This window comes from Aquiflexum gelatinilyticum (assembly GCF_024813435.1).
GTDB lineage: Bacteria > Bacteroidota > Bacteroidia > Cytophagales > Cyclobacteriaceae > Cognataquiflexum > Cognataquiflexum gelatinilyticum.
The window spans coordinates 1-57,671 of sequence record NZ_JANAEZ010000013.1 but is presented as its reverse complement, the minus strand read 5'-3'; the positions used below and the strand labels follow the sequence as shown (position 1 = coordinate 57,671).

The 57,671-nt window shown below is 39.5% G+C and carries 53 protein-coding genes and 3 tRNA genes (1 of these 56 running past the window's edge); 35 read left to right on the top strand and 21 right to left on the bottom strand.

The features are described from left to right. The 4 genes from NK987_RS20615 to NK987_RS20600 all read right to left on the bottom strand — a co-directional run. Positions 1 to 1,252, bottom strand: the 5' end (the start) of a protein-coding gene (locus NK987_RS20615) for a M14 family zinc carboxypeptidase (RefSeq protein ID WP_259265392.1). It extends 1,337 nt beyond the left edge of the window; 1,252 of the gene's 2,589 nt are visible here — the first part of the coding sequence; its start codon is at positions 1,250 to 1,252; the stop codon falls past the left edge of the window. 459 nt (positions 1,253 to 1,711) lie between these two features. Beyond that, positions 1,712 to 3,553, bottom strand: a complete 1,842-nt coding sequence (gene glmS / locus NK987_RS20610) for a glutamine--fructose-6-phosphate transaminase (isomerizing) (RefSeq protein WP_259265391.1) — start codon at positions 3,551 to 3,553, stop codon at positions 1,712 to 1,714. Positions 3,554 to 3,674: 121 nt separating this feature from the next. Then, positions 3,675 to 5,018: a DUF4270 domain-containing protein gene (locus NK987_RS20605; protein ID WP_258424010.1), complete on the bottom strand. Its 1,344-nt coding sequence runs from the start codon at positions 5,016 to 5,018 to the stop codon at positions 3,675 to 3,677. After that, positions 5,002 to 5,811 (bottom strand): glycogen/starch synthase, encoded by an 810-nt coding sequence (locus NK987_RS20600; RefSeq protein ID WP_113926273.1) that lies wholly within the window; start codon positions 5,809 to 5,811, stop codon positions 5,002 to 5,004. Before NK987_RS20600 ends, NK987_RS20605 begins: the two co-directional genes overlap by 17 nt. A gap of 125 nt (positions 5,812 to 5,936) precedes the next feature. Here NK987_RS20600 and panC point away from each other — a divergent pair, with 125 nt between their 5' ends. The 6 genes from panC (at position 5,937) to NK987_RS20570 (ending at position 11,190) form a co-directional block, all read left to right on the top strand. Then, positions 5,937 to 6,785, top strand: a complete 849-nt coding sequence (gene panC / locus NK987_RS20595) for a pantoate--beta-alanine ligase (RefSeq protein WP_258424009.1) — start codon at positions 5,937 to 5,939, stop codon at positions 6,783 to 6,785. A 21-nt stretch (positions 6,786 to 6,806) separates the two neighbouring features. Beyond that, the gene (panD, locus tag NK987_RS20590) at positions 6,807 to 7,154 is read left to right on the top strand and encodes an aspartate 1-decarboxylase (RefSeq protein ID WP_113926275.1); all 348 of its coding nucleotides are present in this window, start codon (positions 6,807 to 6,809) and stop codon (positions 7,152 to 7,154) included. 2 nt (positions 7,155 to 7,156) lie between these two features. Continuing rightward, positions 7,157 to 8,158, top strand: a complete 1,002-nt coding sequence (locus NK987_RS20585; RefSeq protein ID WP_258424008.1) for a lysylphosphatidylglycerol synthase transmembrane domain-containing protein — start codon at positions 7,157 to 7,159, stop codon at positions 8,156 to 8,158. A gap of 32 nt (positions 8,159 to 8,190) precedes the next feature. Next, positions 8,191 to 8,877, top strand: a complete 687-nt coding sequence (locus NK987_RS20580) for a zinc metallopeptidase (RefSeq protein ID WP_258424007.1) — start codon at positions 8,191 to 8,193, stop codon at positions 8,875 to 8,877. Between the two features lie 104 nt (positions 8,878 to 8,981). Beyond that, positions 8,982 to 10,121, top strand: a complete 1,140-nt coding sequence (locus NK987_RS20575; RefSeq protein ID WP_259265390.1) for an acyl-CoA dehydrogenase — start codon at positions 8,982 to 8,984, stop codon at positions 10,119 to 10,121. 139 nt (positions 10,122 to 10,260) lie between these two features. Next, entirely contained in the window at positions 10,261 to 11,190 is a 930-nt protein-coding gene (locus NK987_RS20570) for an AraC family transcriptional regulator (protein ID WP_258424005.1), read from the top strand. 78 nt (positions 11,191 to 11,268) lie between these two features. Here the strand turns inward: NK987_RS20570 and NK987_RS20565 are convergent, their stop codons facing one another. The 9 genes from NK987_RS20565 to NK987_RS20525 form a co-directional block, all read right to left on the bottom strand. After that, the gene (locus tag NK987_RS20565; RefSeq protein WP_259265389.1) at positions 11,269 to 13,674 is read right to left on the bottom strand and encodes a TonB-dependent receptor; all 2,406 of its coding nucleotides are present in this window, start codon (positions 13,672 to 13,674) and stop codon (positions 11,269 to 11,271) included. A gap of 81 nt (positions 13,675 to 13,755) precedes the next feature. Further along, on the bottom strand, positions 13,756 to 14,469 hold the full coding sequence (locus tag NK987_RS20560; protein WP_258424003.1) for a fatty acid desaturase: 714 nt from the start codon (positions 14,467 to 14,469) through the stop codon (positions 13,756 to 13,758). A 24-nt stretch (positions 14,470 to 14,493) separates the two neighbouring features. After that, positions 14,494 to 15,339 carry a 4-hydroxy-3-methylbut-2-enyl diphosphate reductase gene (locus tag NK987_RS20555; RefSeq protein WP_259265388.1) on the bottom strand — a complete coding sequence of 282 codons (846 nt, stop codon included), beginning with the start codon at positions 15,337 to 15,339 and terminating at the stop codon, positions 14,494 to 14,496. A 93-nt stretch (positions 15,340 to 15,432) separates the two neighbouring features. Next, positions 15,433 to 16,275: a phytoene/squalene synthase family protein gene (locus tag NK987_RS20550; RefSeq protein ID WP_258424001.1), complete on the bottom strand. Its 843-nt coding sequence runs from the start codon at positions 16,273 to 16,275 to the stop codon at positions 15,433 to 15,435. A 24-nt stretch (positions 16,276 to 16,299) separates the two neighbouring features. Continuing rightward, positions 16,300 to 17,784 carry a phytoene desaturase family protein gene (locus NK987_RS20545; protein ID WP_259265387.1) on the bottom strand — a complete coding sequence of 495 codons (1,485 nt, stop codon included), beginning with the start codon at positions 17,782 to 17,784 and terminating at the stop codon, positions 16,300 to 16,302. Continuing rightward, positions 17,784 to 18,296 carry an RNA polymerase sigma factor gene (locus NK987_RS20540; RefSeq protein WP_258423999.1) on the bottom strand — a complete coding sequence of 171 codons (513 nt, stop codon included), beginning with the start codon at positions 18,294 to 18,296 and terminating at the stop codon, positions 17,784 to 17,786. The genes NK987_RS20545 and NK987_RS20540 overlap by 1 nt, the downstream gene beginning before the upstream one ends. A 215-nt stretch (positions 18,297 to 18,511) precedes the next feature. After that, the gene (locus tag NK987_RS20535) at positions 18,512 to 19,408 is read right to left on the bottom strand and encodes a MerR family transcriptional regulator (RefSeq protein ID WP_258423998.1); all 897 of its coding nucleotides are present in this window, start codon (positions 19,406 to 19,408) and stop codon (positions 18,512 to 18,514) included. 6 nt (positions 19,409 to 19,414) lie between these two features. Continuing rightward, positions 19,415 to 19,858: a sterol desaturase family protein gene (locus tag NK987_RS20530; RefSeq protein WP_420839768.1), complete on the bottom strand. Its 444-nt coding sequence runs from the start codon at positions 19,856 to 19,858 to the stop codon at positions 19,415 to 19,417. Positions 19,859 to 19,897: 39 nt separating this feature from the next. Then, positions 19,898 to 20,590, bottom strand: a complete 693-nt coding sequence (locus NK987_RS20525) for a carotenoid biosynthesis protein (protein WP_259265386.1) — start codon at positions 20,588 to 20,590, stop codon at positions 19,898 to 19,900. Between the two features lie 101 nt (positions 20,591 to 20,691). Between NK987_RS20525 and NK987_RS20520 the strand changes: the two genes are divergently transcribed. The 3 genes from NK987_RS20520 to NK987_RS20510 are packed head-to-tail and all read left to right on the top strand — an operon-like array spanning position 20,692 to position 22,066. After that, positions 20,692 to 20,997: a DUF4286 family protein gene (locus NK987_RS20520; RefSeq protein ID WP_259265385.1), complete on the top strand. Its 306-nt coding sequence runs from the start codon at positions 20,692 to 20,694 to the stop codon at positions 20,995 to 20,997. A 2-nt stretch (positions 20,998 to 20,999) separates the two neighbouring features. Then, positions 21,000 to 21,464: a TspO/MBR family protein gene (locus tag NK987_RS20515; RefSeq protein ID WP_259265384.1), complete on the top strand. Its 465-nt coding sequence runs from the start codon at positions 21,000 to 21,002 to the stop codon at positions 21,462 to 21,464. A gap of 5 nt (positions 21,465 to 21,469) precedes the next feature. Next, a complete protein-coding gene (locus tag NK987_RS20510) occupies positions 21,470 to 22,066 on the top strand; it encodes a DNA-3-methyladenine glycosylase I (protein ID WP_259265383.1) in 597 nt (198 codons plus the stop codon). A gap of 92 nt (positions 22,067 to 22,158) precedes the next feature. Here NK987_RS20510 and NK987_RS20505 read toward each other — a convergent pair whose 3' ends face one another. Beyond that, positions 22,159 to 22,902, bottom strand: coding sequence for a hypothetical protein (locus NK987_RS20505; protein WP_259265382.1), 744 nt, complete (start codon positions 22,900 to 22,902; stop codon positions 22,159 to 22,161). A 51-nt stretch (positions 22,903 to 22,953) separates the two neighbouring features. On the opposite strand from NK987_RS20505, the gene NK987_RS20500 reads away from it, so the two are divergent. After that, positions 22,954 to 23,271: a Rieske (2Fe-2S) protein gene (locus NK987_RS20500; RefSeq protein WP_259265381.1), complete on the top strand. Its 318-nt coding sequence runs from the start codon at positions 22,954 to 22,956 to the stop codon at positions 23,269 to 23,271. A 9-nt stretch (positions 23,272 to 23,280) separates the two neighbouring features. Here the strand turns inward: NK987_RS20500 and NK987_RS20495 are convergent, their stop codons facing one another. Then, positions 23,281 to 23,616: a tRNA-binding protein gene (locus NK987_RS20495; protein WP_258423991.1), complete on the bottom strand. Its 336-nt coding sequence runs from the start codon at positions 23,614 to 23,616 to the stop codon at positions 23,281 to 23,283. A gap of 110 nt (positions 23,617 to 23,726) precedes the next feature. Between NK987_RS20495 and NK987_RS20490 the strand changes: the two genes are divergently transcribed. Continuing rightward, positions 23,727 to 24,071, top strand: coding sequence for a hypothetical protein (locus tag NK987_RS20490; protein WP_259265380.1), 345 nt, complete (start codon positions 23,727 to 23,729; stop codon positions 24,069 to 24,071). Between the two features lie 60 nt (positions 24,072 to 24,131). Here the strand turns inward: NK987_RS20490 and NK987_RS20485 are convergent, their stop codons facing one another. Then, the gene (locus tag NK987_RS20485) at positions 24,132 to 24,671 is read right to left on the bottom strand and encodes an RNA methyltransferase (RefSeq protein WP_259265379.1); all 540 of its coding nucleotides are present in this window, start codon (positions 24,669 to 24,671) and stop codon (positions 24,132 to 24,134) included. Between the two features lie 85 nt (positions 24,672 to 24,756). On the opposite strand from NK987_RS20485, the gene mutS reads away from it, so the two are divergent. The 17 genes from mutS (at position 24,757) to lpxB (ending at position 42,432) form a co-directional block, all read left to right on the top strand. After that, the gene (mutS, locus tag NK987_RS20480; protein ID WP_259265378.1) at positions 24,757 to 27,369 is read left to right on the top strand and encodes a DNA mismatch repair protein MutS; all 2,613 of its coding nucleotides are present in this window, start codon (positions 24,757 to 24,759) and stop codon (positions 27,367 to 27,369) included. Positions 27,370 to 27,434: 65 nt separating this feature from the next. After that, positions 27,435 to 28,235, top strand: coding sequence for a response regulator transcription factor (locus NK987_RS20475; protein ID WP_258423987.1), 801 nt, complete (start codon positions 27,435 to 27,437; stop codon positions 28,233 to 28,235). Between the two features lie 147 nt (positions 28,236 to 28,382). Beyond that, a tRNA-Gly gene (locus tag NK987_RS20470) sits at positions 28,383 to 28,455 on the top strand. 69 nt (positions 28,456 to 28,524) lie between these two features. Continuing rightward, positions 28,525 to 28,608, top strand: a tRNA-Leu gene (locus tag NK987_RS20465). A gap of 139 nt (positions 28,609 to 28,747) precedes the next feature. Continuing rightward, the gene (locus tag NK987_RS20460; protein ID WP_258423986.1) at positions 28,748 to 29,452 is read left to right on the top strand and encodes an XRE family transcriptional regulator; all 705 of its coding nucleotides are present in this window, start codon (positions 28,748 to 28,750) and stop codon (positions 29,450 to 29,452) included. Positions 29,453 to 29,639: 187 nt separating this feature from the next. Continuing rightward, complete coding sequence (locus NK987_RS20455) at positions 29,640 to 30,125, top strand: methylated-DNA--[protein]-cysteine S-methyltransferase (protein ID WP_259265377.1); 486 nt, start codon at positions 29,640 to 29,642, stop codon at positions 30,123 to 30,125. A gap of 148 nt (positions 30,126 to 30,273) precedes the next feature. Continuing rightward, entirely contained in the window at positions 30,274 to 30,729 is a 456-nt protein-coding gene (locus NK987_RS20450) for a GNAT family N-acetyltransferase (protein ID WP_259265376.1), read from the top strand. After that, positions 30,729 to 31,166 (top strand): GNAT family N-acetyltransferase, encoded by a 438-nt coding sequence (locus NK987_RS20445; protein ID WP_259265375.1) that lies wholly within the window; start codon positions 30,729 to 30,731, stop codon positions 31,164 to 31,166. The genes NK987_RS20450 and NK987_RS20445 overlap by 1 nt, the downstream gene beginning before the upstream one ends. A 201-nt stretch (positions 31,167 to 31,367) precedes the next feature. After that, the gene (locus NK987_RS20440; protein ID WP_259265374.1) at positions 31,368 to 31,997 is read left to right on the top strand and encodes a 7-carboxy-7-deazaguanine synthase QueE; all 630 of its coding nucleotides are present in this window, start codon (positions 31,368 to 31,370) and stop codon (positions 31,995 to 31,997) included. 3 nt (positions 31,998 to 32,000) lie between these two features. Continuing rightward, entirely contained in the window at positions 32,001 to 33,920 is a 1,920-nt protein-coding gene (locus tag NK987_RS20435; RefSeq protein ID WP_259265373.1) for an OmpA family protein, read from the top strand. A 546-nt stretch (positions 33,921 to 34,466) separates the two neighbouring features. Next, entirely contained in the window at positions 34,467 to 37,529 is a 3,063-nt protein-coding gene (locus NK987_RS20430) for a SusC/RagA family TonB-linked outer membrane protein (RefSeq protein WP_259265372.1), read from the top strand. A gap of 22 nt (positions 37,530 to 37,551) precedes the next feature. After that, positions 37,552 to 39,063, top strand: coding sequence for a RagB/SusD family nutrient uptake outer membrane protein (locus NK987_RS20425; protein WP_259265371.1), 1,512 nt, complete (start codon positions 37,552 to 37,554; stop codon positions 39,061 to 39,063). Between the two features lie 12 nt (positions 39,064 to 39,075). Then, positions 39,076 to 39,552 carry a DUF4843 domain-containing protein gene (locus tag NK987_RS20420; protein ID WP_259265370.1) on the top strand — a complete coding sequence of 159 codons (477 nt, stop codon included), beginning with the start codon at positions 39,076 to 39,078 and terminating at the stop codon, positions 39,550 to 39,552. A 62-nt stretch (positions 39,553 to 39,614) separates the two neighbouring features. After that, positions 39,615 to 40,292, top strand: a complete 678-nt coding sequence (locus NK987_RS20415) for a hypothetical protein (RefSeq protein WP_259265369.1) — start codon at positions 39,615 to 39,617, stop codon at positions 40,290 to 40,292. Positions 40,293 to 40,390: 98 nt separating this feature from the next. Further along, positions 40,391 to 40,810, top strand: a complete 420-nt coding sequence (locus NK987_RS20410; RefSeq protein ID WP_258423976.1) for a 6-pyruvoyl trahydropterin synthase family protein — start codon at positions 40,391 to 40,393, stop codon at positions 40,808 to 40,810. Between the two features lie 72 nt (positions 40,811 to 40,882). Next, complete coding sequence (locus NK987_RS20405; protein WP_258423975.1) at positions 40,883 to 41,254, top strand: GxxExxY protein; 372 nt, start codon at positions 40,883 to 40,885, stop codon at positions 41,252 to 41,254. A gap of 71 nt (positions 41,255 to 41,325) precedes the next feature. Beyond that, a complete protein-coding gene (lpxB, locus tag NK987_RS20400) occupies positions 41,326 to 42,432 on the top strand; it encodes a lipid-A-disaccharide synthase (protein ID WP_259265368.1) in 1,107 nt (368 codons plus the stop codon). 121 nt (positions 42,433 to 42,553) lie between these two features. On the opposite strand, the gene clpX is transcribed toward lpxB, so the two are convergent. The 4 genes from clpX to NK987_RS20380 all read right to left on the bottom strand — a co-directional run bounded on the left by clpX (position 42,554) and on the right by NK987_RS20380 (position 46,048). After that, positions 42,554 to 43,780 (bottom strand): ATP-dependent Clp protease ATP-binding subunit ClpX, encoded by a 1,227-nt coding sequence (gene clpX / locus NK987_RS20395; RefSeq protein ID WP_259265367.1) that lies wholly within the window; start codon positions 43,778 to 43,780, stop codon positions 42,554 to 42,556. After that, positions 43,780 to 44,454 (bottom strand): ClpP family protease, encoded by a 675-nt coding sequence (locus NK987_RS20390; RefSeq protein WP_258423971.1) that lies wholly within the window; start codon positions 44,452 to 44,454, stop codon positions 43,780 to 43,782. The genes clpX and NK987_RS20390 overlap by 1 nt, the downstream gene beginning before the upstream one ends. A gap of 77 nt (positions 44,455 to 44,531) precedes the next feature. After that, a complete protein-coding gene (tig, locus tag NK987_RS20385) occupies positions 44,532 to 45,857 on the bottom strand; it encodes a trigger factor (protein WP_259265366.1) in 1,326 nt (441 codons plus the stop codon). 109 nt (positions 45,858 to 45,966) lie between these two features. Continuing rightward, positions 45,967 to 46,048 (bottom strand) — tRNA-Leu (locus tag NK987_RS20380). 129 nt (positions 46,049 to 46,177) lie between these two features. Here NK987_RS20380 and NK987_RS20375 point away from each other — a divergent pair. Beyond that, positions 46,178 to 48,397 (top strand): RelA/SpoT family protein, encoded by a 2,220-nt coding sequence (locus tag NK987_RS20375; RefSeq protein ID WP_258423969.1) that lies wholly within the window; start codon positions 46,178 to 46,180, stop codon positions 48,395 to 48,397. Between the two features lie 127 nt (positions 48,398 to 48,524). Here the strand turns inward: NK987_RS20375 and NK987_RS20370 are convergent, their stop codons facing one another. After that, positions 48,525 to 49,238, bottom strand: a complete 714-nt coding sequence (locus NK987_RS20370) for a CDP-alcohol phosphatidyltransferase family protein (RefSeq protein ID WP_259265365.1) — start codon at positions 49,236 to 49,238, stop codon at positions 48,525 to 48,527. 344 nt (positions 49,239 to 49,582) lie between these two features. Here NK987_RS20370 and NK987_RS20365 point away from each other — a divergent pair, with 344 nt between their 5' ends. From NK987_RS20365 to NK987_RS20340, 6 genes are all read left to right on the top strand, one after another. Then, positions 49,583 to 51,160, top strand: a complete 1,578-nt coding sequence (locus NK987_RS20365) for a high affinity choline transporter 1 (protein ID WP_259265364.1) — start codon at positions 49,583 to 49,585, stop codon at positions 51,158 to 51,160. A gap of 350 nt (positions 51,161 to 51,510) precedes the next feature. Then, positions 51,511 to 51,978, top strand: coding sequence for a Fur family transcriptional regulator (locus tag NK987_RS20360; protein WP_258423966.1), 468 nt, complete (start codon positions 51,511 to 51,513; stop codon positions 51,976 to 51,978). Next, entirely contained in the window at positions 51,975 to 52,319 is a 345-nt protein-coding gene (locus NK987_RS20355; RefSeq protein ID WP_259265363.1) for an STAS domain-containing protein, read from the top strand. The genes NK987_RS20360 and NK987_RS20355 overlap by 4 nt, the downstream gene beginning before the upstream one ends. Before the next feature lie 112 nt (positions 52,320 to 52,431). After that, positions 52,432 to 53,703, top strand: a complete 1,272-nt coding sequence (locus NK987_RS20350; protein ID WP_259265362.1) for an adenylosuccinate synthase — start codon at positions 52,432 to 52,434, stop codon at positions 53,701 to 53,703. Positions 53,704 to 53,864: 161 nt separating this feature from the next. Beyond that, positions 53,865 to 56,159: a PKD domain-containing protein gene (locus tag NK987_RS20345; protein ID WP_259265361.1), complete on the top strand. Its 2,295-nt coding sequence runs from the start codon at positions 53,865 to 53,867 to the stop codon at positions 56,157 to 56,159. 22 nt (positions 56,160 to 56,181) lie between these two features. After that, the gene (locus tag NK987_RS20340) at positions 56,182 to 57,180 is read left to right on the top strand and encodes a PorP/SprF family type IX secretion system membrane protein (RefSeq protein ID WP_338021209.1); all 999 of its coding nucleotides are present in this window, start codon (positions 56,182 to 56,184) and stop codon (positions 57,178 to 57,180) included. Positions 57,181 to 57,671 lie beyond the last annotated feature (491 nt).

Here is a 57,671-nt window from a genome sequence, read left to right as displayed (position 1 = left end):
GGATCATTTCTGCCAAGTGAAAGCTTCTTGCACCATCATCCGGATTTCCAAAAATATAGGCCTTATCAGTATCCAAAGCTGCGGTTTTCAGCGATTCGGTATAAAAATCCTGCATGAATTTGTTGATCTCTCCACGCATGTTTTTCGCAGCTTCAAAAGAACTCACGCTCGTTCTGAACTGATTTCTGATGGTAAAAGCAAAAGGCAAAGGACCATAGATGCTTTCCTGCAAATGACCTCTTGAGGAAGCCTGCTCAAACAAAATGCCTATTGAACCCTGGATATCAGGATAAGTGGAGCCATAGCCAAAATAATACTCGTCAAAACTTTCCCTCGAATGGTAAAGAGAACCCAAATCATCCATGGCCTTGGCATGGTATTGGGCGATTTTCTCCGTCAGTTCCATATTTTTCTTTGGAGTCAGTGGATGGTCCCGACTTGGGATTCCCGGCTGAAAAAAGAAAGTATTGTTGGTTCCCATTTCATGGTAATCCAGGTAAATATTGGGTAGCCATTCCTGAAATTTAGCGACCCTGTTTTGTGATTCAGGATGCTGTACAAGCAGCCAATCCCTGTTGAGGTCAAACCAATAATGGTTTCCCCTTCCGCCCGGCCAAGCTTCGCTGTGTTCTCTGTTTGCGGGATCGCCGTTGAGGTTGTAAGACCTGTGGGTATTGACCCAAGAAGCGTAGCGGTTGCTTCCGTCAGGATTCAGTGCAGGATCTATCAGGATGATGATGTTTTTTAAGTCTTGTTCTATCTCATTTGCTGCAGCAAAATGGTAGGCCGCTAAAATCGAGGAATTGATTGCGCTTGCCTCATTGCCATGGACCGAATATCCCGCGGCCATGACCAAGGGCATTTTATCAAAATCAATCTTGGCATTGGGGTCACGGAGTTGCTGTCTGTCGGATTTGATTTTATCGATGTTGGCGAGGTTTTCTGGAGAGGTGATCGTCAACATGATTTGGGGCCGCTTTTCATAGGTATATCCGATGATTTCAAATTTTACCCGGGGAGAACTATCAGCAAGTTTTTCAAAATACCGGATTACCTGATCGTAACCTGCATTCCATTCACCCACCTCAAACCCCAAAATGTCTTTTGGTTTGGGGATTTTTTCATTGTAAGTAAATCCGGAAGGAAGGTAATATTGAAGGGAGATGTCTGCGGTTCCTGCAGGACTTTTTTGCCCAAAAACAGAGAGTGTGGACATCAGGAAAAACAAGAAAAGACTTTGTATTTTTTTCATGGGAAGGTGGTTTTGAAGGCGGAAAGGAAAATAAGGAAGAAAATTTATTTTTTTCCAATTCGTTCACAAAATGCAATGCTTCCTAATTTCTTCAAATACCCTTCATGTAAAAGCTTAAATTGAAAGATTCCATTGTATTTTTTAATTCACGCAGAGACTCAAAAACGCAGAGGAAAAAGCATATTTACCATAAAGGAACAAAAGGGAACAAAGATCGGACTTTTGTTTTCTTTGTTTCTTTGTTGTTCAATAAATAATGATCTACTAATATCACTGGGAATAGTTAAAATCTTCATTGAGAGGTAATTCTTCAAAATGGAATCTTGTTGGTGCCCAAAAACAAAAACTGCCCTTCGGATTTACCAAAGGGCAGTCATGATTTGTATTGATTTTTTTACCAAAATCTAAAGCGGTAATCTGAACCCACCTTTCGCCTCTTACCAGTTACCTTTAACCCCTTTATTCAACCGTCACTGACTTCGCCAGATTCCTTGGCTGATCGACATTGCAGCCTCTCATGACTGCGATGTGGTAGGAGAGTTGCTGCAAGGGAACCACTGCAATCAAAGGAACAAAGGCTTCTTCTGTTTCAGGAATTTCGATCACATGGTCTGCTAATCCTCTGACAGTGGTATCCCCCTCTGTGACTACGGCAATGATCTTACCTTTTCGGGCTTTTACCTCCTGAATGTTGCTGACGACTTTTTCATAAGAGCTGTCTTTGGTAGCGATGAAGACTACCGGCATTTCCTGATCAATCAAAGCAATTGGACCGTGTTTCATTTCTGCTGCAGGATAACCTTCTGCATGGATGTAAGAAATTTCTTTGAGCTTCAATGCCCCTTCCAATGCTACCGGGAAGTTGTATCCCCTTCCTAAGTAAAGGAAGTTGCGAGAATCTTTGTATTCTGCTGCAATGGCTTTGACCTTTGCATCAAGTTTAAGCGCTCTTTCTACTTTGGAAGGAATTGTTGCCAATTCATTCAATAGGTGCATGTACCGCGTTTCTGACAAAGTTCCTCTTTGATATCCCAATTTCAAGGCCATCATCGTCAGAACAGAAATCTGTGCTGTAAAAGCTTTGGTGGAAGCTACTCCGATTTCAGGACCTGCGTGGGTATACGATCCGGCGTGTGTTGCTCTCGGGATTGAAGATCCTACGACATTACACACTCCGAAGATGGTGGCGCCTTTGGATTTAGCCAATTCGATGGCAGCCAAAGTATCGGCTGTTTCCCCGGATTGGGAAATGGCGATGACAAAATCTTTTTCTGAAATGACTGGGTTTCTGTACCTGAATTCGGAAGCATATTCCACTTCTACAGGAATTCTTGCAAATTCTTCAAAAAGGTATTCAGCTACCAAGCCGGCATGCCAAGAAGTTCCACAGGCAGTGATGATGATTCTATCTGCGTTTTGGAATTTATTCATATAATCCCTCAAGCCACCAAGAACCAGCCTGCCGTTTTTGGCATCCAATCTTCCACGCATACAATCTGCGATAGATCTTGGTTGCTCGTTAATTTCTTTCAACATGAAATGCTCATAGCCTCCTTTTTCGATGGCCTCAAGTTCCATTTCAAGTTGATTGATATAAGGATTGGTCTCTACGTTCTCGATGGTTTTGATCTGAAGTTTGTTGTCACGGATGACTGCAATTTCATAATCATCAAGGTAGACCACCTGATTGGTATATTCTATAATTGGTGTTGCATCTGAAGCTAAGAAGTACTCATCTTCTCCGACCCCGATAACAAGGGGAGAGCCTTTTCTCGCTGCAATGAGGGTGTCCGGCTCTTCAATGTTCATGATGACGATGGCATAAGCACCGACGACTTTATGCAAAGCCAACCTTACTGCTTCCTCGAGGCTGATGTAATTGTTAGCATAGATGTCTTCAATGAATTTGATAAAAACCTCAGAGTCTGTTTCACTTTGGAATTTGTAACCCTTGTTGATCAGGTCGGTTTTGAGGACATCATAATTTTCAATGATTCCGTTATGGATCATTGCAAATTTTTCATTGGAGGAATAATGAGGATGTGCATTGACATCATTGGGTTCACCGTGTGTCGCCCAACGGGTATGACCAATTCCTATTTTGGAGTTCAAATCCCTGAAACTTTCAAGATGATTTTCCAGTTCTGAAACTTTCCCTTTTTTCTTGTAAATGCTGAGGCCGTCTTGCCCGAGTAAAGCCACACCGGCACTATCATAACCCCGGTATTCTAATCTCTTAAGTCCTTTGATGATGATTGGTAAGGCTTCTTTTTGCCCTACATAAGCTACGATTCCACACATATATAAAAATTTAACAGCCCAAATGTAAACTTTTTAGAATTATCGCAAAAATTATGGTCTAAAAAATACCCTTCTTTAAAATAAAACAATTTTTATCTCCACTTCTTTAAAATATGTCATTCTACAAAGATCTGCTTCTTGAATAGAATATTTTCATTTTAATCGTATTCTGGTCAATGACATAATCTTTCAGAGATTGGATAAAATTTCTGTCCTGCGTGGAGACAGCGGGATATAAAAGAAAGTCTCTTCTTGGCATTTTCTTTCTATACAAAGCATTCACGTGGGAAGTGATGAATTGCCTATAAAATTTTTCGTTGTTAATAAAAGCTAACAAAGCCGGTTGGTCAGAATAAATAGGTTCTGAGGTTACCGGATCTACCTGAACTCTTCCTTCGGGCTGTACGGCCATAGGAAGTCCGTCTGTTCGGAATAAAACTTCATTGGTTTCATTGGTAAAAAACATAATATGAAACTGAGGAGGTAATCTATCAGCGGAAAAATTGACTACAGGACCCATTTCCAAGGTTACCTGATTGAAATTGGCATTTTCCAAAGTGTCTAAAAACTCATCCAATGGGCTCATGTCCAATTTGATATACATCCCAAATGTCGATTTTCCGCCGGCATACTGACCCAAATCATAAGATGTGGTCGGTTCGGTGACGACCTCAATTGGCGTCCCTGTAGGGTCATTGATAACTTGGCTGAAATGCCTGGCTAAATTGAAATTTATGCCTGTTGCAATTGGATAGGCTCTTGAGACTGTGTCCCCTTCATTTTTGAAATAGAAAATAAAACCAGTATTATTTCCTATCACGGTACTAAAACCAACGTTTTCACCCTCCTCTGCTTTGAAGGCGAGGCCTGGTAAAAACTCACGAAAAGAGAAAATGTCCTGAAAATACCTGCCATCTTTTAATTCATCAAAAATTTCCTGAGTCAGTGCGTTGTCGATTTTGGTAGACACTATTGTATCCTGTCTGTCTGTAAAATCAAATGTAGCACTAAAAGAAGGAGTAGGCTCATAGGCTACGCTACTGAAATTATAATAGTCCACATCGCGAATCTGCTCAGTAAGAAGATGGACATTGATGGTTTTGGGATTGATGGTATCTGCGGTAAGTACTTCCCGCATATTGAATAAAAACCTGACCGAATCAAGGATTGCATTTTCTTTAGGTCTGGCAATATCTCTATTGAAAAAAAGTCGTGTGTATCCTATACTTTCTGTTTTACCAAAAAAATCGCTTTCCTCATTTCCATAGACCAACACACCGCTATTGGTGGTACTCAAGGAATCTTGAAGTACAACAGAAGCAGATAGGGATATTTCTTGGTAGAATACCCCTATCTGGTTGTTTTCAGGATCCAGCTCCAAACCTATATTGGAAGGATCCTCACAGGAAGTTGCAATGGTAAGAACAATGAATAATATCGCTGACAGTTTAGCCGGCCAAGTCATTATAGATGTTGTAATAACTTTCAAAAAGTTTCTCTTCTTCGTTGTTAATCTCACACTGTTTTTCTTTAGAGCACTCCTCGATGAGTTTGCTGAGGTTTTCGGATATGTCTTCACTTTTGATGACTACGTCGGCATATTCCATTCCAATTTTGAGGAAGCCTTCGTAATCTTTTGACTTTAGAGGTGCCAAGATAGCATCATCGATGTCTACCATTTTGACTTTCTCAAACAAATCGTCGCCAAATTTATGGGTAAATCCGGTATTGTAAATAGCAAAAACCGATTTTGTGTCCTTAAAGAGAGGCTCGTTTTTGTAGGTGGTTTTGAGATACATGGGGATCAGACTTGTCATCCAATCATTGCAATGTACCACATCAGGAGCCCAGCCTAATTTTTTTACTGTTTCAATGACACCTTTGCAAAAGAAAATAGCCCTTTCGTCATTGTCTTCATAGAATTTTTCATGCTTATCATGAAACACACTCTTTCTTTGGAAGTAGTCTTCATTGTCGATGAAGTAAACCTGAAGCTTGGCATTTGGAATGGAAGCAACCTTGATGATCAAAGGTTTCTCTTCTTCTCCTACGGCAATGTTGATCCCTGACAGCCTCACTACTTCATGCAATCTATTCTTTCTTTCATTGATGAGCCCAAATCTCGGCACAAGAATACGGATTTCCATCCCCATTTCCTGCATCGCCTGGGGCAGTGCCCTGACGAAATTTGCCACCTCAGAAGTCTGTAAAAACGGATTGATTTCACTTGCAACGTAGAGAATACGGAGTTTGGACATACCTTGTTGTGTTTAGATGAGTGATAATAAACGCACAAATATACAAAAAAAAGCGGTAAATCCATTGTATTTCTAAGGAATAACATAGTTTTGCCTCTATTTTACATTCGCAAAGTACAACAATAGTGTATATCCTTGGGACCAAAGAAGAGGTAAATAATAACCTTCAAATTCTCCGAAATAACAATAAAACCATTGGTTTGGTGCCTACAATGGGTGCTTTGCACCAAGGTCATTTGGAATTAGTCAAAATCGCAAAACAATATTCTGACATTGTAGTAGTGTCCATTTTCATTAATCCCACCCAATTCAACAACCAGGAGGACTTTGAAAAATATCCAAAAACTTTGGATAAAGACTTGGAACTGTTGGATAAATCCGGGGTAGATTACCTTTTTCTGCCAGAAACCATGGAGATTTATCCCTCAAAGCCTATGCTCTCCATAGATTTTGGACATTTGGATAAAATTTTGGAAGGTTCCTTCCGGCCTGGTCATTTCAATGGCGTTGGAATCGTCGTTTCCAAACTGTTAAATATTGTTAAACCTCATACTGCCTACTTCGGTCAGAAGGATTTGCAGCAAGTCGCTATCATAAAAAGACTGGTTCAGGACCTTTCTTTTGATGTTGAAATCCAAGTCGTCGCCACAGTAAGAGAAAAAGATGGAGTGGCATTGTCTTCCCGCAACCTCAGATTGGATTCGGACTCGAGACAGGCAGCCCGAATTATCTCAAAGGCATTATTTTTTGCAAAATCAGAACTTTTAGATGGCAGACCTTGGTTAAGCATCCGGAAAAAGATCAACCAGATGTTTGAATCCGAGCCAAAAGCCAAATTGGAATATTTCGAATTGGTAACTTCTGATTCTTTTTACGTATTAGAGGGTATCGGAGAAGAGAAAAATGTGTCAATCTGTACCGCGGCTTACTTCGGTGACGTCAGGTTGATCGACAACATTTCCATATTTGATTAAATTCGCGCAAAATTTTCCCACATGCACATTCAGGTTTTAAAATCTAAAATCCACAGGGTAAAAATTACCCAGGCAGAATTACATTATGTCGGTAGCATTACCATAGATGAAGACATCTTGGACGCTGCCAATATGATAGAGAATGAAAAAGTAGCTATCGTCAACATCAACAACGGCGAAAGACTCGAAACTTATATCATCAAAGGAGAAAGAGGAAGCGGCATGGTTTGTCTCAATGGTCCCGCTGCGAGAAAAGCGCAGGTTGGCGATATCGTCATCATTATTTCCTATGCTTCTATGGATTTTGAGGAAGCTAAAAAACACAAACCGGTCATCGTATTTCCTGATGAGCACAATAAACTGATTTAAAAGTGAAATTAAACCTCAAGCAATGGGTCCAGGTGGCATTGTCTATGATAGTAGCTATCTGGATTTTTTGGTTTTTGTATAAGGATATCAGCTTTGAAAGTCTTAGGAAGTCTGTTTCAGAAACTTCTTTCCTTTTGTTGATGAGCTCTATTTTTGTTTCTCTCATTGGATTTTGGCTTCGAGCTTGGCGATGGACCTTACTACTCGATGCGGAAGAGCCTTATAAAACGCCATCCATCAGGGCATTTTGGGCATTGATGGTCGGTTATCTGACCAATTTGCTTGTGCCTAGAGCCGGGGAATTGGCCCGCTGTGGGGTTTTGGCAAAAACCGATGGCTTACAAATGGGCAAATTATTTGGGACGGTAATCCTCGAAAGAACAGTCGACCTTCTTTTTCTCGTTTTCACCATCTTCCTGGCATTTGTCATTGAAAGAAACCTGTTTCTTGAGCTTTTTTCGGAACTTGTTTCTGTGGAAGCTTTGGTAGAAAAAGTAACCCAATACCTTCCTCTTCTAATCGGAGGCTTATTGGTAATGGCCATATTCTTTTATTTTGCTTTTCTGAAATACAGAGAAAGTAATATTTTTAAAAAATTAAGGCACTTTACCCGCGATTTGGTCAAAGGCATCATCAGCATCAGGCAAGTCCGCAACCAATCCGGGTTTTGGGGAAGCTCATTTGCAATCTGGATGATTTATTATGTTACCTTGGTTTTGGTAGCTTGGGCCATTCCTTCTACTGCCAACTTGTCACTAAGCTCGCTGCTTATGGTGATGGTGATGGGAAGTATTGGCATGGTTGCACCTGTTCAGGGGGGTATCGGGACCTTTCACGCATTGGTGGCCTTTATTTTGATGGCATATGGACTAAGTGAGGAAGAAGGTAAAATATTCGCAGTGATCGTCCATAGCAGTCAGGTTTTGACTGTGTTAATCTTGGGACTTGTTTCGCTAGGGTTTATCCTAAAAATAACTTCCAAAAAAGTATCCAAAACTTTCTAATTTCGTAAACACAAAGCAAAAAATAAAAAACTATGATTATTCTAATTGTCGTTGTCTTCGCAGTGCTTGGATTTGTAGTCAGCTCAAAGCTGAAAAGCAAATTCAAAAAGTATTCACAGACTCCTTTGATGGCAAATCTTTCAGGAAAAGAAATTGCCGAATTGATGTTGGCAGATAATAATATCCATGATGTCAAGGTGGTGTCTGTGGAAGGTCAGCTCACTGACCACTATAATCCGATGAACAAAACTGTCAACCTCAGCCCGGATGTGTTCTATGGAAGAAACGCCGCCGCGGCTGCTGTGTCCGCCCACGAATGTGGTCACGCTGTGCAGCATGCACGATCTTACGCTTGGCTCAACCTCCGCTCAGCTATGGTTCCTGTTCAAAATATCAGTGGGAAAATATTGAATATTGTCCTGATTGCTTCCTTATTAGGTGGAGCGTTTATGGGGCTTCCTTATGAAATAATAGGATACATTGTCGTAGGTTCTTATGGTGTCATGACTCTTTTCACCTTGGTTACTCTTCCTGTGGAATTTGATGCGAGCAACAGGGCATTGGCTTGGGTAAAACAAAGAAACATTGTGACTCCTTCCGAGTTTGAAATGTCTAAAGATGCTTTGAAATGGGCAGCTATGACTTATGTAGTAGCCGCACTTGCGGCATTGGCTACTTTGGCCTATTATGTCTTTATTTTCTTTGGCAACAGAGATTAAGGAAACTTAAATTGGTTAAATGAGTTTACTTTAAGGGGCAAGAAATTGTCCCTTATTTTTTTTTCTTATATATTCCAAGCGAAATAATTAACCCAAATATTCTTATGAATTTCGAATACACAGAAGAACATGTAGCAGTCCGTGATGCAGCAAGGGAGTTTGCTCATTCGGAACTTTTGGCAGGTGTAATTGACAGAGACACAGAAGGAAAGTTTCCAAAAGAACAGGTGAAAAAAATGGGGGAACTGGGATTTATGGGCATGATGGTAGACCCCAAATACAACGGGGGAGGAATGGACACCATCTCGTATGTGTTGGCGATGGAAGAAATTTCCAAGATCGATGCCTCAGCCTCGGTCTGTATGTCGGTTAACAATTCCCTGGTATGTTGGGGATTGGAAAAGTATGGATCTGAGGAACAAAAAGAAAAGTATTTAAAACGGTTGGCTTCCGGGGAAATAATCGGGGCTTTTTGCCTTTCTGAACCAGAGGCGGGGTCTGATGCCACTTCACAAAAGACTTCGGCTGAATTGGTAGGTGACCACTATGTCCTCAATGGAACAAAAAACTGGATAACAAACGGGAGTTCCGCTTCTGTTTATCTTGTGATTGCACAGACTGACGCTTCCAAGGGGCATAAAGGGATTTCTGTATTTATTGTAGAAAAAGGGCAAGAAGGATTTGTAATTGGGAAAAAAGAAGATAAATTGGGCATTCGAGGCTCTGACACCCATTCCTTGATGTTTTCTGATGTTAAGGTTCCCATTTCCAATAGGATTGGAGATGAAGGTTTTGGTTTTACATTCGCCATGGAAACCCTTAATGGAGGAAGGATCGGAATTGCAGCCCAAGCTTTGGGAATTGCCGCAGGGGCATACGAATTGGCCCTTGCTTATTCCAAAGAAAGAAAGGCATTTGGAAAACCAATCAGTCAGCATCAGGCCATACAATTTAAATTGGCAGATATGGCCACTCAGATTGAAGCTGCCAGACTTCTTGTTCTCAAAGCAGCTTGGTTGAAGGATGAAGGAAAGGATTATGCCTTTGCTAGTGCCATGGCAAAATTGTATGCTTCAGAAGTGGCGATGAATGTTACCATAGAAGCGGTTCAAGTACATGGAGGATATGGATATGTTAAAGAGTATCATGTGGAGAGATTGATGCGCGACGCAAAAATTACACAGATTTATGAAGGAACGAGCGAAATTCAAAAAATAGTCATATCAAGAAGTATAATAAGATAATCAAATTTTAATTGGAAAAAAAGGTATAAAATCTATTTTTTATACCTTTTTTCTTTTTTTATCAAAAAAATATTGAATAATCACCTTGCTTTTAGAAAATTGTTATAGTTTTACGCCATAACCTATAATAACTGTTTTCATGGAATATTACAATAAGGTAATCGAATCTGTCGGGGTTAGGTTTCTGAAGGGCAACAATTTCAAAATTGAAAAGCCTATTACAGTTTTGGATTACAGTGATACCGAAAATACCATTTTATTGCTTCATCAAGGATCGCTCAAGTTTTCTGAAGAAATGGAATTGGTAAATGAAGGTGAAATTCTTTTTATACCTGCAGGAAGAAAGACAAATATTTCCTTTGGTCAACAAGGGAAAAAAACTGAAACCAATATTGAGGGATTTCTTGACAACAAAAGGAAATACCTTCAGACAATCTCTTTCAAAGAAATCAAAAGCGTAGAGGAGGATTGTGTTACAATCCTGAATTTTGAAGCGAAGGTTTTTGATGTTGTCAATTTCTTTCACTCTTTGGGTATTCCACCCTTCGTCATCAGGTTCAATGATCGGATTGCTACAATAGTAGAAGATATCATCAAAGAATCGGAGCAAAATACGCCCGGAAAAGAAAGGGTGGTCAAATTATACACCGAACTTTTGGTAATTGAAATTGTACGCCATGTTCTCAAAAACAGGTTGTTTGTGGAAGAACTTTCGACAAATAGCACCTACTTTAAAGATCCAAGGCTTATCGACTTGTTCAATTATATCAAAAAGAATATCGGTGGAGACCTTTCTAACAAAGTATTGGCAAAGGTTGCCAATGTATCCGAAGATTATGTGGGTCAGTATTTCAAGATGTTGACAGGTATCAATCCACAGGATTATATCGAATACCAAAGAATGGAAGCTGCCGTCGAATTGCTGAGAACTTCCAAAAAGAGCATTCGGGATATCGGTAAGGATGTTGGCTACAAAGACACTGCTTATTTCTGTAGAAGATTTAAAATGATGTATGGCTTGCCAGCAGGAAAAATGAGAAGACGAGAATCATTAATAAACGTACAGTAAACCCAATCAATTTGACTAAAAAAACCGTCCCTCTGAGTTAGGGACGGTTTTTTCATTTATGGACAAAAATTAATTTTTTTAGAATTCCACGATTATCCCAATTGTTGGAAGTATAGTTCCTGCAGGATTATCAATAAACCTCATCTGGTATCTGCTTGGATCGTTAGGATCGATTTTGATACTGCCGTCTGACTCTCTAACCGGGATCAATACGGGAGGTTGTTGGGCTTGGAAATTGAAAGCATTTTGTACATCGAAATACCAGTTCAAGTTCCATTTATTAAAGAAATATCTCTTGTCAATCCTGAAATCCAGTTGATTGAAAGCTGACAATCTCTGGGAATTGATTTGATTAAAATCCAAAACAGCCCTACCTGTAAGGTCCCATACTTCTCTCAATGATGAAGTTTCCACATCTACCGGAGTAAAAGGCAATCCACCCAGATATCTCCATCTTGCTCCAACTTCCCAGTTTTTCTTGAACCTTCTGCCGGCGGTTAAGCTGACTATGACCCTGTTGTCCCAAGCGGAGGGAACAAATCCTTCAGTATTTGGATTTGTAAATTCACTCCTCACTAAAGTGACAGCAGCTATCCCATAGAAATTGTTAAACAATCTCTGCTGTGCCAAAAACTCCAAACCATAAGCGCGGCCTTCAGAATCAGAAGTTACAGGTTCATTACCAATTACTCCGAAATCCGCCCCAAGATTTGCTAGAGATATACCGTTTCTGATCGAGGAAGGATAGTTGGCGTAGAGTTTATAAAATCCTTCAACACTGAATCTTCTGCTTTTCTCAGGGATTACTCTTTCGATTCCGGTGATGAAATGGGTAGACCTGATGAATTTGATGTCGTTTATCTGGTTCAGGAGTTCTCCCTCACTGTTTCTGTATCCTAGAGCTGTATAAGGTGGCTTTTGGTAGTAAATCCCGACATTGGCTGTCCAAAACAGTTGTGGTTTGATTTGGTAAGAAACCGACGCTCTTGGACTCAATTGATTCAAGGGATTTTGAGCAGTTTTGCCAAAGTCGCTTCCATCCATTCTCAATCCGGCAGTAACTAGCAAGCGTTCATTGTTAAAATACTTGCTTCCTGATACAAATGCCCCGTAGCTGTTGAAAAATGCTTTTGCTTCCACATTGATCACTTCTCCTTCAGTCGCTAAAGTACTTCTGTCAAATTCGCTGATGAAGTACCTGGCATACTCATAATTCACACCATATTTAAGATTGAATCCATTGCTGAAAATAGAATTTTCTGCCCTGAACTTATTTTCACTTTCTTGAGAAGTATAGTCAAACAAAAGATTTTCGGGAGTACTGTCGTCATTTTGTGCATATTTGAATGACCGATTGTTCAGCATGTTTCGACTCAAAATAAATGTCCAAAAGCCGTTTTCTCTAAATCTTTTCAGTTTTAAACCCGTTGCATAATTCCATTGGGTGGATACAGGGAGATTTTGCAAAGTATAAAGCCTTTCTTCCCTTTCTTCTTCTGTTTCATCTTCAGGAACATCAAAATTCAATGCAAAATCATCAATGGCTCCCACTCCAATAAATGTCAATTCAGTTTTGGCATTGAGTTTTGTCGTAGTTTTCAACTGAAAATCATTGAAAGTAGGCAAGAACGGAAGCTGGAGCTGTCTGAAAAGAAATTGAAGATAGGATCTTCTTGCAGAAAGGATATAAGTTGTTTTTTCCCCAATAGGACCTTCATTGGATAGGGTCAACTCACTCGCTCCCAATGTAAGTTGGGTGAACATTTTGTCTTTTCTTCCTTCTTTCAGTTGGAATTCAAAGAAAGAACTGAGGGAGTTCATTCTGTCTGCTGGAAATCCGCCGGTGATGACGTCTACATTCTTGATGAGGTTGACATTCAGGATTCCGACAGGACCTCCAGAAGAGCCCTGGGTAGAAAAGTGGTTGATAACCGGAACCTCAATTTCATCGATAAAGAACTTATTTTCGTTTGGGGCTCCGCCACGAATAATGATATCGTTTCTAAAACTTGCTGTGCTTGCCACTCCGGGGAGAGACTGGATTACCCTGCTGATATCCCTGTTTCCGCCCGGATACCTTTCGATTTCATTGGTATTGAGTCTTCTTACTGAAATGGGAGTCTCATCCGAACGAGTAAATTCAGCATCTACCGTCACCTCTGTCAGTTCAGAGGCTTCCTCTTTGAGGTCAAAATCAAGCCTTACCGCTCTGGCTAAAGTCACTTGGATTTCAAAAAATGTCTTTGCTCTAAATCCTATAAAGCTAGCCCTGATATTATATAGTCCAGCTGGTAAATCTGATAAGATATAATTTCCTTCTTCATCTGTCACTGTACCGAAATCAGTTCCCAAAACAACCACATTTGCAAAGGGGATCCCTTCGTTATTGACTGGGTTAAAAACTCGGCCTCTGACTTCCCCACCTTGGGCAAATAAATCTGAAAGCGTAAATGAAAGTAAGATAATTGTAAATAATAGTCTCATATGCTGGTATTAGTTTCAAAGTACTAATCTGTTTTTAGTCAAGATTGTTCAAATAATTTTAAAAAATTGATAAATGTTAAATTAACCCCCTTTTTCGAGATCTTCTTTTATCTTCCAAAGTCTCCACCACGGTGTTCCTGGAGAATCATGGTGCTCATAGTGGTAACCAAAAAAGTAACAGGATAGGAAAGCCCAAAAGTGGTTTTTTGATTGGCTTTTTGAATGATGCTTGTTGTCGGATTCTCCCATATGGGGCAGAAATGTTCCAAAATAAAAAAGTTGTAGGGTAGAAAGTACTGCAGGCATCATCCAAAATACCACCAGATTTTCGGTGGGAAGAAAAAGTTTTAAAACATTGAAAGTCACTGCCATCAAAAGTATCTGCCAGACAGATACATATTGTCTTATAAAACTCAAATACCAGATCAGGAATTTGCCGGAAGGATGATAGTCGGGATCTTTGTCCGTAGCTACGAACCGATGGTGTTCATGGTGTTTTGGAAATAGTCTCCAATAAAAATTATAGGAAAAAAGAATTGCGGAAATCCAGCCAATGCTATGATTTAGTTTTTTATTATCAGCCACGATCCCGTGCATTGCGTCATGGGCGGTAATAAAAAGTCCTGTATATAAGTGGGTTTGAATCAGTATGCCCAGATAAACCAATGGATTTGACCATGAAATATCCAAACTCAGGAGAAAATACAAGGAGATAAACCAAAAGGAAATAATGCATACCGCGATGATGACACCTGTATTCCCAATCAGATTTGATGATTTTTCTTTGTAATTCACGCGGTAAATTTAGGAAAGAAAGGCTTAAAAAGTTTCTATTCTCTCTTTTACTTGTTCCATGAGCCACATTGGGGTGGAAGTAGCTCCACATATTCCCACAGTTTCATTTTCGGTAAACCAATGAATATCTACTTGGTCAGGATTTGATACAAAGTAAGTATTGGGGTTTTTCTCCCTGCAAACATTGTAAAGGACTTTTCCATTAGATGATTTGGTTCCACTGACGAAAATAATCCTGTCGAATTTCTCAGCAAATATCCTTAATTCTTTGTCTCTGTTAGAAACCTGCCTGCAAATGGTGTCATTTGTATTTACCTCTATGCCGCTTTCTTTGAAAGCTTCGTTTATTTTATAAAAATTGTCTGTGCTTTTTGTAGTCTGACTGTATAAGGTCAGGTTTTTCGGTAACGACGGTAGATCAAGTTCATTGATATCCTGAAAAACCACTGCCTTGTTGTTGGTCTGCCCGAGAAGTCCTATGACTTCAGCATGACCATGTTTGCCGTAGATATAGATCGTTTCGTCTTTGTCAAATGAGTTTTTGATGCGATTTTGAAGTTTCAGCACTACTGGACAGCTAGCATCGATCAATGTAAGGTTGTTGTTGATCGCAAGTTCATATGTCGAAGGTGGTTCACCATGCGCCCTTATCAATACCTTTTCATTAAAAAGACTTTTCAATTCATCATGATCTATGATTTTGAGTCCTTTTTTTGTCAGTCTGTTTACTTCCTCATCATTGTGCACAATATCCCCCAAACAATATAAATAACCTTGTTCTTCAAGAACCTCCTCCGCCATTTCAATGGCATAGACGACTCCAAAACAAAAGCCTGAATGTTGGTCGATTTGTACTTTCAAGTTCATCATAGGTAAGTAACTTAGGACTTGGTAAATTGTTTTTAAGCTTTTATCCTCTTGAATCTATTGACTTGTTTTTTGCTTATATTAGATTAACTGAGATCAGTTGAAACCAAGTTTTGTTCCAAAGTAAGTGCTCAGCAACAGGGACAATTTTCTGCTGTTTGGAATCCTGATTCTCTCCTGGGTTATAGTCTCGGGAGGTAAGCTTTTGATTTTGTCGAACAGTTTTTGATAATAAAGATAAGCAACCTTAACTCCCATTTTGGCCCCTTTTGGCAATCTCCTGATACCGTCCAATGCCTCATCAAAATCTTTCTGAATATCCTCTTCAATAAGTTGTTTGGTCGATTTATCAAAAGAATTAAAGTCCACCCCAGGAAAATATACCCTTCCTCTTTCTTCAAAATCACTTTTGATGTCACGAAGGAAATTGACTTTTTGAAAAGCTGCACCCAGCTTACAGGCAGGTGATTTGAGGCTTTCATACATGCTGTTGTCTCCTTCACAAAAGACCTTCAGGCACATCAAACCAACTACTTCTGCTGAACCATAAATGTATTCATGGTACTTTGAATCATTGTAAGTTTTAAAGTCCAAGTCCATTTCCATACTCCTCAGGAAAGCTTCAATCAATTCTTTATCGATCTTATATTCATTTACAATTAATTGGAATGCATGCAATACGGGGTTTAGGCTTATTCTTTCATCGATTGCCTCGTAAGCATCACTTTTGAACCTGTCAAGGAGGGCTTTTTTGTCTTTGTCGTGAAATGTATCCACGATTTCATCAGCATACCGGACAAATCCATATACCGCATAAATAGGTAAATGAAATTTTTTATCCAATGTTTTGATACCCAATGTAAAGCTAGTGCTGTATCGTTGGGTAATCAATTTGCTGCATTCAAAAGTAGTTTTGTCAAAAAGGCTCCTCGCATTCATACCTATAATATAGCAATTAATTTACTAATTGTTTTCTTTGATAACTTCTTTTGCGACTACATGGCCCGAAATCAAACTTGGAGGGACTCCAGGTCCAGGAACAGTAAGCTGTCCTGTATAGTACATGTTTTTGACTTTTTTATTTTTTAGAGAAGGTTTCAAAATTGCGGTCTGGAATAGGGTGTTTGCCAGTCCATAAGCATTTCCTTTGAATGCATGGTAGTCTGATTTGAAATCACTATGCGCATATGAACGCTTGAAAATGACATGGCTCCGAATCTCCTGTCCTGTCAGTTTTTCAAGTCTGTCCATGACCATGTGGTAATATTTTTCCCTTACTTCCTCTCCATCTTCCAAGTCTGGTGCAAGTGGAATCAATATCACTAAGTTTTCCTGTCCCTCCGGTGCTACACTTGGATCTGTTTTGGAAGCAGCGGAAAGGTAAAAAAGTGGTTTTTCTGGCCATCTAGGATGAGTATAAATGGCGTCCGCATGCGGGCCCATTTGTTCGTCAAAAAAGAGGCAGTGATGGGTGACGTTTTCGATTTTCTTGTCCACGCCAAGGTAGAAGAGTAAGCTTGATGGTGCCATGACACGCTTATCCCAATAACCTTCATTATAGTTTCTATATTCTGGAGCCAATAAAACATTCTCCACATGATGATAATCTGCACCAGCTACCAGAATATCTGTTTCGATCTTTTCACCATTTTTCAAAACTACATTGCGGGCTATGCCATTGGTGACATTGATATGGTCTACCTCAGCGCCCAACCGGAATTTCACACCTTTTTCTTCGGCCAAGCTGATCATGCCCTCCACAATTTTGAACATGCCTCCCATAGGATACCAAGTGCCCAAAGCAATGTCTGCATAATTCATCAGGCTGTAGAGTGCAGGAATATTGTCTGCAGTTCCTCCTAGAAAAAGAACCGGGAATTCCATCAATCTGATGATTTTCTCATGTTTGAAAAACTTTCTGACATGTTTGGACATTGACTGAAATACATCCATCCGAACTACATCTATCAGTAATTTGGGGTTGGTAAACTCGGTCAGATACCTGCTCGGTTTATAGACCAAATCCTCAATCCCCACTTTGTATTTGTATGCCGCCTGCTTCAGGAATTCATCCAGTTTTGGTCCCACACCCGGTTCCAATGACTCTAATAAACCTTTGAATTCTTCAAGGTTTGCAGGGATTTCCATGAAATCGTTTTCCCCGAAGACGACGGTGTAGGATGGGCTGAGGCGCTTTAGATCATAATAATCAGAGACCTTTTTTCCAAAATATCCGAAGTAAGTTTCAAAGACATCCGGCATCCAATACCAGCTGGGACCCATATCAAAAACAAAACCCTCGGATTCGAACTGTCTCGCTCTTCCCCCGGGGGTATTATTTTTTTCTAAAATTGTCACTTGGTATCCGGCATTTGCCAGGTGTGTGGCAGCGGACAATCCGGCAAAACCCGAACCAATCACCACCACATTTTTCTTGTTTTTTGACATTAATTTCTATGTTTGTACATATGCAAGTCATCTTTTAGTAGTTTCCTCGCAATATGTATTCTGTTTTTTACTGTTCCGATCGGGATCTCCAATTTGTCTGCAATCTCATGGTATTTGAAACCTCTGAAGTGCATCATAAATGGTGTTTTATAGACATCTTCTAGGTTTCCGATTGCAACTTGGATGTCATCCATCGCGAAGTCTCCATAAGCTCCATTCTCGACAAGAACATCACCTGAATTAAGATAATGCAAATTATCTGTTGTGTCAACAAAGGTACCTCTTCTTACCATTCTTTGGTAATTGGTAATGAAGGTATTCTTCATAATCGTGTAAAGCCATGCCTTGAGATTTGTTCCTTCTGTGAATTTATCCTTGTTGGTAAAAGCCTTTACCATGGTATCCTGCAGAAGATCGTTGGCATCATCTGTGTCCCTGGTCAACTTTAACGCAAAAGGCTTTAAAGAACTGGAAAGCTTCTGTAGCGAGTAACTGAATTCTAGAGTCGTCATGGCTTTTTATTTTTTGTTTAATCAAAGGTATAAAAACTTAAACAAATGTCAAGTATTTTGTCTAATAAAAAATAAAAAAGTTTAAACAAAAATTAAATGTAAATTTTCAAAAACCCCCATTCTAACTATTAGTGGTATTTTATGAGTATAAAGGCAAAAAAAAAGGGGAGAATGGTAATTCTCTCCTTGTTTAATATTTTGTAAAATAAATGAAACTATTTTTCTTGAAGTGCCAAATCCATTTCCTCCATAAACTCTTTTAACTGTTTGGCATAATGCATCGCTCTGACATTTTTGGGGAAATCAAGGTCTTGACCGACTATTTGATAGCCCGACAAAATGATTTCCGAATTTTTAAACCTTTCTGAAATGCTGTAAATGTAATCCTGAACTTCTTCGCTGTTTGGTGAAGTGGTGATGACGGTCATCAAAAACTCAGGTTGATGAAGTCTATATACGATTTGAAGATCTTCATCAGGGGTATTTTGACCCAAATAAATCAATTTATGCCCTTTTAATTTGACAAGGTAGGCCGCAAAAAGTATTGATATTTCATGCCATTCACCTTCAGGCAAATACAGTAAAAACTTTTTGCCTCCTCCTTTATAGATTTGGCCATCTATAGCGACGATAAGTTTCTGCCGGATCAGGTTACTCATAAAGTGCTCTTGTGCAGGATTGATGGCACCTGTCTGCCATAACACTCCGATCTTTGACATAAAGGGATAGATAATATTGAGCATGGTTTGCTCAAAACCTATTTTCAAAATGTTTGTAGAAAGCACTTTTTCAAATCTCTCCTCATCCATCTCGATCATGCATAAGGTTAGAGCGTGGATTTGATCATCATGGGTAAGGGTTTTTTCAGTGAGTTTGACAACTTCCTCCCTCATTTCAGCTTCCGACATATTGGCAATTTTGCTGATTTTATATCCGTTGTCATTTAACAAAGCCACATTGAGAATCAATTTGAGACTTGCATCATCATAAAACCTGATGTTGGTATCTGTCCGCATGGGCTGTAACAAATTGTAACGCTGTTCCCAAATACGCAAAGTGTGGGCTTTGATGCCCGACAGTTGTTCCAGATCTTTTATTGAATAAGTACTCACAGTTTTTTAGCGTTTAAAGTATTTTTTGGGTACTATAAATAAGCCGAATGAAACAGCATCATTTTTTTTATTGGTGGCATGATGTGCCTGATGTGCACGGAATATTCCAAGCAAAAAGCTGTTTTTTGGTCTTTCAAACCATTTTACTCTTCTATGGACAAGGACATCATGAATGATAAAATACAACACACCATATAAACTGATTCCAACTCCTATCCAGAACCGGTAATCCAATCCATCCACTCCAATAAAGATCAGAAGGATCGCAATGCTCCCAAATAGTAATGAAAATAGGTCATTGAGCTCAAAGAATGATTTTGAAGGCTCATGGTGCGTTTTATGGATGTTCCAAAGTGGACCATGCATGATATATTTATGGATAAACCATCCTGAAAATTCCATGATAGCAAACCCGATCAATATAAATAATACAGCGTACATCAGTGTCATAACTCAAAGTAGATAAGAATGTTTATCGGCGATTTTTTTTTAACCTACAAAGGTCAATATGGCAAAAAACATCACCAAATTGATCAATAAATAGGAGGAAATTTTGTTTTCTTTGAGAAAATCAGATTTTCTATAAAGAAGCTGGATAATAAATGAAACCCCTAGCCAACCAAGATAATTGGACAATGGAATGATATTTCCTTCCCAATACCAAAAATCCAGTTTGATCGCCACAGGTTCAATGAAGAAATCTATGGCCACCATCACAAGGGCAGCCAAGCATGCAGCCAGCCAATCATTTTTTATATTACTTGAAAATAAATTTCCTGTCAGATAAACAAGAAGCAGCCAGTTTACGCCAATGACTAAAGGCACTTCAAAAAGCTTAAATCCCAGGGTTTGACCATATTCATAATTCCCAAAAGGGAAACCGGTATGGATTCCCATTACTTCAGACCCATAGCCCAAGACCATAGCCAAAACTGCAAATAGTCCAAAAGATTTATTCCAACCGGAATGAAACAGGAGTAAGATGACAAGACTCAAAATCAAAGTAAATGGAGTCATCATTTGAAAATAGGATCTTACCATAGGAATAGACAATCCAATTATTCCTGAGATGTAAAAGGCGGAAATTATTCCTTTAAAAAGAGTGATTTTATTGTTTTGGATTTTTTTAATGGCCTCAATCACGGTTGGGTTTTCTGTTTTGTTGAGAAGGCTAGGGGACATAGTACCGAAATGATTTTGGATTATTCACGGGTGATTAACAACATGAACTTATATTTGTTGGTAAATGAATGATACAAAATTAAAGATAAATGTAAATAATTATGATCTTATACAATGTAACCGTCAATATAGAAAAAGAATCTGAGGCAGAATGGGTAGCTTGGATGAAAGAGACGCATATTCCGGACGTATTGGCCACAGGGATGTTTTTGGAAAACAGATTTTATAAAATCCTGCATGACAATGAGGATGGATCAACCAATTATTCTGTGCAATATTTCGCAGACAGTATGGAAAAAATACTGGAATACCAGCTGACATTTGCGTCCAAACTTCAAGAGGATGTAAACGAGAAATTTAAAGATCGCTTTGTGGTATTCAGAACTTTGCTCGAAACAGTAGATTAGCTATGAACAATACTCTCAAATTGATTATTTCGATTGTTTTGCCTCAGGTTGCGGGAGGATTAGGTGCTTTGATTACCATTTCTTCTGTTGGCAGTTGGTATCAGACGATCAACAAACCTTCCTTTACACCACCATCTTGGCTGTTTGGACCTGCCTGGACCACACTTTATTTGTTGATGGGAATTGCCATGTTTTTGATTTGGAAATCTGATCATTCCCTAAAGAAAACCGCACTTTGGCTTTTTGGGATCCAACTCTTTCTCAATGGAATCTGGTCTCCGGCTTTTTTCGGCTTGGAATCACCTATTTTGGGATTGGTGGTTATTGTACCACTTTGGGTGATGATTCTGGTCTGTATCAAGGTTTTCTTTCCGATCAATAAAGTTGCAGCCTATCTGATGATTCCTTACCTGATGTGGGTGAGTTTTGCGACAGCGCTAAACGCATCAATTTGGTATTTAAATTAAAAACTATGCCTATAGAACAAGAAGCAAGAAAATTTCGCTGTCCATGGTGTCTTGGTTTTGAAGACTATCTGAAGTACCATGATGAGGAATGGGGAGTACCGGTTTTTGATGATCAAAAGCAATTCGAATTTTTGGTATTGGAAAGCGCACAGGCAGGATTGAGTTGGTCTACTATTTTGAAAAAGAGAGAGGGGTACAGAAAAGCTTTTGCTGAATTCGATTATAAAATAGTGGCAGATTTGCCCGATGGATATGTCCAGGAATTATTATTAGATACGGGCATCATTAGAAATGAGATGAAAATCCGTGCTGCCATCAACAATGCCAGAAGGTTTATGGAAATTCAGGCTTCCCACGGCAGTTTCAGAAATTATATTTGGGATTTTGTCAACGGGAAGCCAGTCCAAAACCAACTGAAATCTTTGTCCCAAGTGCCGGCCACAACTGTTGTTTCAGATAAACTTTCCAAAGATATGAAATCAAAAGGGTTCAAATTTTTGGGAAGCACCACATTATATGCTCATATGCAAGCCACAGGCTTGGTCAACGACCATTTGATAGACTGCTTTCGGTATGAGGAAGTCAAGGCTTTAGGAAAATAAAAAAGCCAAGCACAGGAAATATGCATGTGCTTGGCTTTTTCACTTTTCAAATTGAATTTGATTTCAGATAGAATTTTTTCAGTTTGGCTGTTTTACTTTATTGGAGTATATGCTTTACTGTAAGCAGACCAGATTTCATAGATAGGGTTTCCTGTTGAACTCATGCCACTGTGATGCCATTCGCCATCAATTACCTCATATTTAAATTCTAGACTTGCGCCGACCCGGCTGTCATCTCTTGAAAAAAACTCAATTTTTTCAATGTAGGTACCATTCTCGGCTGTATATGTTCCCCCTCCTGTCCCCATAAATTCTTTGGTTTCGGAGTTAAAAGCTACCCATTGGAATCTGCCTCCGCTGAGGATTTTGATAGTTCTCCTTGCGCCGGGAGTACTTCTTGATATTTCATTGTCCCTTTTTCTTCCCGTGATGACCCAATTATTGGTGAGGTCATCTTTTGAATCACTTATCTTTTCCCAGATTTCAACCAAGGCTTTCCCTTCCATTTCAGTAGAAATAACCATTTTCCCATCCACCATGTCTAAACTGAAATCAGTTCTTTGGCCTACGATTTCCGGTTTCATTGTGAAAAAATCCAGCATTTCTTGGTAAAGATTGTCTTTGAGACGGAATTGGCCCCCACCGGCACTCACAAATTTATTGGTAGTGACTTCCTTTGCACCAAAAGAAAAGTAGCCATCTTGGTAAATTTTGATGTATTCAGTATCCATCATGGCCTTGCCATTTTGATGGGTCATTTTCCAAGCTCCTTCCAGGTTTTGTGCTAAAATTAACCCGGATAAAAATAGGAGGGGTAGCAAGATCATTTTTTTCATGATGTGATTGTATTAGGTTTAGACTTCCAAATTAGTATTTTTAACTTGCTTATGAAAACATTTATCCTAGGGCAAAGTAAAGAACAAGTACTTCAAATGATTCCTGAAAAGGGAATCAAATTGGTCCAATTGGGAGGTGAAAAAATTTGTGTGACAAGGAATGGTGAGACGTTATTCGCATTTGAACCTTTTTGCCCCCACCGGATGGCTTCTTTGCTCCAAGGGACTATTGTAAGAAATGAAATTGTTTGCCCTCTGCATCAATATAGGTTTGATCTTCAGACAGGAGCTGTGCTTTCCGGTCAATGTCCTGATTTGAAAGTGTATAAGGTCGGATTAACTGACAGGGGACTTGAAATATGGATTTAAATTTTTTACTTAATATAATTTTGATCCGTTAGGGACATTTTTGTCTACAGATGCCAAAACAATCTGCCCGCTTCCGTCATCAAATCCTGTTACCAATACCTCAGACATGAAATCTGCGATTTGTTTTGGAGGGAAGTTACATACACAAAGTACCTGTCTACCCAAAAGGTCTTCAGGCTTGTAATGGAATGTGATTTGAGCAGATGACTTCTTGATGCCTAGAGTTCCCAAATCTACCCAAATTTTGTAAGCAGGTTTCTTCGTTTTTGCAAATACCTCCGCTCTGATAATTGTACCTATTCGAAGGTCAATTCTTTGAAATTCGGTGAAGTCAATCGTTTGCATTGAATAAGATTTTTTCTATATTTGGAAACTTTCTTCTACTGAAGGGAGTTCTAAATCTACTCAAACCTCCATCATAAATGTTGCAAGTATCAAAAATTTCTTCAATGGGAATGAAAAAGCTTCAACTCACCTTATTTCTAGGAGTATTTGTGAGCTTTATTTCTTTTGCACAATCTGAAAGAGAAAGAAATTTTCCTGATTTGCCTAGGAACAACAATGAGTCAAGTACTCAATATGAAAGTTCTGAATCTTCCACTTTAGAACCGAGACAAGAAAATGCCCAGCGAAATAGTGCTAGCGCTATAAAAGAAAATAAGCCTGCTGCATCAACTACTCTGAAAAAGGAAAACCCATTATTCAAACAGGGTGGTGAGAAGGATGCTAAAAAGGAAGAGATTTCTACACTGTCATTTAACCTATTCCTTTACATTGTAGACAGATTCAAAGAAGATTAATGCAAATTTCAATATAAATGAAATAAAAAAGAGACTGACAAAGTCTCTTTTTTTTTGTCCTCATTTTTTTAATATTTTCATTTTTACAACAAAATCCCAAATGGAAATTCCCATTGTGACTGAGATATTGAGGGAATGTTTTGTTCCAAGCTGGGGGATTTCTATGACATGATCGGATAATTCAATGATTTCATCCTCTACGCCAAAAACCTCGTTCCCAAAGACCAAGGCATATTTTGAATCGGGATTGGGTTGAAATTCATGAAGCATGATACTTTGGTCTACCTGTTCCAATGAACAAATAATGTAACCATTCTCCTTTAATTTTTGAATCGTGTTTGTTGTTGAATCAGAATATTCCCAATCTACCGATTCTGTTGCCCCAAGAGCAGTCTTTTGGATGTCTTTGTGGGGAGGGGTTCCGGTAATGCCGCATAGGTATATTTTTTCCACGAGAAAAGCGTCGGCTGTTCTAAATGCAGACCCAACATTGTTGAGGCTCCTCACATTATCCAATACGACTACAATCGGAGATTTTCCCACCCCTTTAAACTCCTCAACCGACAGGCGGTTGAGTTCTTCCATGTTTAATTTTCTCATGCGGTTTTGTTTCCCTTTTGATATCTTTTAATTTCAGCTTTTATTAATTTTCAAAAGTAACATAAAGAATCAAATCAGGGACTATATGGCCAAGGAGAGGGATAATGAAGTGAAAGAAACCCCTTTGATGAAACAATACAATGCCATCAAGGCGAAGCATCCCGGTGCTTTACTTCTTTTTAGAGTAGGGGATTTTTATGAAACTTTCGGGGAAGACGCCATCAAAGCAAGCAAGGTATTGGACATAGTTTTGACAAAAAGGGCAAACGGTGCGGCTTCACATATTGAATTGGCAGGTTTTCCGCACCATTCGCTCGACACCTATCTGCCCAAATTGGTCAGAGCTGGCAATAGAGTTGCAATCTGCGACCAGCTCGAAGATCCCAAAGACGTCAAAGGAATAGTCAAAAGGGGAGTGACCGAACTTGTTACTCCCGGCCTTTCTTTCAATGACAATGTTCTTGACAAAAGAAAAAACAATTACCTGGCTTCTGTCTATTTTGGAAAAGAAACCTTAGGAATATCTTTTTTGGACCTTTCCACAGGAGAGTTCATGTGCTCGGAAGGTTCGCAATCCTATATCGAAAAGCTTTTGCAAAGCTTCAGCCCATCTGAGGTGATTTATTCCAAAGCGGCAAGGGCGAAAGCCCAAGAGATCCTCAAAGACCAGTTTACTACCTTTCACTGTGAAGATTGGGTTTTTCAGTTGGATTATACCTATGGTAAGCTGACAGAGCATTTTGGTACAGCCAATCTGAAGGGTTTCGGAATTGAAACCCTAGAGCATGGAATCATCTCGGCGGGTTCAATATTGTATTACCTAGAGGAGACAGAACACAAAGAGGTCAAACACATCTCTTCTATCTCGAGGATTGCTGAGGAAAAATATGTGTGGTTGGATAAGTTTACCATCCGCAACTTAGAGCTCGTCTATTCCCAACAGGATGGCGGTGTTCCTCTTATCAATATCCTCGATCAGACCATTACCCCGATGGGGTCCAGAATGATGAAAAAATGGATGGTCTTGCCTCTTAAAGAAAAAGAGCCTATAGAAGAAAGACTGAAAGTGGTGGATTACTTTTTTGAATCCCCTGACTTGTCCGAGGAGATTTTAGCCCATCTGAAGCATATAGGGGATTTGGAAAGGCTAATTTCAAAAGTTGCTGTAGGGAGGATCAATCCCAGGGAAATGAATCAGTTGAAAAGAGCTTTGAAAAATACCTTGCCTATCAAAGATATCCTGAAGGAATCCAAAAACAGTTCACTCAAAAAACTTTCTGATCAGATCAGTTCATGTGAGTTTTTATTGGAGAAAATTGAAAGGGAACTTCAGGAAGATGCACCAATGCTGATACATCAAGGCGGAATCCTCAAGTCGGGTGTGGATGATGAGTTGGATGAATACAGGAATCTAGCCAATACCGGTAAAGATTATCTGGTGGCGCTTCAGCAAAGGGAAACCCAAAGGACAGGAATCTCTTCACTGAAAGTGGCTTTCAATAAGGTATTCGGATATTACTTAGAGGTTACCAACGCACACAAAGACAAGGTTCCCCAAGAGTGGATCAGAAAGCAAACTTTGGTCAATGCAGAAAGATATATTACTCCAGAACTGAAAGAATATGAAGAAAAAATACTGAATGCTGAAGATAGGATGCTTGCCATCGAGCAGAAGTATTTTCAGGCCCTTGTACTCGACGCTTCAGAATATGTCTCTCAGATCCAACAAAATGCAAGGATTCTTGCCACAGTAGACTGCTTACTTTCATTCTCTGTTGTAGCCAAAAAAAACAATTATTGCAGACCCAAAATCGCAGAAACAGATTCGCTCGAAATCAAAGACGGAAGACATCCCGTAATAGAAAGTCAGCTTCCTGTAGGGGAAGAGTATGTCCCCAATGACATTTACCTAGACAATGAAAGCCAACAGATCATCATCATTACAGGTCCGAATATGGCAGGTAAATCCGCCTTACTCCGGCAGACAGCATTGATCGTATTGATGGCCCAGATGGGAAGCTTCGTTCCTGCATCCTATGCAAGGATAGGGATTATAGACAAAGTGTTTACTAGAGTGGGAGCTTCTGATAATTTGTCTAAGGGAGAATCAACTTTTATGGTTGAAATGACCGAAACGGCAAGTATTTTGAATAACCTATCCGATAGAAGTCTCGTATTGATGGATGAAATAGGCCGTGGGACTTCCACATATGATGGGATTTCCATAGCATGGTCGATCGTAGAGTTTTTGCATAATCACCCAAAGTTCCGTACAAAAACCCTTTTCGCTACCCATTATCATGAATTGAATCAGTTGGCGGAGGACTTTCCAAAAATCAAAAACTTCAATGTGTCCGTCAAGGAAGTCGGAAACAAAGTCATCTTTATGCGCAAATTAAAGGAAGGTGGGAGCGAACATAGCTTTGGAATACACGTCGCCCAAATGGCAGGGATGCCAAATCCTATTGTTTTGAGAGCTTCTGAAATCATGGGACATTTGGAAAAGGACAAAGAGATGAATGCACCCAAGGATAGGATCAAAGACATGCCAAAAAGCAATTATCAATTGAGTCTATTCGACGCAGATCCCAAATTCAAAGAGGCTCAGGAAATACTTTCGGCAATAGATATCAATACGATATCTCCTATAGAGGCTTTGATCAAACTGAATGAAATCAAGAAAAAATTAGGAAATTGAAACTTAATCGGAATTTTGTAAATTAAAGGTAAAATTTTAAACTGATAGCTTTTGCGTTTGGGTCTATGGATGTTTCATTGTTGGATGAATTAAGAAATCAGAATAAATTATCGGAATTTTTTTCCTATAAAAATGACAGAGAGTTTATTCCTCACCCCGATGAGAAAGAGTTGCTGAAAGATCTTGAAAAGATAAGCCTCAGTCTCGGAATGAAAGAGGGGATTATAATCGGTTGTTTTGACTACCGAGATATGAGTTTGCCTTTTTTCACAGAAAATATAGAACAAATCAGTGGGCATTCTGCTGATTTTTTGAGAGCTAATGGCCTTGCTGGAGTGATTTCTGCATTGCATCCGGGAGACGCAAAGGAACATGTAGCCTTCAATAACAGATTTTTGGAGGCATTTCAGAAGGCCAGTATCGTTGAGAAAAAGACTTTTGAATTGTCCTATACCCTCCGTTGGTTACATAAAATCACCAAAAAAGAAATCTGGTTTTTTACAAAAGCGAAACCTTACCTGATAGATATAAACGGAAACTTTATTTTTGACCTTCACATTGGGCTTCATATTACCAACAATGAACATTTGATTGGCTATGATTGGAGCTATTCTTATATCAAAGAAAACGGTGAAAAAGTAACCCATGAAAAAGCCAAAACTCCAAGCCCTGACCTTCTTCTTTCAAAAAAAGAAAAAGAAGTTTCTCTTTTATTATTGGAAGGATTGAATTCGCAAGAAATTGCAGACAGGATGTTTATTTCAAAAAATACAGTCTTTACCCACCGGAAAAAAATATTGAAAAAACTTGGTGCAAAGAATTCCAATGATTTAATGAAAATTCTTATCTCCAATAAAATTAAATAAATGCCTGATTATCAATTTTTGAGGTATGGGATGACAATGAAAATGAAATTTTTTAACGTACAGCTTTTGCTATTTTAGAAAACTGCTTTACATTTGCACTCACAAAAGACAAAGGCGTAAGGTTTTTGGTCGGTCAAGTAAGATAATGCGAGAGTAGCTCAGTTGGTAGAGCACGACCTTGCCAAGGTCGGGGTCGCGAGTTCGAATCTCGTCTCTCGCTCAAAAAGGCCCTTGTAGAAGGGCTTTGTTGTTTTCAGGAATTTCAAAATCTCTAATAAAGTTAGAGAATGCCGGGATGGTGGAACAGGTAGACACGCAAGACTTAAAATCTTGTGAGAGCAATCTCGTGCGGGTTCGATTCCCGCTCCTGGTACAGGCCCTGCCTTTTGGCAGGGCTTTTTTTGTTTTATACCAAATTGTTTAAATTATCATCTTTTTATTGACAACAATTTCAACAATACTATTAATTTTGGATAGAATCACGCGGAATTGTTAAAGATAAATCCTCCAAAATGTATTTGAGTGCCAACATAAAAATCTTGAGAAAAAGAAAATCCATCACCCAAGAGACGATGGCATCTTCTATTGGTATCAGCAGGTCCAAGCTTGCGGGATATGAGTTAAACATCAACCCTCCTTTGGAAACTTTGCTGCAAATTGCTGATTACCTTGGAGTTTCTGTTGATTTGCTTCTTAAGAAAAATCTCGAGGAACTTTCAGAATTCAAATTGAGGGAATTATTGGATACTGACCGTTTTTTAAAAGGTAAAAATCTTAGGATATTGGCTACAACTGTTGATGCTGAAGGGAAAGAATTGATAGAAGTAGTATCCCAAAAAGTAAAGGCGAGCTATCTCGCTGGATTTTCGGATCCTGAATTTATCGGTGATCTTCCTAGGTTTTCACTTCCGTTTTTGTCTCAGGATAAAAAATACAGGGTATTTCAGATTGATGGAGATTCAATGCTTCCAATTCCTGATGGAGCTTGGATAGTGTGTGAATATGTAGATGATTGGACCCGGATCAAAGACGGTGAAAAATATGTTATTTTGACAGATTCAGACGGCATCACTTTTAAGATCGTTTATAACAAAGTAAAGGAAAATGAAAAACTGTTACTTTGTTCTTCTAACCCCATTTTCAAACCTTTTGAGGTGGACCTCAGATCCATCAGGGAGGTTTGGAGGTTCCGGCTTATGATTGTGGACAAGGCATGATTTGGGATTTTGAGGCGTTTTTTTGCTTGATTACAAACTTTAAATGCCTAAGATTAATTCTACAATTTCAATTCTTTTTTAAATAAATTAGGGTTTTGTAAGACAAAATGGTTTTTAAATCGTTGTAAGTTTAAATTGTGGGAATGTTTATTGACTAGTGGACACAAACCTTTAAAGATCAGTAAATATGAGAGAATATGCGGTATTGGAGACTCCTCTTGGGAATGTAAGGGCAGAAGTTTGGGACGGATATCTCGTCAGTCTTAAATTTACTGAAGAAGATCCCACAAATGATTCTTTTGATGGGATATTGATGGATGTTTGGATACAACTTGGGTTATACTTCCAAGGCAAACTCAAAACGTTCGATGTTCCCGTTGCTTTGGGAGGTACTGATTTCCAACATAAAGTATGGATGGAAGTAAACAAAATCCCATTTGGGCAAACAGTTTCTTATCAAAAGATTGCAATTAACCTTGGAAACCCCCAAGCAGTAAGGGCTGTAGGAACGGCTGTTGGTGCAAATCCTATTTTGATCATGTTGCCTTGCCACAGAATAGTTGGGCAATACGGGCAGTTAACAGGATATGCAGGCGGGATTTGGAGAAAATCCAAGTTGCTTGAGCTCGAGCAAAAAGACAAAATCGGAAAACAGGTTCAGCTTAATTTTTAGATTGGGAACAAAACGCTATCATTTATTTTATTTTGAAAATAGTGAATCTTAATAGCCTGATTGGGAAACCTATCAGGCTTTTCTTATTTTTATCCCGATTTAATTGAAAATTAGCTTTTTTCTCCTTCCTAGTCTATTTTAAAAAATTATGGTACAAATCATTGATTATTCTCCTGACCTTCAGCCTCATTTTGAAAGAATCAATAAGGAATGGGTTGAAAAATATTTTTCCCTTGAACCATTTGATGTTGAACAGCTTCTAAATCCTCAAGAAGTGATCTTGAATAAAGGCGGAGTGATCCTATTCGCAAAGGAAGGGGAGGAAATTATTGGAACTGTAGGTTTGTCAAAATCAGGTGAGGGCATTTTTGAAATGGTAAAAATGGCCGTCATCCCCAAAGCCCAAGGCAAAAAAGTAGGACAACTTCTTGCTTCCTCTATTTTAGAAAAAGCAAGGTCGATGGGCGCTAGAAAAGTGGTTCTTTACTCTAATTCCAAATTAGAGACGGCCTTGAATATTTACCGGAAGTTTGGATTCAGAGACATCACCCCCGAATGCGGAAAGTATGGGAGATGTGATGTCAAAATGGAAATAGATTTGTAATGGAAATAAAAATCAGGAAAGGGACCATTGAGGAAGTTATCGCCCTGAGTAAGAAAGTACCTGAGTTTTTTCAGCCATATACTGAAAAAACTTATGAAGAAAGACTTTCAGATGTCCCTCATCTGATTTTGATTGCAACTGAAGGTAACAAACCTGTAGGGTTTAAAGTCGGATACCGCCGGTATGGACATGATATATTTTACTCCTGGATGGGAGGCGTGTTGGATGAATACAGGAGAAAAGGTATTGCAACAAAGTTAGCCGAAAGCCAAGAGGCTTGGGCAAAAACCCATGGATTTGTCAAAGTGACTTTCAAAACGAGAAACAGGCTTTCAAAAATGATCCATTTTGGACTCAACAGGGGATTTATGATTGTGGATTTGATCAAAAAAGGAGAGGTCAAAGACTACAGGATTGTGATGGAAAAAGTTCTTTGAGTGAATAGACATTAGACGCTTCTAACCTTCCAACCTTCGAACCTTCCAATCCAATTTTATAATCTTTCAATCTTCTAACCTTTCAATTTTCCAATTCCCCCTTCTCTCAATTTTTAGCATTCTACCTTTTTTACCCTACCTTTGCAGTCCAAAAAATTATTTATAGAATCAGCGGTTCAATAACCCGCTTCATCAAAAATTATGAAAAATTCAAAAGTAGATATTTCAGAAGGGACGTGGCTTCCCATTATGGAAGCATTTTATACCATACAGGGCGAAGGCACCTTTTCAGGTAGCCCATCCTACTTTATAAGGCTAGGAGGTTGTGATGTTGGATGTGTTTGGTGTGATGTCAAGGATTCCTGGGATGCAGCTAAATGGCCGCTTTGGTCCGTTGATTCCATCGTTTCTGAAGCAATGAAGTTTCCTTCACGGACTGTAGTGATTACTGGCGGTGAGCCTTTGATGTATAATTTATATCCATTGACTTATGCACTTAAAGAAAATGGATTTAGGATACATATAGAAACCTCAGGTGCCCATCCTTTTTCTGGGATTTTTGATTGGGTGTGTTTTTCTCCAAAAAAGTTTAAAAAACCGCACCCAAGTATTTATGAAAAAGCGGATGAACTGAAAGTTATCGCCTATCATAATTCGGATTTTGCGTTTGCAGAAGAACATGCTTCCAAGGTAAAACCTAGCTGCCAAAAGCTTCTTCAGCCTGAGTGGAGCAAAAAAGAAAATATGACCGAAAAAGTGATTGATTACGTAAAATCAAATCCAAATTGGAAAATATCGCTACAAACACATAAATTTATGGATATCCCTTAGCCCATGAAGATAAGCCTGCTTAGTTTAACCCTGTTTTTTTTCATCTCTTTCTCATTCGGTCAGGGCTATTCTATCATTGACAACAAGGCAATCAAAATGCATCAGGAGGGTGATGAATTGGTTCAAAAGCGGATGTATGATGAGGCAATTGAAAAATACAGAGCGTCCATTGAAAGGGAAGCGGGTTTTTTGGAATCATACATCAAATGGGGAAGAATCCTTTTGACCAAAGGGAAACCCCAAGAAGCGATTAAAGTCGCTGAAAGGGGAGAGGCTAGAGCAAAGCAGGCAAAAAACCAAATCAAAGGAGAATTCAAATGGCTCAAGGTGCATTGCTATTTGGCCATGGGCATGTTCGAGGAATCCCTTTTGGAATATAATGATGCGAATCCATTGTTAGAGCCCAGCTTCAAGCAGCGCATTGATTATAGGGAGACTGAAAGTCAAATGAAATTTATCAGCCTGCAGCTTGAAAAGGCACTTTCTATTGAAAAGGAAAAATTGTCCGAGCCTTTGAATGGATTTTCCCTCCAATATTTTCCTGTCCTTACAGCCGATAGCAAGAAAATTATTTTTGTAAAAAGAGACGGACTTAAAAATTTTGAACATGAGGATTTGTTCACCAGCAACTTTTCGGAGGAAGACCAACTATGGTCCCAGCCTGCAAGTATTTCCAGTGTCATCAATACCAATTACAATGAAGGAACCTGCACCATTTCTGCAGATGGCAAGATCCTGATATTTTCCTCCTGCGAGACTCCGGATTCTTTTGGGGATTGTGACCTCTATATTGCTTACAAGTTAAACGATGAGTGGCAAAGGCCTTCAAATATGGGAAAGGCCGTGAATTCAAGATTTTGGGATTCTCAACCCTCTTTATCAGCTGACGGAAGGATTCTTTTTTTCTCTTCAAACAGAAGGGGAGGGTTTGGCGGAAGAGACCTTTGGTATTCGCTTAGAATGCCAAATGGGGGATGGTCAGAAGCCAAAAATCTCGGCAGTCTTGTCAATACTCCAAAAGATGAAGTTTCTCCATTCATTTACTTCAACAATGAAATCTTGTTTTTTGCTTCTGACGGACATAGAGGGTTTGGAGGGCAGGATATATTTGTATCAAGGGTTGAGAATGGAGTCTTTACAAATCCTGAGAATCTAGGTTATCCCATAAACGACCACTTAGATCAGTTTTCCCTTTTTATTACCGCCCAGAGGGATTATGCTTACTATACCGAAAACACTTTCAATGAGACTATGGAGGAAAGGTCTTACCTCTACAAATTTAGATTTCCTGAAGAAATTTCATTAGGAGAAAATCTTATTGTTACCCAAGGAAAAGTGTTTAACAGTAAGACCGGAGATCCGGTAGATGCCAGACTTTCCCTCGTAAGCCTGAGCAACGACAGTACACTTTACGAATTCCGCTCTGATGGAAAAACCGGGGAATTTATGATGCTTTATCCGGATAAATCCTTTTCTGGACTTTATGTGGAAAAAGAGGGATACCTTCCAAAAATTTACAATGTAGATAGAGATAACCTCAAAAATCAGAAAGACCTGATGGTCTCACTCATACCCATTGGTTCAGGGGAAGAGTTTGTTTTCGAAAATATATTTTTTGACTTGGACAAAGATGACCTAAAGCAGGAGTCAGCAAGTTCTCTCAAGAGGTTATATAACTTTTTGATGGAAAACCCCAAAGTAGCAATCACCATCATCGGCCACACAGATAATCAGGGAAATCCAATGTATAATGAGAGCCTCAGCCTTCGAAGGGCTGAAAGTGTGAAGAAATTTTTGATGGAAAAAGGAATACCTGAAATCAGGGTAGCTACAGACGGAAAGGGAGATCGGGAACCAATACAACCTAATGACACACCCGAAAACAAGGCGCTAAACCGAAGGGTTACAATTTCTATAAAGTAATTTTAATTTAATGTTAATAAATCAAATTTGATGTATAGACATTATTTTTTAGAATCGTTCAATAATTAATAAAAATTCTGATATTTTATTTGTATTTGATATAAATCTCTGATTTAGTACATTTTTCAGTATATTATATTGATTTATTTGTAATTTTTTAGAATTTAGTTTTTATTATAATAATTATATATTTTTTTTTAAAAAGTCAATTTATATTCTATTTTATTATTTTTTTCATTTTAAATATGTGTAATATTTAAGTTTAAAAATTAAGTAACAAAGACCTCTTTAATTTGTAATTCAAAAAATATTGTTAACAAAAGTTAAAAATTATTTTATTTCGTTAACACACCGTTAACAGGTTCCTTTTTTTTATATCATGCGGATTTTCTAAAAATGGGAAAATAATATGTTCCCTTTTGTCTAAATACCAAATATTCTTAAATCATTGTTCCACTGCCATATATGTAAATTTTTTAAACGATTTTGGATTATCAGAGGTTAATGGATAAAATTGGAATATCGTTAAACCAAAAAAAACAATTTATGAAGAAAGTTTTACTTCTAGGACTAATGCTTCTTTTTGTAGGTGCGGCAGCATTTGCACAAGGGCGCGTTGTGACTGGAACGGTGACATCCGGTGAGGATCGTCTTCCGCTTCCAGGTGCTTCAGTCGTGGTGAAAGGTACTACAATCGGTGCAGCTACTGATTTAGATGGTAAATTCTCACTTAATGTACCAGAGGGCAGTAATGTCTTGGTATTTAGTTTTACGGGATTCGTTGACCAAGAGGTTTCTCTTGGAAACAGATCCCAAATCGTCGTTGAATTGCAACCAGACATTGCTAGTTTGGGAGAAGTGATCGTAACAGGTTACGGTGTTCAGCAAAAAAGAGAAGTTACAGGTGCTATTTCTTCTGTGAAAGGGGAATTGATCCAAAACTTGCCAATGCAGTCATTTGACAGGGCTTTGCAAGGTAGGGCTTCAGGTGTCCAGGTAAGATCTGCCAACGGTCTTCCGGGTGGCGCGGTGAATATCCGAATCCGTGGTGTAGGATCAATCAATGCCGGTAATGAGCCTTTGTTCATTGTGGATGGTGTTCAGTTGAATAACCAATCCAATGCCAACTTTACCCAATCCAACCCACTTGCATTCTTGAACCCAAATGACATCGAGTCAATGGAGATTTTGAAAGATGCTGCTTCTGCTGCCATCTATGGATCTCAGGCTGCAAATGGTGTTGTTATCATCACAACAAAAAGAGGTAAGCAGGGTAAAGCTAGATTTGAATTCAATGCTTTTGGAGGTTCTACACAGCCAATGAAATACCTGGATGTATTAGGTGGAGCTGAATGGTATGAAATGAGAAGAGAAGCTTACCAAAACTCCGGAAATACGCTTCCAGAGGCGAATACCCTAAACAACATGGGCCGTCTACCTGCTAACTGGCAGACATTAACTCCTGCTGATTTGGAAGCTATCGGTCAAGGTCTTCCGACATATGATTGGCAGAGAGAAGTGATGGGAACAGGAAAAATCCAGAATTATGAACTTTCTGTTTCAGGTGGTGATGACAAAACCACTTTCTTCTTGTCAGGATCATATAATTATCAAGAATCATCTTTCAAGCCTGTTGACTTTGAAAGAGGTACTGTAAGGGTGGCTTTGACTCATCAGGCAAATTCAAGATTGAATCTTGAAACAAGTCTTAACCTTTCCACTTTCCAGCAAAACATTCCTTTCGCTGTTGATGGTGCTTTCTTGGGTAACCCGGCTTTCTCCGCATCTGCGGTGTTGCCTCATAACCCAATTTACAATGAAGATGGATCCTTTAATACTTCAATTGGTGGAGTTTTAGGTCAAAATATTGTTTTGGTCAATGAATATAACTCAGGTCTTCAAAGAACCAACACCGTTGTAGGTAATATTGTCGCCAATTACAAAATATTGGACAATTTGGTATTCAGATCATTATTTGGTTTGGATTACAGATTGCTTCAAGGAGAATCCTACAGGGATCCTAGAACTCCAGATGGAGCAGGTGTAGTCGGTAGAGCTTCCGAGCAGTCCGACTGGAGAACAAGATTTATCACTACCCAGACTTTGAACTGGAACAAAACCTTTGGAAATGTACATAACGTATCCGGAATCTTCGGTTTGGAATATGTATCTGAAACAAGACAGGGTCTTTCAGGTGCTGGTATCGGTTTCCCTACTTTCCAGTTTAGAACAATCCAATCGGCGGCTACTCCTGAATCTATTACTGGATTTTGGACAGGTTACAAAAGAGCGGGTGCTTTCATTTCAGGAAGCTATGATTACAAGAAAAAATACTTGGCAACTGTAACTGCTAGATATGACGGTTCTTCAAGATTTGGAGCGAACAATCAATACGGTTTGTTCCCTTCTATCAGATTAGGCTGGAATATTGTGGAAGAAAGTTTCTTGCAAAACAGTGAAGTAGTATCAGATTTGAAGTTAAGAACTTCTTATGGTAAAACAGGGAACGACCAAATCGGAAACTTTGCCGCTAGAGGTCTATATGGCGGTGGAGGAAACTACGCCGGTCAGGCAGGTATCAGACCAACATCTCTTGCAAACCTTGATCTTGGATGGGAATCAAATGTAACATTCAACCTTGGTGTGGACTACGGTTTCTTGAGCAACAGGATTACAGGTTCATTGGACGTATTCGATAGAAGAACCAAAGACTTGTTGTTAGATCAGCCAATTATTTGGACAAATGGCTTTGGTGATATTGCCAACAATGTCGGAGAATTGCAGAATAAAGGTATCGAATTTGAAGTTTCTACCATCAACGTTGACAAAGGTGGTTTCAGATGGAATACTTCTTTCAATTTCACTTATATCAAAAATCAGATTGTCAGCTTATATGATGGATTAGAATTCCTTCCAGCTAACCCAGGCCTTGCAGTAGGACAGCCCGTAGGTAATCCTGCAAATGACGGTGTTGCTGCTCCAGGTTCCTTCTTCTTGGCGACTTACGCGGGTGTCAATCCTGCAACAGGCCGTCCAATGTGGTATGACATCAATGGAAACATCACTTACTTGCCATTGGCTGCTGACAGACAGTACCAAGGTTCAAACTTGGCAACCACCTTCGGAGGTTTGAACAATACCTTTACCTACAAAGGATTTGAATTGACCGCATTCTTTACCTATGAATATGGTGCAGTAGTTTCTGATGGTCAGTACAATTTCTTAAGAGAAAATGGTACCCGATTGACTCTTAATGCCTTGAGAGAAGTCAATGACAGAAGATGGACTACTCCAGGTCAAATCACTGACATTCCAAGAAACTTGACCACCAATGCAGGAAATGAAGTACGTGGTGCATCAAGAGGTACAGGTTCAGCCAATTTGTTGAAAGCTGATTTTATCAGATTAACGCAGCTGACTGTAGCTTATAATTTTAGCCCTAATTTGGTAAGGAATCTTGGATTGACAAGAGCAAGAATTTATGCACAGGGATTGAACCTTTGGACTTATGCAGACTATCCGGGATACGATCCTGAGTTCGTAGGTGCAGGTACAGGTCAGATTCCTTTGACTAAAAACTATACCATAGGTGTTCAAATCGGATTCTAAACATCTTAAGGAAATGAAAAACATGAAATTTATAAATAAAATTGTCTTATCCTTTGTCCTTGCAGGATCATTCTTGATGACCTCTTGTGATGACTTATTACAAGTTGATCCTAGACAATCAATAGACGCTAACGGAGCCCTAAATACTCCTGATGCAGTAAGTGCTGCCCTCAATTCTGTTTATGCAAGATTGAGACCGGTGTCAAATTATGGTAGAAATTTGCTGGCACAGTCAGATGCTTTGGCAGATGTTGGTCAGACAACTTCTAACTCAGGTCGTTTGATTGGTGAAAACAACAACCAGCCAAACGCACATTTTGCTGCTGCATTTTGGCAAAACAGCTATTTCGCCATCAACGAAGCTAATTTGATCATTGATGCACTTCCTAATGTTCAGGGTGCGTCAGCTGCGCAATTAGCGAGATGGGAAGGGGAAGCCAAATTCTTAAGAGCTTTGTACTACTTTGATCTGGTTAAATCCTATTCTTACATTCCTACAGCAATCTACACTCCCGGTGTAACCGATGAGGGGGGGATTCCTTTGGTTTTGGAAGGTGTCATCACTTCTGATGCAGCCTTGTCACGTCAGACTCCAAGGTCTACTATCGATCAGGTATATACCCAAATTTATGCTGATTTGGAAGCTGCAAAAACTTTGTTGACTTCAAGGGGCACCTATTTTGCTTCTTCTGCAGCAGCATCTGCTTTGCTTTCCAGAGTTGCATTGTACAGAGGTGATTGGGCAAAAGCTGCTGACGAAGCAACTACTGCCTTGGCAAGTAATGTCGGTACAGTATTAGGAGGACAAGCTTATGTAAATGGTTGGAGAGCAGAAGTAAATCCTGAGTCTATGTTTGAGGTGAGATTTGCAATTCCCGGAGAAGCTATCGGTGTAAATGAGTCACTTCAGACGTCTTACACCACTTTGCTTAGCTTGACTGCGAATAAAAACTCTCAGGGTGGTTGGGGTGATTTCATTCCAAATGCAACTGTAAGAGGTTTCTTTGGATTGACCCAATTGCAGATCGGTACACCTGCGAATGATAACAACAACTGGGATGTAACCAGAAATGATGATGTCAGAGCTTTCTTATATACTACAGGAAATACCGTAAGAGGTGCAGGCCGTCAAATCGAATGTATAAAATTTGCTTCAAAGAATGGATTTGCATACGGAGATAATGTGCCAGTTATCAGAAAATCAGAAATGCACCTAAACAGGGCTGAAGCTAACTACCACATTCCTGGTAATGAAGCTGCTGCTTTGACTGAATTGAATGCTTTCAAAGCGCTTAGAGGTTTGGCTCCTGTCACTCTTTCAGGTCAGGCATTATTGGACGAAATTCTTTTGGAGAGATTCAAGGAATTTGCATTCGAAGGACACAGATGGTTTGATTTGAAAAGATATGGTAAGGATGTGATCAAAACTAATCCCGTTGTCAACCTAACTTTTGATGATTTCAAAATCCTTCCTCCAATTCCTCAAAGAGAAGTTGATGGTAACCCTAACCTGAACCAAAATAGAGGCTACTAAACTGAATTTAACATGAAAAAGATACTATCATTATTATCATTGGCCTTGGTTTTGGCTTTCACTTCTTGTATTGAGCAAAACTATCCAACATGGTCAGGTGCAGTTGTCGAATTTCAGGATGCTGTTGTTAGGGCTCCTGCTGCAGGTGTGACTTATCCAAGAATCACTGTAGCCAATACAGTGGGAACAGTGAACCTTCAGGTAAATCTTGTAGGTGCTCAAAGAACTTCAGATGAAACGATCGCATTTAAAATCGTTCCTGATGGTACTACGGCCGTTGCAGGAACCGATTTCTCTGTATCAGGTTCACTTGTAATCCCTGCAAATTCAAGCACTGCCAATGCAGTGGTCACTATCCTTAATACCGGTGCTATCGGTGGATCTGTTGACCTTTTGCTGGAATTGGAAGGAAATGCGCAAATAGCACCAAGTGAAAATTATAAAAGAGTGCAGTTAAGAATTACAAGACCTGCTGCACCTGATGCTTAATTTATTTGCTTAAAAGTTTAGACTAAAAGGCTGGGAAACCAGCCTTTTTTTTAATTTTGAATATGAGAAAAATTAGTTTAAAAATTGCAGTATTTGTGCTTTTGACAGGATTAGTCAATCCTGCTATAGCACAGTTGAAGTTATTGAAAGATGATGCTTCTGGCGGAAGGCCGGTCATGTCCAATCCTTATTCAGAAGTTAAAGGTTCGGCGTATTTATTGGATTTTGAAATGGGAAGTATCATTTTTTCTGAACTAGATACAGCTGCTAACCTGACCATCGCTTTTAATTCTTATGACAATACCCTAGAACATAAAATGGATGGTCAGTTGATTGCCTATTATCCGGGGAAAATTTCGGGTTTTATCCTCAATACAGGATCATATCCAAGATTATTTAGATCAGGCTATTCCATACCCCAAGCCGGGGCAAATGTATTTGTTGAGATTTTGGTTGATGGAAAATATTCATTGATTGCCCATCATTACAAAACTATGGGAGATGATTTGACGGCTACTTATGGCTCCCAAAGAGCGAAGGCCTTTCAAACGATTGAAGAGTTATACATCGTAAAGGATGGGGAAACCACGCTCCTCAAAACCAAGTCCAAGTATTTGAAAGAAACTTTTGAGGAGGATACGGAAAAAGCAACAAGTTTGATAAGTGACTATTCGCTTGATCTCAAAGAAAAATCTGATGCCATAAGATTGATTCAATTATTAAACATTCAAGAATTATAAAAGCCCTTTCCTTTGGAAAGGGTTTCTTTTCTAATAGACTTTTGATTTGTCTATCCTTATACTTTTTATGTATTTTTGCACCTCATTAGAATCTGAGGATGGTACACGTTTGTAGAAAAGAACATTTCAACGCCGCACATAAGCTTTGGAATCCCAATTGGTCTGAAGAAAAAAACATTGCTGTATTTGGACCTTGCGCCAATGTGAATTGGCATGGTCATAATTTTGAGTTGATCGTCACTGTCAAAGGAATCCCCGATCCGGAAACAGGTTTCGTGGTGGATTTGAAGCAACTCAGTACCATCATCCGTACTTTGGTGATAGATAAAGTAGACCACAAAAACCTCAATATTGATGTGGACTTTATGCAGGGCAAAATGGCAAGTTGCGAAAACCTTGTCATGGAATTTTGGAAAATCCTTGAGCCAGCCGTCAACAAAATCGTCTCTCAAGGAAAATTATACAAACTCACGCTTTACGAAACCCCAAGGAATTTTGTAGAGTACTTTGGGGAATGATTATTCACCTCAGAGGACACCGAGGGCTCAGAGTTACGAGAGATTTAAGGTTTTATATTCAAGGAAGAATAAATGGAGATAAATTCTCTTACACAAAAGATTATCGGTGAATCTATTTATGTCCATAAAGAACTTGGCCCCGGATTATTGGAAAGTGCGTATCAAAAATGCCTTTTTCATAGGTTGAATTCAATTGGGTTGTCTATTGAAATAGAAAAACCATTACCTGTTTACTTTGACGGAATTTTTTTAGACTGTGGTTATCGTTTAGATCTAGTCGTCGAAAAGACTGTTGTTATCGAAATTAAAAGCATCAAAAAATTGAAAGAGATACATTTAGCTCAAATGTTAACATACCTCAAACTTGGAAAATATCCACTGGGTCTTCTAATTAACTTCAATGAAAAAAGGTTGGTTAATGGATTAAAAAGGGTTATTCTATGATCTTTAACTCATTACTCTCTTTTTATTTCTCATTTTCTCTGAGTTCTCAGTGCCCTCAGTGGTAAAAAACCATGAAATACTACATCATATCCGGTGAAAGATCTGGAGACCTCCATGCCTCCAACCTGATCTCTGCGATCAAATCCTTGGATCCTAATGCTAATTTCCGTGGTATGGGAGGGGATTACTCCAGAAATGAAGGGCTTTCACTTGCCGCACATTTTGATGAAGTGGCTGTGATGGGTTTTGTTGAAGTGCTATTGGGTTTCAGGAAAGTACTGAAATATCTTTCTTTGATCAAAAAAGACATTCTCAAATTCAAGCCTGATGTGTTGGTATTGGTGGATTATGGGGGTTTCAATATGAAAATGGCGGCTTTTGGAAAGGAAAACAAAATACCTGTCCATTATTATATCCCGCCGAAAGTCTGGGCTTGGAACCAGAAAAGAGCTTTTAAAATAAAAGAGTTTACCGATCAGGTGTATTCAATCCTTCCATTTGAACCTCCATTTTTTAAGAAATTTGAGATAAATGCTCATTACGTTGGTAATCCATTATTGGACGAAATTTCCAAATTTGAACCCCATCCTTTTTTTCATCAAAAGAACAGTTTGAGTTACAGTCCCGTCATTGCATTGTTGCCTGGAAGCAGAAAACAGGAACTCGCCAACATGATGCATGTCATGCTTCAGGTAGTCAAAAAGTTTCCTAATGCACAGTTTGTGATTGCAGGAGTAGACAACCTTGGCGCAACCTTATATGAACCTGCCATCAAAGCCGGTATCAAAGTCATCTACAATCAGACCTACGACCTGCTGCACCATGCCAATGCAGCCATTGTCACCTCGGGTACAGCCACTTTGGAAACAGCTCTTTTCCGCGTTCCCCAAGTGGTCGTTTACAAAACCTCAGGTATAAGCTACGCCATTGCCAAAAGATTGATTCGGGTGCCTTTTATTTCATTGGTCAACTTGATCGCCGACCGAAAGGTGGTGGCAGAACTGATCCAAAATGATTACAGCGTTGAAAACCTAAGTCAGGAACTGAACCTGATCCTTTCCAATATTTTACACAAAGCCGAAATTTTGGATGGCTATACCGAAATCAAAGAAAAGTTGGGGACCAATTCAGCTTCAGAGACAACGGCAAGAATGATTTGTAGTAATTTAGAAATTTAATTCCTTAAGCTAAGTTTATATTGAAAAGAGAGTTATGCTATACTTACATAAAAAAACCGCAGAAGTCTTTTTTCACTTTCTGCGGTTTTATGTAACTGATCACTGAAAACTGGTCAATCCATCAAGCAACCTGTAGTTTCTTAAACTTAGACTTGTCAAACTGCTCCTGTGCGTACTTGGCATCAATGACCAATTCCTTAATCGAGTCATCCGAAGGCAATTCATACATGGCATCGGTGATGATAGCCTCGCAGATAGACCTTAAGCCCCTTGCACCAAGGTTGTATTCCACAGCTTTCTCTACAATATAATCAATCCCGCTTTCCTCAAAAACCAGTTTGACACCTTCCATTTCTATCAGTTTTTTATACTGCTTGGTCAAGGCGTTTTTTGGTTCGGTCAGGATGCTCTTCAGCGTGTCTCTATCCAAAGGATCCAAGTGGGTTACCACAGGAAGCCTTCCGATCAGTTCAGGTATCAGACCAAAAGATTTCAAATCCTGTGCGGTGACATATTGAAGGAGGTTGGCCCTGTCCACCTGTCTGCCTTCGACATATTTATTGAATCCCATGGGTTGTGTGTTCAGCCTCTTTGCAATGTGTCTTCCGATACCGTCAAATGCCCCACCGCAGATAAATAGGATGTTCTCCGTATTGACGGCAATCATTTTCTGGTCAGGATGCTTTCTGCCACCTTGTGGCGGCACATTAACCACCGTTCCTTCCAACAACTTCAACAAAGCCTGCTGCACCCCTTCGCCACTTACATCACGGGTGATGGATGGATTGTCAGATTTCCTTGCTATTTTATCGATTTCATCAATGTAAACGATGCCTTTTTCCGCCGCTTCTACATTGTAATCAGCGGCTTGGAGCAACCTTGTAAGGATACTTTCCACATCCTCACCCACATAGCCTGCTTCGGTAAGTACAGTGGCATCTGCTATACAGAAGGGCACTTCCAAGACTTTGGCTAATGTTTTGGCAAGATAGGTTTTACCTGTTCCTGTATCGCCGACCATGATGATGTTGGATTTTTCGATCCTGATATCATCATTTTCTTCCCCTTTTTGAAGCAACCTTTTGAAGTGGTTGTACACTGCTACGGTCAGTACTTTTTTAGCTTCATATTGACCGATCACATATTGGTTCAGAAAATCAGTTAACTCCTTTGGCTTCTTCAGCTTAACCTTGGGAGTCTTGCCGGGTTTTTTGTTTTTATCTTCCTCGCCAAGAATCTGGTAAGCCTGGTCAATACAGAAATTGCAGATATGTGCCGAAATCCCGGAGACCATCAAGTCCACGTCTTTCTTGTTTCTTCCGCAAAATGAACAGGTAATTTGTGCCATTATTTAGTTTTTTTGATCAATACTTCGTCAATTAAGCCATATTCTTTGGCTTCCGGTGCTTTCATCCAATAATCTCTATCAGAATCTCTTTCGATTTCTTCAAAAGTCTTACCTGAATGGTCCGCAAGAATCTGATACAGTTCTTGCTTCATAGATAAAATCAACTTCAATGAAATTTCCATGTCCTTAGATTGGCCCTGCATCCCTCCTGAAGGCTGATGAATCATTACCCTAGAATGTTGCAAGGCAGACCTTTTGTCTTTGGCACCACCGGCGAGCAATACTGCCCCCATAGATGCTGCAATACCTGTACAAATAGTGGCCACATCAGGATTGATGTACTGCATGGTATCATAGATTCCAAGTCCGGCAGTTACGGATCCTCCGGGGCTGTTTACATAAAGCAACACGTCTTTTTTGGGATCGGTTGATTCCAAAAACAACAACTGTGCGGTGATGATATTGGCAATAAAATCATCCACCTGGGTACCCAAAAAGATGATTCTGTCCATGATCAATCTTGAAAACACATCAATTTCCCGGAAATTGGTAGGTCTTTCTTCGATTACTGACCTGGTCATGTTTTCTACAAAAGTGTTGTATTGGTCAAAAGCGTTACCGCTGATGCCCCTGCTGTGAACAGCGTATTTTCTGAATTCGTCTCTGTTGATCATAATTTCTGTTTTAGTCTTGTACAAAAATAAAAAAAGCCCTTAAAGAAGGACTTTTTGATAACGATTTTATCCAAAAATTAGTTTTCCAACAGCTCTTTGTATTTATCTATTTTGATGGTTTCTTCTTTCAGATTTCCTTTTTCTCTTACAAAATCAAGAACTTTCTCATTCTGTACTGAAGTCAACATCTGCATATAATTTTGTCCTTCATTGCCTTTAAGGTAATTATCTACAAACATATCCATGCTTGCTTCCATCTGCGAGCCGAGTCCTGAAGAAGCAAATTGCTCACGGATCATTTCTTTGGTTTTTTCGATAACATCTGCATGTTCTGCCTGTATGTTATTGTCTTTCGCAATTTTGTTAGAGATCAAAGTCCAAGTCAGTTGCTTGGCATAAATAGGATATTCTTTCTCTACTTGCTCGGTGGTCACTTTACCTTCATTTGCTCTGAACAACCACTCTTTCAAGAAATCTTCTGGCAAATCGATATTGGCTTTGGCTACAATTTTATCTTTGATTTTTTCTTCTCCAAAAACACGTAGTTCTTTGTTGTAATTTTCTGAAAGGATTTCTTTCACTTTATTTCTCATCGCTTCCTCCGAATCCACCTGACCTTCGCCAAAAAGCTTATCGAAAAACTCCTGGTTGAGGTCCGCAGGTTCAGTCCTGTTGATGTTCTGAACAGTAAAAGAAAAATTTCCTTTGAGGTCAGCAGCTTCTTCCTCAGTGATACCAATCGTGGCTGCTAGGTTTTCTTTGATGGTTTTGGCCAAATCAAATGTTACCACGTCTCCCTTTTTCAAGCCTAAAAATTGCTTCAATGAACCGGCATCAACTGCAGAAAGCGGCATTGAAAAGGTTTTCTCAAAAGATCCATTTTCAGATTTCAAGTCACCGTAAAGGAAATCATTTTCCTGGCTGATCTCTGGATTGGTCATCTTTCCGTATTGGCTGCGAAGATTTTGGATTGCATCTTCTACTTCTTTGTTATCCATATCCATTTTGTAGGACACCGCGTCGACACCTTCAATGTCCACAGCAATATCTTCTACAAAACCTATCCGATACTTAAACTCAAATTCTTTTTGGGAATCCCAATCAATATTCGCCGCTTCTTCAATCACCGGAAGTGGATCTCCCAAAATCTTAAAAGTCTGTGCTTTCAGGTATTCATTAAGGGAAGATGTGAGGATTGAATTGATTTCATCCACAAGAACCGAAGTTCCATACATCTTTTTTACCATGGTGATAGGTGCTTTGCCAGGTCTAAAGCCTTTCATTGTGGCTTTTTTAGCATAATCCTTGATTTTCGCATCCACCTTTGGTTGATAATCTGCTTCATTTAGTTTAATTTTAACTGAAGCCTGATTTGCTGCGTGCTTGTCTAATGAGATTTCCAATTTGCTGTATTTTGGTGTGATTTGAATTTAAAAACCCCCAATCCCATTTCTTATTTCGAAGGCCTGTATTAGGCTCGAAGCCGGAAAGTTGATTGAGGGTTAAGAAGCGTGCGGATAGAGGGACTCGAACCCCCATGCCTCGCGGCGCTAGATCCTAAGTCTAGTGCGTCTACCAATTTCGCCACATCCGCGATTTGTGGTTGCAAAGGTAATAAGTAAAATTAAACTTGCAAAAATTGGAATAAAATTCATTTCAAAATTTGTTAAATACCCTGCAAAACGGGTTGTTTTGATAAAAGAATTGCTTTAGCTTCGATAATATGATAGAAATAGACCTGGCAGAGGAAAGAAAGGAGATCCTAAAAAGATATAAAAAGCTTTTGAAAATGGCCAAACCGGTGTTGAAAACCGGTGATGCCAAGATCATCAAAAAAGCTTTTAACGTCTCTAATGATGCCCATAAGGAAATGCGCCGCAAATCCGGAGAGCCCTATATCTACCATCCTTTGGAAGTTGCGCTGATATGTGTGGAAGAAATCGGGTTGGGAACCACGAGTATAGTCGCGGCCCTGTTGCATGATGTCGTCGAGGATACCGATTGGGAATTGGAAGACATCGAAAGGGAATTTGGTGCCAAAGTTGCCCAGATAATTGATGGATTGACCAAAATATCCGGTGTATTCGAATACGGTTCTTCCCAACAAGCGGAGAATTTTAGGAAAATGCTGCTTACCCTTTCCGACGATGTGCGGGTGATTCTGATCAAATTGGCTGACAGGCTCAACAACATGCGGACTCTTGACAGCATGCCAAGACACAAGCAGCTGAAAATTGCCTCCGAAACCATGTACTTGTATGCGCCGCTAGCCCATAGATTGGGTTTGTACGCGATCAAATCAGAATTGGAAGACCTTTACCTGAAGTTTACAGATTCGGAAACTTATTTATTCATTGTCAACAAGATCAATGAAACAAGACTCTCTAGAAACAAATTCATCAAGAATTTTATCGGACCGATAGAAGAAGAGTTGCTTTCGCAAAGCTTCAATTTTACCATTAAGGGAAGGCCTAAGTCTGTTTTTTCGATTTATAACAAAATGAAATCACAGAATATACCTTTTGAAGAGGTATATGACCTTTTTGCTGTCAGGATCATCATTGATAGCGAGCTTGAAAATGAAAAAGCAGACTGTTGGCAGGTGTATTCCGTGGTGACAGATTTTTACAGACCTAATCCCGACAGGCTAAGAGACTGGATCAGCACCCCGAGGGCCAACGGTTATGAGTCGCTACATACCACGGTCATGAGTCAGACCGGCCAATGGGTGGAAGTTCAGATCAGAACGGTAAGAATGGATGACATCGCCGAAAGGGGATATGCCGCCCATTGGAAATATAAAGAGAAGGATACTTCCCAAAATAAAGGTACAGGATTGGACGAGTGGATTACCCAAGTCAGGACTTTGTTGGAATCAAATGACGGTTCGGCAATAGAGTTTATGGATGATTTTCGTGGCAACCTTTTCCATGATGAGGTTTTTGTATTTACTCCTAAAGGGGAATTGAAAGTACTTCCCAACGGCGCAACAGCCTTGGATTTTGCTTTTGAGATTCACTCTGAAGTCGGGGCAAAATGTATAGGAGCCAAAGTCAATCAAAAATTGGTTTCCATCAACCACAAGCTCAAAAACGGTGATCAGGTAGAAATCCTCACTTCAAACAAACAGAAACCTACCGAAGATTGGCTCAACTCGGTAGTAACATCACGGGCCAAAGCCAAAATCAAAGATGCTCTCCGTGAAGAAAAAAAATCCACCATCATGGATGGGAAAGAAATCGTCCAAAGGAAATTGCGCCAGATGAAAATGGATTTCAATTCGGAAGTGGTAGAGCAGCTGAGGGCTTATTTTGAGACTAAAACCCCAAATGAATTTTATTACAAAGTAGGTAAGGGCATCATTGATGCCACTTCAATCAAAAGCTTTAAGGAATTTAAAGAACAGAAAAAACAAAAAGGCAAAGCTTCATTTGAAAAAGTAAAAGACGAATCCACTTTCACCAAAGAGATCAAAAATCTCAAAGGACCTGATCATGACCAACTATTGATCGGGGAAGACATGGATTTGGTAGATTATATCCTTGCTAAATGCTGTAATCCCATCCCAGGAGATGATGTTTTTGGTTTTGTGACCATCAATGAAGGAATCAAAATCCACAGGACCTCCTGCCCTAATGCCTTGGAACTGCTCTCCAATCACGGCAACCGGGTGATCAAAGCCCGTTGGACCAGCCAACAGCAGATCGCATTTTTGGCGGGACTAAAGATCGTCGGAACCGATAGGGTAGGGCTGATCAATGATGTCACAAGGGTTATCTCCAATGAATTGAAAGTAAACATGCGTTCCATCACAGTAGATTCTGACAGTGGGATTTTTGAAGGATCGATCAAGCTTTATGTCCATAGCACACAACACCTCGAAAAACTCATGTCCAACTTATCTAAAGTCGAAGGAATCCTTAAAGTGACAAGGTTTGATTGAACTACAGCCGGTCAGGAAATGAATTTTGTAGTGCAAATATTTTATTTCTCTGAAGGAGTCAAGCTGTTTTTCCTTTTTCTACCTATGTGTCTTATGAACTGTAAAATTCTTTCCTTTTCACAGTAATTCAGCTATTCATTTTGGAAAAGAATGTTTTAAAAATTGCCATTCCAAAAATATAGAGTATGCCGATATAGGAGCACAGTTGGATCCAATAGTTTTTTTCGGGAAAAATAACTACCGTCCCAATGATTCCTATTGCAATGAAAAAGAGTGCAGTAAATGTCAGTGGTCTATATTCCTTGGTTTGGCTTGGGTAGGGATATTTCCATGGCAAAATGGGGAGGACACAAAGAATTAAAAGCAGAGCCAAGTTTGCCATTGGCGCAAAGTCAAACACAAAATAGAGGTAAAACCCTACAAAATTCCACAAAATAGGAAATCCTTCAAAATAAAGATCTTCGGTAACATAGGTGGTTTTTCCATAATAAAAACACGATACCAGCAGGATCGCAGATACTCCCAGCAGTTTGAATTCTTCAGGTAATAAACCTGCCTCATGAATAAAATATGCCGGAATGATGGCATAGTTTGCAAAATCAATGACATGGTCAATAGAGTCGCCTTTGAAATTGGGCAATACCTCGGAAACTTTTGCAGCACGGGCTAGCGTACCATCAATGGCATCTACCAAAAAAGCGACCGTAAGCCAGACGAATACCTGAGCAAAATCTTGACTTTGGATCGCCAAAATTGCCAAAAACCCAAAAACCATTCCCGATGCTGTAAAGGCATGTACAGACCATGCAAGGACGTACTGAAAAGGGCTGAATTTTTTCACAACAAATTTGTCAAAAGGATGGCCATAATTAAGCAACTAGGCTTCTGAGACAAATTTATTCTTTTTATTTAAAATGATGAGGTTTGAAATTTGAGGTTTAAAGATGAAGTGTTGACTTATTGATTTGTTTGTTGGATTAAATACGACTCAAATTCATCTGATTGAAAGAAGTGTCAGTGAAAAAGTAAGTTGAAATCTTTAAGTGATTATATTGGCATTCCTTAATTCACCAATAAAATTTATTCCCCACTTTAGTGTTTGACCTAGGGCGTCTATTTAATGTTGGGAGTTTCATACTATGTATCGAGATCAATTAATATAATATTTCATCAGCCTATAAAACCATGAAAAAATTCTACCCTACAATTTTTTTGATAGGCGTACTAATCATATTCGGAATGTATTTGTATTGGTTTACCAAAGCTGAGGTTTTTTGGTACGGCTATGCATCCATGATGGTCTTTTATGCTTTGATCTTTTACTATGGGACCCATGTCGCCCAAAAAAAGGAATCAAAAGCAGACATGATGTTGGCGGGTCGAGGATTGCCTTTAGGGATTGCAATTTTCACTATGAGTGCAACTTGGGTTGGCGGAGGCTATATCAATGGGTCTGCGGAATATGCCTACGGAGATGGTTTGGTTTGGGTGCAGGCACCATGGGGATATGCTTTAAGTTTGATGTTGGGAGGGTTGATTTTTGCTAGGAAAATGCGGCGTCACCGTTTCAAAACCATGCTTGATCCATTAGCACAGCGATTTGGCAAACAAATGGGGGCAGTGCTTTTTTTGCCCGCATTGGCCGGTGAAGTATTTTGGACCGCCGCCATTTTGGTGGCATTGGGCACGACATTTTCTACCGTTTTAGGTATTGATACCCAAACGTCTATTATCATATCAGCAGTTGTAACCATTGCCTATACTGCTATTGGGGGACTTTTGGCAGTTGCTTTGACGGATATTATTCAGATGTCAATTTTGTTGATTGGCTTGGCGATAGTTGTTCCCTTTGCACTTTCCGGGGTGGGGGGATGGGATGTGGCTTGGGCTAATTACAAAACCATGAAAGGTGGAGCAGCGACCTTTGTCCCTAGTAAAGAAGTATTGGGGAGTTATTATTGGTATTGGTGGGATTATGCGCTTTTGCTCATCTTTGGAGGTATTCCTTGGCAGGTTTATTTTCAACGGGTATTGGCATCCAAAGACGAAAAAACAGCCGTTCGCCTTTCCATTTTCGCAGGTGTAGTCTGTCTGATAGCTGCAATCCCGGCTGTAATGATTGGCATAATAGGAAGCAATGTGACCGATTGGACGGATTTTGGGGCAAAAGCCAATTTAGAAAACAATTCCATGATTTTGCCCTACGTCATTCGCTACCTTACACCTACTGTGGTGGCAACGATCGGACTTGGAGCAATTGCTGCTGCGGTGATGTCCTCGATTGATTCATCCATTTTATCAGCCTCTTCCCTAGCAAGTTGGAACGTGTATCGGCCTTTGGTGAAACCAAATATCACGACCGAAAATCTAAATAAAGTCATCAAAACTTCGATTTGGGTTATTGGCATTGCGGCGACTTTGATTGCACTAAACGTGACAAGTGTTTATTCCCTTTGGGTATTGTGCAGCGATTTTGTGTATTGCCTGCTCTTTCCGCAGTTAGTGACAGCGCTTTTTGACAAAAAAGCCAATAAAATCGGCTCAATTGCAGGTTTTGCAGTTGGCGTGATTTTGAGATTTGGAGGGGGCGAAGCTTCATTGGGTTTGCCGATCTTAATTGACTATCCGATGATTGAGGATGGAAAGGTCTTGTTTCCGTTCCGTACTTTGGCAATGCTCAGTAGTTTGTTAACCATCATCGTTGTATCCAGGCTAACTCAGAAATGGGATACTGCCAAAGTATTGGTGAAAGGAGAAGAGTAGGAGTGGAAAAGGATAACAGACAAAATTAGCAATTTCATCTTTTCTGCTTGCTGGTGGTAATGAAGACGGATTATCTAAATATGGTATTCAGAATAATTCACCACTTGATCCCAACCTGTAAAATTCCCTTTTCTTAAGAACATTCATGCTTTTTTTTGGCAATCCTTCACCCCTTTTGATCTCTTTGATAAAATCTTGATGAACAAACTTTCAAAACGCCATCAAGCACTAGAATTTTTCCCAATAAAAGGAATTTTCAAGGAGATGAGGTTTGATTAAAAGGATTTCTATCTTGCTTATTCGAATCTTTTCTAAATAAGATAAGTTATATTTGCAAAAACCTAAAATTCATGGCCTTAAATCAGACCCTTTTCGATGAGGTAAAGAAAATATTTACAGCCTACCTGGAAAATAAAAAGCTTAGAAAAACCCCCGAGCGTTATGCTATTTTGGAAGAAATCTATGGACGCGGAGGGCACTTTGATGTAGAGTCACTCTACATCAGCATGAAAAACAAAAATTACAGGGTGAGCAGAGCGACTGTTTACAATACTTTGGACTTATTGGAAGAGTGCGACTTGGTGACCAAACATCAGTTTGGAAAAAACATTGCCCAATTCGAAAAATCATACGGATACAAGCAGCACGACCATTTGATTTGCATCGAATGCAACAAAGTACTTGAGTTTTGCGATCCTAGGATACAAAACATACAGAATACAGTGAGCGAGATTTTGAATTTCAAAGTTCTTCACCATTCATTGATTCTATATGGAACTTGCCTTAAAGAAAACTGCGAAAATAAAGCAATGATATGAAGCTTAATTATAGGATTGAAAAAGAAAAGAATGCCCATCTTCTGTTTGTAACAGGTGACCTTATCGGAGACGAAGTTGGGCCAAAGCTTGTGGAAATGGTGTCCGATGCAGTCAACGATAAAATCAAGTTTTTTGTAGTGGACCTCTCTGAAGTGAGGTACATCAGTTCGAGTGGCATTGGGCTTTTGATCACCATGCTTACCAAAATGAGAAATTCAGGGGGAGAGGTATTCCTTACGGCACCCTCTGAACACGTTCAAAAACTGCTCATCATCACCAAGTTGAACAATATCTTCACCGTCTACCCAAGCATTACTGAGGCCAAGCAAGCGATATCCTAATCTGAATTTGGTAATATCTACAGAAAAAGGATTGAGTTATTTGGTAATTTTTAGGGATATGACAAACTTCACGGCCGAATTGATTTAAAAATACTAGATACAAAATATTAAAATGAAAATGGATGTTCTTTTAGGCCTGCAATGGGGAGATGAGGGAAAAGGTAAGGTAGTGGATGTATTGGCTCCGCAATATGACGTGGTCGCCAGATTTCAAGGCGGTCCCAATGCCGGACATACTTTGGAATTTGATGGCATCAAGCATGTCCTTCATCAGATTCCTTCAGGTATTTTTAGGGAGAATATCCTCAATATTATCGGAAATGGAGTGGTATTGGACCCTGTAGTCTTGAGAAAGGAAATCGAAGGACTTCACAAATTCAATATTGCTTTTAAGAAAAACCTTTTCATTTCTAAAAAAGCAACTATCATCATTCCAACGCATAAGCTGTTAGATGCCGCTTATGAGAAATCCAAAGGAGACAAAAAAATCGGATCTACCCTTAAAGGTATTGGACCCACCTATCAGGATAAAATCGGAAGAGTTGCATTAAGGGTTGGAGATATTTTGGCTCCTGATTTTGAGGAGAAATACAACACACTTGTTGAAAAGCATAAGACAATTCTCTCCTTCTATGATTTTGATATCAGCCAATTGGCAGAACTGGAAAAGACCTTTTTTGATGCAGTTGCTTTTTTCAGAACGCTGAATCTGGTAGACAGTGAATACGAGGTAAATGACTATTTGGCTTCCGGCAAAAAAGTTTTGGCCGAAGGTGCACAGGGGTCTTTGTTGGACATAGACTTTGGAAGTTATCCTTTCGTCACCTCAAGCAGTACCATGGTCGCAGGGGCCTGCACGGGACTTGGTGTATCTCCTTCCAAAATCGGTGATGTCTTCGGGATATTCAAAGCCTATTGTACTAGAGTGGGCAGCGGACCTTTTCCTACCGAACTCCATGATGCCACCGGCGAGGCCATGCGTAAAGAAGGAAATGAATTTGGTTCAACCACAGGCCGTCCAAGAAGATGTGGTTGGATAGATTTGCCTGCATTGAAATATTCCATCATGATCAATGGGGTAACCCAACTATTTATGATGAAGGCGGACGTGCTCAATATCTTTGAGGAAATAAAAATCTGTACCCATTATGAATTGCCTGATGGATCCAAGGTTGATAGACTTACTTATGAATTGAATGATGATGAGGTAAAGCCGGTTTATAAAACTGTTCCGGGATGGTTTACTTCTCTGGCAGAGGACAATGAATATGAAAAATTCCCTAAGGAATTGAGAGACTATGTAGACTTTCTCGAAAAGGAACTTGGGGTTCCGATCAAAATGGTCTCAGTAGGCCCAGATCGAAAGCAGACAATTCTCAGATAACATATAAAATAAGGCTTCTGAAAAGGAAGCCTTTTTATTTTTTAAGAGTTTCTGTACTTTACATGACCAAAAATGAAACTCAATATAGATTTCTCATGAAATTGAAAAATCCTGACCCATTAATACCACAGCTAATCTATTTTTTTTTATCAATTATTTTTTTGTTTTCCTTTTTAATAGAAGGCAAAGCACAGGTTGGTTTTCCCTATTGTGAGAAGTTTACGGATAATTCAACGCAATCTGCCACGGTCTTTGGAGGAAATGCAAGGATTGTGAATGGTGCGCTCAGACTAACAGATGCTGTCAATGAACAAAATGGGTATATCTACATTGACATTCCTTTTTCTTCCACATATGGTATCAAAGCCGAATTTGAATATTTCAGCTATGGTGGCAATGGTGCAGATGGAATAGTGGCATTTTTATTTGATGCCGACACCCCTGTATTCAATACAGGAGGATTTGGTGGATCCCTCGGTTATGCACAGCGCGGTAACCAAGTCGGTTTATCAAGGGCATATCTGGGAATCGGATTTGATGAATACGGAAACTTTGGAACTACCCAAGAGGGAAAAATTGGTGGTTTTGCCGGGATTGGTGAATCCTTGGTGCCAAACTCTATAGTAATCAGAGGTCCTGGAAATGGTCTTTCTGGATATAATTTTATTGTAGGGCGTAAAACCATGGAGCCCGGTAATGATGGACTTAGAGCTTCTGACCAGTTTCCCATCAGTTCAGGAGGCCCAGGAACCAACAGGGTGACTGACCCCAACCTTCCGGGATACCGGAAAGTCTTTTTGGATTTGCAGCCTGATCCATTTGGAGAGGGATATTTTTTGACAGTAAAGATGCTGGTTTCCACTGAGGCAAATAATCCAAGGATGGTCACCATTTTCGATAGACCTTACAACTTCCCCGCTCCTAAAAATCTAAAGATAGGATTTACTGCTTCTACAGGTGGATTGAACAATATCCATGAAATCAGAAATCTTATTGTGGAGGTTTCCAATGAGGATGGCCTTTCAAATCCTGAGGGAGTAGACATTGATGACAAAGCCTCTTGCGAAGGCCAAGAAAACACTTATGAAATTACTCCCGCCGAGGCTACGCTTCCAAATGAAAATTCAAGCATCAGGTGTTTGCAGTTTTATGGTTCGCTTGAGGATATTCAGGCAGAGGAGGGAGACATTTGTTCTCAGGCTAGGTGCAGACCTGAAAATCGGGTTTTGGTACTTCCCCAAGGAACTTTCCGTGCCTCTGACACTGGCGGGGAGTTTACTTTCTTTCCAAATACTGGATTCACAGACCAGACTGTTCAGGTATATTATACGATTACTGATAATTATGGGAAAACATCCTCAGGGAATTACATCAAGCTTTTAATCAAAGAATCTCCTGAACCAGTCAGCATCTTAGCCCAAGGCCTTGACAGCACCATAGATGAATTAAGGCGGTGTGAAGGGGATCCTATAATATTAAGGGCAGTTGGTGATGAAGTATATGTAAAACATGAATGGTTCAGGGATGACATATTGATTCCTGATTCTGATGTTTCAGAGATTCAAGCCATCTTACCGGGTGTGTATAAAGTTATTGCTTACAATTCAAAGAGCTGTCCGACCGAATCTTCAGTCTTTACCTTGATAAATCCTCCTTTACCAAGTTTGGTGATTAGCGATCCTGTGGTTGGATGTGAACCCGGTATGTCCCTTGATGTCCGTGAATTCATTCCGGGTTATGATGAGGTGAGTTATGATTACCAATTAGAAACCCCCGGTGGTGAATTGATAGAAAATGAGGGTATGAGTAATATATCTTCATCCGGAAATTTTCTCCTAAGAATTAAGCACAAGGATTTGGATTGTTGGTCAGAGCCCATAGCATTTGAAATAATCATTGTAACTCAATCCCTTCAGACAAATTTTGACTTTGAAGTTCAGGGAACTGGGGTCAAAGGAGATGAAGATGGAGGGATTTTTCCTGATGATACCATTCAGTTTACTGATCTTTCGCCGGATGATGTGGTGAATTGGTCATGGGATTTTGGTGATGGAACAGGTTCAACAGATCAGAATCCAATACATATATATGGGAAAAAAGGAGTTTTTCAGATAGTGTTGACCATTACTGATGAATTGGGCTGTGTTGCCGAGTTTGCCAAGGAGCTTTCAATCACCAAAAGTTACAGGGTAATGTTTCCTACCGGATTTACGCCCACCTTAGAGGAGAACCGATTTTTTAGGCCCAAAGTTAGGGGAATTGCGCAAATGGAAATTTTGGTTTTTAACCTTTGGGGCAATATGCTGTTTAGAACAAATGATTTGAAAACAGAAGGTTGGGATGGTAAAGTCAATGGGGAATTGATGCCGGGGGGAAATTATGTATACAGGGTCAAAATGGTAACCATTGACGGGGAATCAGTGGAGCAGAGCGGTAGATTTTTATTGATTAGGTAAAATGGGAAAATACTTGATCTTTTTGATAGTCATAATGGCTTTTGGCAATGCCAAGGCGCAGGATACCCAGTTTTCCCAGTTTTATGCTTCACCATTATTTCTCAATCCTGCCTTTGCCGGCAGTTCCGAAATAACTCGTGTAGGTTTCAACTTTAGAAACCAATGGCCGGCTTTGGACCAGACTTTTGTGGCGTTTTCTGCCTATGCAGACCATTTTATAGAAAGTAAAAACAGTGGCATAGGGATTATTGTAAATGGCACCAGGGAAAGCCTTGCCAATCTCCAAAACACAGAATTGGGATTGCTTTATTCTTACAGGTTGAGGCTTGGGTCATCTAGTTTTTTGCACATGGGAATTCAGGGAAGTTACGCTACCCGCTCAGCAAGTTTTGATGAAGTGGTCTTAAGCACACAACTAGACATCAGCAAGGGAGTAGTCTTACCTGGTGCAGGAGTGGCGATTCCGGACGCAAGACAAAGAAGTTTTGCGGATTTGCATACAGGTCTTTTTTACTATAATGAAAGGTTTTGGTTGGGAGTATCGGGTCATCACCTCACCCGGCCAAATATTTCTTACTTGGATTTAGATAAAGACATTTTGCCGATCAGGTACTCTGCCCATGGAGGAATTAAGTTTGATTTAACACCTGGTGCCATCAATGATTACTTCAACAATACCCAACAGGAGCGGACATTATCTTTGGCATTTAATTACAAAAGACAAGGTTTATATGACCAATTGGATTTTGGAATGGAGCTTTTCTTTGACCCAATCATTCTGGGTGTATGGTACCGTGGCTTTCCCACCAGGATTGGATTGCCCAATAACGAAGCTCTAATCGCATTGATTGGTTTCTCCCTCCAAAACGGTGTTGACCTTGGATACAGTTATGATTTTACCCTTTCGCAGTTGGGCTGGAGGAATTCAGGTGGCGCACATGAAGTATCAATACGCTATTCATTTGTCAATCAGCTTTGGCAAAGAGTCCAAAGAAGGCGGTTACCAACCTTCAGGTATTGATAAGTTATGGCTCAAGAATATTTTTTCTCCCTGATATTCAGAGAAGTTGGATATAAAGACAATTTATTTGTCTTTTTGCTTTTGCATTTGAAAAAAAGATTTGCACCTTTGCAATCCCAAACGCGGGCACACTGATTCGATTAAAGCACTTATGTTCTGAACGGGCTCGCAATTACCTTCCGAAAAAAGAGTAAATTTTCCTAATCAGTTTTTGAAAGAATAAAATTTTGATTTATATTTGCAACCCGCAAATGAAATATATCAAATTTCATTCTTGGTACATTAAGACATCAGTCTTACGATACTGCCGGATGAGGCGGTAAAAGTTCATTGAAATACTGGAGAAACGACATTAAAGATCCGGCAGTTAACACTGTTGGATTAGATTGAAGACAGGGCTAGGAAACGATTCTGCAGTGATGCAGAGAAAAAAAACTATACAATGGAGAGTTTGATCCTGGCTCAGGATGAACGCTAGCGGCAGGCCTAAT

Bases quoted from the DNA above. Each gene is read 5' to 3' on its own strand.
- clpX (WP_259265367.1), bottom strand. From the start codon at position 43,780: ATGGCACAAATTACCTGTTCATTTTGCGGAAGAAACAAGAAAGACGTG.
- NK987_RS20410 (WP_258423976.1), top strand. From the start codon at position 40,391: ATGGTACACGTTTGTAGAAAAGAACATTTCAACGCCGCACATAAGCTT.
- NK987_RS20505 (WP_259265382.1), bottom strand. From the start codon at position 22,902: ATGAAAAAAATGATCTTGCTACCCCTCCTATTTTTATCCGGGTTAATT.
- NK987_RS20460 (WP_258423986.1), top strand. From the start codon at position 28,748: ATGTATTTGAGTGCCAACATAAAAATCTTGAGAAAAAGAAAATCCATC.
- NK987_RS20575 (WP_259265390.1), top strand. From the start codon at position 8,982: ATGAATTTCGAATACACAGAAGAACATGTAGCAGTCCGTGATGCAGCA.
- NK987_RS20600 (WP_113926273.1), bottom strand. From the start codon at position 5,811: ATGTCCAAACTCCGTATTCTCTACGTTGCAAGTGAAATCAATCCGTTT.
- NK987_RS20500 (WP_259265381.1), top strand. From the start codon at position 22,954: ATGAAAACATTTATCCTAGGGCAAAGTAAAGAACAAGTACTTCAAATG.
- NK987_RS20555 (WP_259265388.1), bottom strand. From the start codon at position 15,339: ATGATGAACTTGAAAGTACAAATCGACCAACATTCAGGCTTTTGTTTT.
- NK987_RS20475 (WP_258423987.1), top strand. From the start codon at position 27,435: ATGGATGTTTCATTGTTGGATGAATTAAGAAATCAGAATAAATTATCG.
- NK987_RS20405 (WP_258423975.1), top strand. From the start codon at position 40,883: ATGGAGATAAATTCTCTTACACAAAAGATTATCGGTGAATCTATTTAT.
- NK987_RS20525 (WP_259265386.1), bottom strand. From the start codon at position 20,590: ATGTCCCCTAGCCTTCTCAACAAAACAGAAAACCCAACCGTGATTGAG.
- NK987_RS20490 (WP_259265380.1), top strand. From the start codon at position 23,727: ATGAAAAAGCTTCAACTCACCTTATTTCTAGGAGTATTTGTGAGCTTT.
- NK987_RS20485 (WP_259265379.1), bottom strand. From the start codon at position 24,671: ATGAGAAAATTAAACATGGAAGAACTCAACCGCCTGTCGGTTGAGGAG.
- NK987_RS20565 (WP_259265389.1), bottom strand. From the start codon at position 13,674: ATGAGACTATTATTTACAATTATCTTACTTTCATTTACGCTTTCAGAT.
- panD (WP_113926275.1), top strand. From the start codon at position 6,807: ATGCACATTCAGGTTTTAAAATCTAAAATCCACAGGGTAAAAATTACC.
- NK987_RS20365 (WP_259265364.1), top strand. From the start codon at position 49,583: ATGAAAAAATTCTACCCTACAATTTTTTTGATAGGCGTACTAATCATA.
- NK987_RS20420 (WP_259265370.1), top strand. From the start codon at position 39,076: ATGAAAAAGATACTATCATTATTATCATTGGCCTTGGTTTTGGCTTTC.
- NK987_RS20430 (WP_259265372.1), top strand. From the start codon at position 34,467: ATGAAGAAAGTTTTACTTCTAGGACTAATGCTTCTTTTTGTAGGTGCG.
- NK987_RS20350 (WP_259265362.1), top strand. From the start codon at position 52,432: ATGAAAATGGATGTTCTTTTAGGCCTGCAATGGGGAGATGAGGGAAAA.
- NK987_RS20545 (WP_259265387.1), bottom strand. From the start codon at position 17,784: ATGTCAAAAAACAAGAAAAATGTGGTGGTGATTGGTTCGGGTTTTGCC.
- lpxB (WP_259265368.1), top strand. From the start codon at position 41,326: ATGAAATACTACATCATATCCGGTGAAAGATCTGGAGACCTCCATGCC.
- NK987_RS20540 (WP_258423999.1), bottom strand. From the start codon at position 18,296: ATGACGACTCTAGAATTCAGTTACTCGCTACAGAAGCTTTCCAGTTCT.
- NK987_RS20510 (WP_259265383.1), top strand. From the start codon at position 21,470: ATGCCTATAGAACAAGAAGCAAGAAAATTTCGCTGTCCATGGTGTCTT.
- NK987_RS20415 (WP_259265369.1), top strand. From the start codon at position 39,615: ATGAGAAAAATTAGTTTAAAAATTGCAGTATTTGTGCTTTTGACAGGA.
- NK987_RS20530 (WP_420839768.1), bottom strand. From the start codon at position 19,858: ATGACACTGATGTACGCTGTATTATTTATATTGATCGGGTTTGCTATC.
- NK987_RS20390 (WP_258423971.1), bottom strand. From the start codon at position 44,454: ATGATCAACAGAGACGAATTCAGAAAATACGCTGTTCACAGCAGGGGC.
- NK987_RS20440 (WP_259265374.1), top strand. From the start codon at position 31,368: ATGAAAAATTCAAAAGTAGATATTTCAGAAGGGACGTGGCTTCCCATT.
- NK987_RS20450 (WP_259265376.1), top strand. From the start codon at position 30,274: ATGGTACAAATCATTGATTATTCTCCTGACCTTCAGCCTCATTTTGAA.
- NK987_RS20355 (WP_259265363.1), top strand. From the start codon at position 51,975: ATGAAGCTTAATTATAGGATTGAAAAAGAAAAGAATGCCCATCTTCTG.
- NK987_RS20550 (WP_258424001.1), bottom strand. From the start codon at position 16,275: ATGAATGCGAGGAGCCTTTTTGACAAAACTACTTTTGAATGCAGCAAA.
- mutS (WP_259265378.1), top strand. From the start codon at position 24,757: ATGGCCAAGGAGAGGGATAATGAAGTGAAAGAAACCCCTTTGATGAAA.
- NK987_RS20580 (WP_258424007.1), top strand. From the start codon at position 8,191: ATGATTATTCTAATTGTCGTTGTCTTCGCAGTGCTTGGATTTGTAGTC.
- NK987_RS20360 (WP_258423966.1), top strand. From the start codon at position 51,511: ATGGCCTTAAATCAGACCCTTTTCGATGAGGTAAAGAAAATATTTACA.
- NK987_RS20445 (WP_259265375.1), top strand. From the start codon at position 30,729: ATGGAAATAAAAATCAGGAAAGGGACCATTGAGGAAGTTATCGCCCTG.
- NK987_RS20425 (WP_259265371.1), top strand. From the start codon at position 37,552: ATGAAATTTATAAATAAAATTGTCTTATCCTTTGTCCTTGCAGGATCA.
- glmS (WP_259265391.1), bottom strand. From the start codon at position 3,553: ATGTGTGGAATCGTAGCTTATGTAGGGCAAAAAGAAGCCTTACCAATC.
- NK987_RS20435 (WP_259265373.1), top strand. From the start codon at position 32,001: ATGAAGATAAGCCTGCTTAGTTTAACCCTGTTTTTTTTCATCTCTTTC.
- NK987_RS20375 (WP_258423969.1), top strand. From the start codon at position 46,178: ATGATAGAAATAGACCTGGCAGAGGAAAGAAAGGAGATCCTAAAAAGA.
- NK987_RS20515 (WP_259265384.1), top strand. From the start codon at position 21,000: ATGAACAATACTCTCAAATTGATTATTTCGATTGTTTTGCCTCAGGTT.
- NK987_RS20520 (WP_259265385.1), top strand. From the start codon at position 20,692: ATGATCTTATACAATGTAACCGTCAATATAGAAAAAGAATCTGAGGCA.
- NK987_RS20605 (WP_258424010.1), bottom strand. From the start codon at position 5,018: ATGACTTGGCCGGCTAAACTGTCAGCGATATTATTCATTGTTCTTACC.
- NK987_RS20455 (WP_259265377.1), top strand. From the start codon at position 29,640: ATGAGAGAATATGCGGTATTGGAGACTCCTCTTGGGAATGTAAGGGCA.
- NK987_RS20495 (WP_258423991.1), bottom strand. From the start codon at position 23,616: ATGCAAACGATTGACTTCACCGAATTTCAAAGAATTGACCTTCGAATA.
- NK987_RS20570 (WP_258424005.1), top strand. From the start codon at position 10,261: ATGGAATATTACAATAAGGTAATCGAATCTGTCGGGGTTAGGTTTCTG.